The 43,153-nt window shown below is 68.1% G+C and carries 52 protein-coding genes and 2 pseudogenes; 26 read left to right on the top strand and 28 right to left on the bottom strand.

The features are described 5' to 3' along the window. Positions 1-16: 16 nt before the first annotated feature. Together ACQB60_RS44750 and ACQB60_RS44755 are read right to left on the bottom strand one after the other, a co-directional pair. Complete coding sequence (locus tag ACQB60_RS44750) at positions 17-820, bottom strand: hypothetical protein (protein WP_496931866.1); 804 nt, start codon at positions 818-820, stop codon at positions 17-19. 16 nt (positions 821-836) lie between these two features. Continuing rightward, positions 837-1,130, bottom strand: a complete 294-nt coding sequence (locus ACQB60_RS44755) for a hypothetical protein (RefSeq protein ID WP_496931867.1) — start codon at positions 1,128-1,130, stop codon at positions 837-839. A 566-nt stretch (positions 1,131-1,696) separates the two neighbouring features. Here ACQB60_RS44755 and ACQB60_RS44760 point away from each other — a divergent pair. Further along, complete coding sequence (locus ACQB60_RS44760) at positions 1,697-2,041, top strand: hypothetical protein (RefSeq protein ID WP_496931868.1); 345 nt, start codon at positions 1,697-1,699, stop codon at positions 2,039-2,041. Between the two features lie 254 nt (positions 2,042-2,295). On the opposite strand, the gene ACQB60_RS44765 is transcribed toward ACQB60_RS44760, so the two are convergent. The 4 genes from ACQB60_RS44765 to ACQB60_RS44780 all read right to left on the bottom strand — a co-directional run bounded on the left by ACQB60_RS44765 (position 2,296) and on the right by ACQB60_RS44780 (position 4,165). Then, entirely contained in the window at positions 2,296-2,502 is a 207-nt protein-coding gene (locus ACQB60_RS44765) for a hypothetical protein (protein ID WP_496931869.1), read from the bottom strand. A 42-nt stretch (positions 2,503-2,544) separates the two neighbouring features. Further along, positions 2,545-2,940 (bottom strand): hypothetical protein, encoded by a 396-nt coding sequence (locus ACQB60_RS44770; protein ID WP_496931870.1) that lies wholly within the window; start codon positions 2,938-2,940, stop codon positions 2,545-2,547. Positions 2,941-3,114: 174 nt separating this feature from the next. Further along, positions 3,115-3,411, bottom strand: coding sequence for a hypothetical protein (locus ACQB60_RS44775; protein ID WP_496931871.1), 297 nt, complete (start codon positions 3,409-3,411; stop codon positions 3,115-3,117). A 250-nt stretch (positions 3,412-3,661) separates the two neighbouring features. Then, on the bottom strand, positions 3,662-4,165 hold the full coding sequence (locus ACQB60_RS44780) for an NUDIX hydrolase (RefSeq protein ID WP_496931872.1): 504 nt from the start codon (positions 4,163-4,165) through the stop codon (positions 3,662-3,664). Between the two features lie 213 nt (positions 4,166-4,378). Here ACQB60_RS44780 and ACQB60_RS44785 point away from each other — a divergent pair, with 213 nt between their 5' ends. Both ACQB60_RS44785 and ACQB60_RS44790 read left to right on the top strand, forming a co-directional pair. Then, entirely contained in the window at positions 4,379-4,654 is a 276-nt protein-coding gene (locus tag ACQB60_RS44785) for a hypothetical protein (RefSeq protein WP_496931873.1), read from the top strand. Between the two features lie 227 nt (positions 4,655-4,881). Next, positions 4,882-6,567, top strand: a complete 1,686-nt coding sequence (locus ACQB60_RS44790; RefSeq protein WP_496931874.1) for a hypothetical protein — start codon at positions 4,882-4,884, stop codon at positions 6,565-6,567. A gap of 31 nt (positions 6,568-6,598) precedes the next feature. Here the strand turns inward: ACQB60_RS44790 and ACQB60_RS44795 are convergent, their stop codons facing one another. After that, complete coding sequence (locus tag ACQB60_RS44795) at positions 6,599-7,150, bottom strand: AAA family ATPase (RefSeq protein WP_496931875.1); 552 nt, start codon at positions 7,148-7,150, stop codon at positions 6,599-6,601. Positions 7,151-7,334: 184 nt separating this feature from the next. Between ACQB60_RS44795 and ACQB60_RS44800 the strand changes: the two genes are divergently transcribed. Further along, positions 7,335-7,640: a hypothetical protein gene (locus ACQB60_RS44800; RefSeq protein WP_496931876.1), complete on the top strand. Its 306-nt coding sequence runs from the start codon at positions 7,335-7,337 to the stop codon at positions 7,638-7,640. Positions 7,641-7,675: 35 nt separating this feature from the next. On the opposite strand, the gene ACQB60_RS44805 is transcribed toward ACQB60_RS44800, so the two are convergent. Further along, complete coding sequence (locus ACQB60_RS44805) at positions 7,676-8,047, bottom strand: fic family toxin-antitoxin system, toxin component (RefSeq protein ID WP_496931877.1); 372 nt, start codon at positions 8,045-8,047, stop codon at positions 7,676-7,678. Further along, positions 8,044-8,298, bottom strand: a complete 255-nt coding sequence (locus ACQB60_RS44810; RefSeq protein ID WP_496931878.1) for a hypothetical protein — start codon at positions 8,296-8,298, stop codon at positions 8,044-8,046. Before ACQB60_RS44810 ends, ACQB60_RS44805 begins: the two co-directional genes overlap by 4 nt. 725 nt (positions 8,299-9,023) lie before the next feature. On the opposite strand from ACQB60_RS44810, the gene ACQB60_RS44815 reads away from it, so the two are divergent. Beyond that, positions 9,024-9,992, top strand: a complete 969-nt coding sequence (locus ACQB60_RS44815) for an epimerase (RefSeq protein WP_496931879.1) — start codon at positions 9,024-9,026, stop codon at positions 9,990-9,992. 44 nt (positions 9,993-10,036) lie between these two features. On the opposite strand, the gene ACQB60_RS44820 is transcribed toward ACQB60_RS44815, so the two are convergent. The 4 genes from ACQB60_RS44820 to ACQB60_RS44835 all read right to left on the bottom strand — a co-directional run bounded on the left by ACQB60_RS44820 (position 10,037) and on the right by ACQB60_RS44835 (position 12,808). Continuing rightward, positions 10,037-10,609: a TlpA family protein disulfide reductase gene (locus ACQB60_RS44820; protein ID WP_496931880.1), complete on the bottom strand. Its 573-nt coding sequence runs from the start codon at positions 10,607-10,609 to the stop codon at positions 10,037-10,039. A gap of 97 nt (positions 10,610-10,706) precedes the next feature. Beyond that, entirely contained in the window at positions 10,707-11,063 is a 357-nt protein-coding gene (locus ACQB60_RS44825) for a hypothetical protein (RefSeq protein WP_496931881.1), read from the bottom strand. Positions 11,064-11,511: 448 nt separating this feature from the next. Beyond that, positions 11,512-11,952 (bottom strand): hypothetical protein, encoded by a 441-nt coding sequence (locus ACQB60_RS44830; RefSeq protein WP_496931882.1) that lies wholly within the window; start codon positions 11,950-11,952, stop codon positions 11,512-11,514. Positions 11,953-12,274: 322 nt separating this feature from the next. Next, positions 12,275-12,808, bottom strand: a complete 534-nt coding sequence (locus ACQB60_RS44835; protein WP_496931883.1) for a GNAT family N-acetyltransferase — start codon at positions 12,806-12,808, stop codon at positions 12,275-12,277. 584 nt (positions 12,809-13,392) lie between these two features. On the opposite strand from ACQB60_RS44835, the gene ACQB60_RS44840 reads away from it, so the two are divergent. Beyond that, positions 13,393-13,872, top strand: coding sequence for a DUF3515 family protein (locus ACQB60_RS44840; RefSeq protein ID WP_496931884.1), 480 nt, complete (start codon positions 13,393-13,395; stop codon positions 13,870-13,872). A gap of 214 nt (positions 13,873-14,086) precedes the next feature. Next, positions 14,087-15,691, top strand: a complete 1,605-nt coding sequence (locus tag ACQB60_RS44845) for a hypothetical protein (protein ID WP_496931885.1) — start codon at positions 14,087-14,089, stop codon at positions 15,689-15,691. Positions 15,692-15,852: 161 nt separating this feature from the next. Here the strand turns inward: ACQB60_RS44845 and ACQB60_RS44850 are convergent, their stop codons facing one another. After that, complete coding sequence (locus ACQB60_RS44850; RefSeq protein WP_496931886.1) at positions 15,853-16,122, bottom strand: barstar family protein; 270 nt, start codon at positions 16,120-16,122, stop codon at positions 15,853-15,855. Between the two features lie 99 nt (positions 16,123-16,221). Continuing rightward, positions 16,222-16,986 (bottom strand): helix-turn-helix domain-containing protein, encoded by a 765-nt coding sequence (locus tag ACQB60_RS44855; protein ID WP_496931887.1) that lies wholly within the window; start codon positions 16,984-16,986, stop codon positions 16,222-16,224. 831 nt (positions 16,987-17,817) lie between these two features. Between ACQB60_RS44855 and ACQB60_RS44860 the strand changes: the two genes are divergently transcribed. Continuing rightward, on the top strand, positions 17,818-18,153 hold the full coding sequence (locus ACQB60_RS44860; protein WP_496931888.1) for a hypothetical protein: 336 nt from the start codon (positions 17,818-17,820) through the stop codon (positions 18,151-18,153). Between the two features lie 280 nt (positions 18,154-18,433). On the opposite strand, the gene ACQB60_RS44865 is transcribed toward ACQB60_RS44860, so the two are convergent. The 6 genes and pseudogenes from ACQB60_RS44865 to ACQB60_RS44890 all read right to left on the bottom strand — a co-directional run bounded on the left by ACQB60_RS44865 (position 18,434) and on the right by ACQB60_RS44890 (position 23,568). Continuing rightward, the gene (locus tag ACQB60_RS44865; protein ID WP_496931889.1) at positions 18,434-19,066 is read right to left on the bottom strand and encodes a restriction endonuclease; all 633 of its coding nucleotides are present in this window, start codon (positions 19,064-19,066) and stop codon (positions 18,434-18,436) included. A 737-nt stretch (positions 19,067-19,803) separates the two neighbouring features. Beyond that, complete coding sequence (locus ACQB60_RS44870; RefSeq protein WP_496931917.1) at positions 19,804-20,784, bottom strand: aspartate/ornithine carbamoyltransferase family protein; 981 nt, start codon at positions 20,782-20,784, stop codon at positions 19,804-19,806. A 176-nt stretch (positions 20,785-20,960) separates the two neighbouring features. Then, positions 20,961-21,475: pseudogene (locus ACQB60_RS44875) on the bottom strand (DUF7691 family protein). A gap of 116 nt (positions 21,476-21,591) precedes the next feature. Next, positions 21,592-22,209, bottom strand: coding sequence for a hypothetical protein (locus ACQB60_RS44880; protein WP_496931890.1), 618 nt, complete (start codon positions 22,207-22,209; stop codon positions 21,592-21,594). Next, positions 22,206-22,628, bottom strand: coding sequence for a hypothetical protein (locus tag ACQB60_RS44885; protein WP_496931891.1), 423 nt, complete (start codon positions 22,626-22,628; stop codon positions 22,206-22,208). Before ACQB60_RS44885 ends, ACQB60_RS44880 begins: the two co-directional genes overlap by 4 nt. 46 nt (positions 22,629-22,674) lie before the next feature. After that, positions 22,675-23,568 carry an IS982 family transposase gene (locus ACQB60_RS44890; RefSeq protein ID WP_496931892.1) on the bottom strand — a complete coding sequence of 298 codons (894 nt, stop codon included), beginning with the start codon at positions 23,566-23,568 and terminating at the stop codon, positions 22,675-22,677. A 65-nt stretch (positions 23,569-23,633) separates the two neighbouring features. Here ACQB60_RS44890 and ACQB60_RS44895 point away from each other — a divergent pair, with 65 nt between their 5' ends. From ACQB60_RS44895 to ACQB60_RS44915, 5 genes are all read left to right on the top strand, one after another. Further along, positions 23,634-24,104, top strand: a complete 471-nt coding sequence (locus ACQB60_RS44895) for a nuclear transport factor 2 family protein (RefSeq protein WP_496931893.1) — start codon at positions 23,634-23,636, stop codon at positions 24,102-24,104. 997 nt (positions 24,105-25,101) lie between these two features. Further along, positions 25,102-25,563, top strand: coding sequence for a VOC family protein (locus ACQB60_RS44900; protein WP_496931894.1), 462 nt, complete (start codon positions 25,102-25,104; stop codon positions 25,561-25,563). Between the two features lie 90 nt (positions 25,564-25,653). Then, positions 25,654-26,016, top strand: coding sequence for a DEAD/DEAH box helicase family protein (locus ACQB60_RS44905; protein WP_496931895.1), 363 nt, complete (start codon positions 25,654-25,656; stop codon positions 26,014-26,016). 67 nt (positions 26,017-26,083) lie between these two features. Further along, positions 26,084-26,692: an IS5 family transposase gene (locus ACQB60_RS44910; protein ID WP_496931896.1), complete on the top strand. Its 609-nt coding sequence runs from the start codon at positions 26,084-26,086 to the stop codon at positions 26,690-26,692. Between the two features lie 56 nt (positions 26,693-26,748). Next, positions 26,749-26,904, top strand: a complete 156-nt coding sequence (locus ACQB60_RS44915; protein ID WP_496931897.1) for a hypothetical protein — start codon at positions 26,749-26,751, stop codon at positions 26,902-26,904. Here ACQB60_RS44915 and ACQB60_RS44920 read toward each other — a convergent pair. Further along, entirely contained in the window at positions 26,877-27,380 is a 504-nt protein-coding gene (locus ACQB60_RS44920) for a hypothetical protein (RefSeq protein ID WP_496931898.1), read from the bottom strand. The genes ACQB60_RS44915 and ACQB60_RS44920 overlap by 28 nt on opposite strands. Before the next feature lie 586 nt (positions 27,381-27,966). Here ACQB60_RS44920 and ACQB60_RS44925 point away from each other — a divergent pair. Next, complete coding sequence (locus tag ACQB60_RS44925) at positions 27,967-28,725, top strand: MIP family channel protein (RefSeq protein ID WP_496931899.1); 759 nt, start codon at positions 27,967-27,969, stop codon at positions 28,723-28,725. A gap of 49 nt (positions 28,726-28,774) precedes the next feature. On the opposite strand, the gene ACQB60_RS44930 is transcribed toward ACQB60_RS44925, so the two are convergent. Further along, the gene (locus ACQB60_RS44930) at positions 28,775-29,140 is read right to left on the bottom strand and encodes a hypothetical protein (protein WP_496931900.1); all 366 of its coding nucleotides are present in this window, start codon (positions 29,138-29,140) and stop codon (positions 28,775-28,777) included. A gap of 127 nt (positions 29,141-29,267) precedes the next feature. Then, the gene (locus ACQB60_RS44935; protein WP_496931901.1) at positions 29,268-29,927 is read right to left on the bottom strand and encodes an MSMEG_1061 family FMN-dependent PPOX-type flavoprotein; all 660 of its coding nucleotides are present in this window, start codon (positions 29,925-29,927) and stop codon (positions 29,268-29,270) included. 120 nt (positions 29,928-30,047) lie between these two features. Here ACQB60_RS44935 and ACQB60_RS44940 point away from each other — a divergent pair. From ACQB60_RS44940 to ACQB60_RS44950, 3 genes and pseudogenes are all read left to right on the top strand, one after another. Then, positions 30,048-30,560 (top strand): annotated as a pseudogene (locus ACQB60_RS44940) (helix-turn-helix domain-containing protein); the annotation flags it as partial. 58 nt (positions 30,561-30,618) lie between these two features. Continuing rightward, on the top strand, positions 30,619-31,041 hold the full coding sequence (locus ACQB60_RS44945) for a hypothetical protein (protein ID WP_496931902.1): 423 nt from the start codon (positions 30,619-30,621) through the stop codon (positions 31,039-31,041). 560 nt (positions 31,042-31,601) lie between these two features. Beyond that, on the top strand, positions 31,602-32,360 hold the full coding sequence (locus tag ACQB60_RS44950) for a hypothetical protein (protein ID WP_496931903.1): 759 nt from the start codon (positions 31,602-31,604) through the stop codon (positions 32,358-32,360). A 71-nt stretch (positions 32,361-32,431) separates the two neighbouring features. Here the strand turns inward: ACQB60_RS44950 and ACQB60_RS44955 are convergent, their stop codons facing one another. After that, positions 32,432-33,478 (bottom strand): helix-turn-helix transcriptional regulator, encoded by a 1,047-nt coding sequence (locus ACQB60_RS44955; protein WP_496931904.1) that lies wholly within the window; start codon positions 33,476-33,478, stop codon positions 32,432-32,434. Positions 33,479-33,740: 262 nt separating this feature from the next. Between ACQB60_RS44955 and ACQB60_RS44960 the strand changes: the two genes are divergently transcribed. The 5 genes from ACQB60_RS44960 (at position 33,741) to ACQB60_RS44980 (ending at position 36,909) form a co-directional block, all read left to right on the top strand. Further along, positions 33,741-33,968 (top strand): hypothetical protein, encoded by a 228-nt coding sequence (locus ACQB60_RS44960; protein ID WP_496931905.1) that lies wholly within the window; start codon positions 33,741-33,743, stop codon positions 33,966-33,968. A gap of 68 nt (positions 33,969-34,036) precedes the next feature. After that, the gene (locus ACQB60_RS44965) at positions 34,037-34,531 is read left to right on the top strand and encodes a hypothetical protein (protein WP_496931906.1); all 495 of its coding nucleotides are present in this window, start codon (positions 34,037-34,039) and stop codon (positions 34,529-34,531) included. A 37-nt stretch (positions 34,532-34,568) separates the two neighbouring features. Beyond that, the gene (locus tag ACQB60_RS44970) at positions 34,569-35,186 is read left to right on the top strand and encodes a hypothetical protein (protein ID WP_496931907.1); all 618 of its coding nucleotides are present in this window, start codon (positions 34,569-34,571) and stop codon (positions 35,184-35,186) included. A 37-nt stretch (positions 35,187-35,223) separates the two neighbouring features. Beyond that, complete coding sequence (locus tag ACQB60_RS44975; RefSeq protein ID WP_496931908.1) at positions 35,224-36,546, top strand: S53 family peptidase; 1,323 nt, start codon at positions 35,224-35,226, stop codon at positions 36,544-36,546. Positions 36,547-36,621: 75 nt separating this feature from the next. After that, the gene (locus ACQB60_RS44980; protein ID WP_496931909.1) at positions 36,622-36,909 is read left to right on the top strand and encodes a hypothetical protein; all 288 of its coding nucleotides are present in this window, start codon (positions 36,622-36,624) and stop codon (positions 36,907-36,909) included. Between the two features lie 47 nt (positions 36,910-36,956). Here ACQB60_RS44980 and ACQB60_RS44985 read toward each other — a convergent pair whose 3' ends face one another. After that, complete coding sequence (locus ACQB60_RS44985) at positions 36,957-37,472, bottom strand: hypothetical protein (protein ID WP_496931910.1); 516 nt, start codon at positions 37,470-37,472, stop codon at positions 36,957-36,959. A gap of 191 nt (positions 37,473-37,663) precedes the next feature. On the opposite strand from ACQB60_RS44985, the gene ACQB60_RS44990 reads away from it, so the two are divergent. Both ACQB60_RS44990 and ACQB60_RS44995 read left to right on the top strand, forming a co-directional pair. Next, positions 37,664-39,118: an NF041680 family putative transposase gene (locus ACQB60_RS44990; RefSeq protein ID WP_496931911.1), complete on the top strand. Its 1,455-nt coding sequence runs from the start codon at positions 37,664-37,666 to the stop codon at positions 39,116-39,118. Between the two features lie 66 nt (positions 39,119-39,184). Then, positions 39,185-39,970, top strand: coding sequence for an alpha/beta fold hydrolase (locus ACQB60_RS44995; protein ID WP_496931912.1), 786 nt, complete (start codon positions 39,185-39,187; stop codon positions 39,968-39,970). A 158-nt stretch (positions 39,971-40,128) separates the two neighbouring features. Here the strand turns inward: ACQB60_RS44995 and ACQB60_RS45000 are convergent, their stop codons facing one another. Both ACQB60_RS45000 and ACQB60_RS45005 read right to left on the bottom strand, forming a co-directional pair. Next, complete coding sequence (locus ACQB60_RS45000) at positions 40,129-40,641, bottom strand: phosphotransferase (RefSeq protein ID WP_496931913.1); 513 nt, start codon at positions 40,639-40,641, stop codon at positions 40,129-40,131. A 133-nt stretch (positions 40,642-40,774) separates the two neighbouring features. Then, on the bottom strand, positions 40,775-40,915 hold the full coding sequence (locus ACQB60_RS45005) for a hypothetical protein (protein ID WP_496931914.1): 141 nt from the start codon (positions 40,913-40,915) through the stop codon (positions 40,775-40,777). Between the two features lie 216 nt (positions 40,916-41,131). Here ACQB60_RS45005 and ACQB60_RS45010 point away from each other — a divergent pair, with 216 nt between their 5' ends. Together ACQB60_RS45010 and ACQB60_RS45015 are read left to right on the top strand one after the other, a co-directional pair. After that, complete coding sequence (locus ACQB60_RS45010) at positions 41,132-41,893, top strand: metallophosphoesterase family protein (protein WP_496931915.1); 762 nt, start codon at positions 41,132-41,134, stop codon at positions 41,891-41,893. A 419-nt stretch (positions 41,894-42,312) separates the two neighbouring features. Further along, on the top strand, positions 42,313-43,153 hold an 841-nt coding region (locus tag ACQB60_RS45015), incomplete at its 3' end, for a hypothetical protein (protein WP_496931916.1).

Here is a 43,153-nt window from a genome sequence, read left to right on the forward strand (position 1 = left end):
CTTTCAAGAATCCTCATCAGGGACGGGGCGGGCAGGTGCGGCAGCCTCCCTCGCCCTGTTCGAGATCGGTCAGCCGTACCCGCTGGACCTGACGGCAGCGCAGACACCGGCTCGTCCACGCTCCCGCGCGGGCCCCGCGGTAGTTCTCGGCGGGCTCCAGCCCGTATGCGGCCAGCAGCGCCTCGGCCTCGCGCTGCGGAAGCCGGGCCAGCACGCCGTTCTTGGCGTGCGTGTCCTGGTGCGCGCGCTCGGCACGTCTGAACGCCCGCTTCCAGGCGGGCCGTTCACGATCGGGGACGCCGATGGCGTGCAGGCAGGCGTAGAGCATCCGCAGGCTGGTGGGGAATGCCTGGCGGGCCAGGAGGCGCTGCGCGGCCGAGCGGGACAGAGTGCCCAGGGCTGCGCTGCGGGCCTCCGCCCGCTGCTCCATGACGCGCAGGCTTGGGGCGCCGTGGCGGGCGTGCGCGGCGACGAGGGCTGCGCTGAAGTCGGGCCGGTCGCGCACCAGGTCCAGGCGCGGGGCGGCCGGCGCCGGGCCGCGGCCGCGGTCCCGTTCGTCCTCCAGGTGCGCGGCCTGCCATAGTTCGAAGATGCTCCCTTTCTGGCCGCAGGCGCGGTAGTAGGCGGAGGCGGTGGTGTAGGTGGGCAGGTGGAGTCCGGCGGCGGCGCGCTGCAGGGTGGTCGCGTGGATGCTGGTGAGTGCTTCGAGCTGGCTGTAGGTGTATCCGGCGCGGGCGCGGGCGCGGGCGCCGCGCAGTTTCACGGCGAGGTGGCCCAGTGCGGAGTTGGGGAAGGGGATGTCCTTCTCCGGTCGTGGCATGACGCGGGGCTCCGGGTCAGCGGTCGGTGTCCGGCTGGGAGCGGACCATCAAGCGCAGCACGCGTACCACTCCGCCGCCGGCAATCTTGACCAGGGTGATGCCGAGCAGGCCCGCTCCGCCCAGGATCAGGAGGGTGTCGGTGTGCGGCCTGCCGGTGGCGGTCAGGACCACGGCCAGGGCGAGGACGGCGATGATGAGGGCCGCCTCGGCGCCGTTGAGACGCTCGCGGGCAACGCGGACCGTCTTCGCGGCGGGCACCGCAGAGGGTTCGGGGACCAGGGTGACGGGTGGAGCGGCGGGTAGGGACACGGCGGAGTTCTCCCTCGGCTTCGTGGGTGCTGCCGCCGGGCGACTGGCCCGAATTCTCGTACGGGTGGCGGCAGTTGGGGATGTGCAGGTCCGCGCGCCGGGTGGCGCCGTCGCGCGGCGTCCCGCATCCTGCCAGCCCCCACCGCCTCGCGTGAGCTGTTGATGCACGACTGTCCCAGCCTTGAATTGGTCGCACACGAGGTGCGCACCGCCATCCGCGTGCGGGACACCGTGCATCAACGTCCCGAACCCCGCAGTGCTCTCCATGGCTGTGCGCATACGGTCAGCTTGTACGCGGAGCCGGTCCCCGGGCGACAACCCCGCTCGCCGGTCCGCGGGTTGATGCATGACCGTCCCAATTTTCCTTGCCCGCCCCGCGGCGCACTGTCACGATCCACACCACCCCGTGCACGGCGCGGGGCTCCCTCGGAGGCGACTGGCTCGAACCCTTGACGCGACCAGGGACACCCGGGCAGTCCCCGTGTATGGCGCACGGCCCTGCCCGTCGTCGGCCCCGCCCCGGCGGGGCCGACGGCACCGCACACGGCCGCGGACAGCCTTCCGGTATGACTGGACCGGCCCCCGCCCGGCGCCCTCTGCCCACGCGCGAGCAGGTCGTCGCACTGCGGGACTTCATCCACGACCGTACCTACGCCGCCGCGGCAGCCACGCTGCTCCGCCCCGGAGAACCGCCCCACGCCCCGGACTCGTGCCTAGCGCGCGTAGGGGAAGTCAGCCAGGCCCTGCACCAGGCCACCGACCATCTGAGCAGCCGACTCGACACGGAACTGGCCGCGGACCAGCCGGGCCCGGTTGCCAAAGCACTGCGGGATGCGCTCACCTCGATCGCAGAGGTCTGGCGAGACGATCCGGAATTCTCTGCCATCTACGAGTCCGGCGCCCACCCCTGAGCTCCCCGCGTGGCGGCGCGGTCTCAACGCGTCGGCCCTCACCCCGCAACAGCGGGGTGAGGGCCGAATCTTGGAGCGCTGGGCGGGCCTTGCACCTGCATTTCCCCGCAGGAAGCGGGACGTCTTTCCTTAGACGACCAACGCACCGTCAGACGCCGGGAGTTCCGACGACGACTTCAAGATCAACTATAACGCACGGCGTCCCTCCCCCAGACCGCGAGCTCTCGCGCCCGCGGTCCGTACCGGGCGACGCGTCAGCGGGTGTGGACCTTCAGCGGGGCGTTGGGGCACTGGTGGGTGTACTCGGTGAGCGCCGCCGCCTCCTTCGCGTCCGCGCTCAGGCCCCAGCGCAGCTTGGTGGCGATCCACTCGGCGATGTAGCGACAGCGCGCTGGCTCATACGGCGGCATCCACTCCGCCGGGTCCCGGTCGCTCTTTTGCCGGTTGGCGTGCGCGCTCACCGCTGCGAGGGACGCCTCGGCGTCCAGGTCGTTGGCGTACGCCTAACGCCGCTTTGCATCCCAGGCATATGCGCCGGACGCCCACGCCTCCTTCAGCGGCACCATGTGGTCGATGTCGATCTGGCGGGCCGGGTCAGCGCTGATGGTCTGGTCGTCGTAATACGAGTACCACTCCCCCGACGTGACCCTGCAGTCCGACGTGAGGGTGACCTTGTCGGTGGCCTCGTGCTTCAGGATCTCCTCGCGGGTGGTGCACCCGTCATGGTCTGCATCGACCCAGTGCTTGAAGGCCGTGCGCCGGTAGCCGGTCGCATGCTCGACGGCGGTCGGCAGCAGCGCGACGGCGTCGCGGAGCTGCACGGTGAGCGGCACCGGCCCTGCTGGTGCCGCTGCCGCGGCGGCCGGTACGGGCGCGAGGAGCGCCACGGCAGCTGCCATGACCGTGAGAGTGCGGCGGTAAAGGTGAGGAGTGTTCGTCTTCGTGATGCGGTTCACCCACCCCGTCTACCTGGCGCATCACCCCGAGAGTCGCTCCCACAAGGAGCGTTCCCCCGAAGAGCCCAGCCTTTTCCCTGCCCCTCAGCGTGGTTTTGTCATCAGGCAGCGGGGCGTTCAACCATGCTGGGAGGCATGCCACTCGGCGCGTACGTAGGCCCGGACGGCGTCACGTTCCCGGTCGGAGCAGCCGTCCTCGAGCGGGGTGGGGATGGTGCCGGTGCTGCTGGTGTTGTGCCGCAGGTCATGACGGACCAGGAGCTCAGCGACGTCGCTGGCATCGCTCCGCAGTTCCATGCTCCACGGAAAGCCCTCCGCCGTGTCGATGGCGGGCCGCGGCAGGTAGGGGCCCGGCGGGTAGCACAGGGCGAGCACGTCCAGGGCGACGGCCGTCTGCAGCAGATCGTCGCGCAACTCCAGCCCGAGGCTGAACAGATCCTCCTCGATCCGGGCAGGCCCGGCCCCGCCAGCACGCAGCCGGAGGAGATCATCACGGTCCAGGGCTCCGCGATAGAGGAGTTCTGGAATGGGCGGCTGGCTTTGTTCACGAGAACGAACAGCAGATGTTCACCAACTCGGGAGGCACCTGGATTTCGAACAGAAGCGGCGGAGAGACCGCGTGCTGCCGTAGATCTGGGCACCGGCTCCGGCTAGACCTTTAACCTTAAAGGTGCCTGGGCCGTTGTAGGTTGCGGTAGCGGTCGAACGCCTCGCGAGCGTCTGGGACGAACTTCTGCTGTTCAACGAGGCGCGCAAGGTCGGTCCCTGATAGCCAGTCGTACCAGGCGACTTCCTGGGCATTCGGCCGGACGGGCGTCGTGACGACGACCTCGTGCAATCCGAGCCAGTATGGGCTGATAGCCCCCGAGCACAGAAACTTGAGCAGGAACTGCGGGGCGGCGTGAACGCCCAGTTCTTCGGACAGTTCTCTGGCTGCTGCCTCTTCGTACGATTCACCCACGTTAGCGGCACCACCGAGCATCCAGTTGTACTGACCCGGGAATCGGGGGGAGTCGTCCGGGCGGCGGTGAACCAGGAACCGTCCGTCTTCGTCACGGCAAACGATCGTGGCGATGCGGTGCAGCCACTTCCGGCGAATTGCTTCGGACCGGTCAACGACCTCTACCACTTGGTCACGCTCGTCCACACGCTCCACCAGTTCACCCATGTGCAACACGATGCCAGGGCCTGCTTGCACGGCAGCCAGGAGGTCCTCACCCCGTACGCGTCGCTGTCGCGTTGGGCGGAGGGACCGACGACTGCCCCCTGTCCGCAACCGACGTACTCCGCCCAAGGTCCCTTATCGAACAACGCCGGAGCCAGGTGCCTCCCGAGTTGGTGAACATCTGCTGTTCGTTCTCGTGAACAAAGCCACGAGACGGTGTACTTCGTCAGCGGCAACACCCGCGACTTCGGCGACGCGGCCACCCGCCCCCAGCTCCTGGACGACGACCTGACCGGACTCACCGACCGCTTCGTCCACCTGACCAGCATCGACGAGGTGGCCCAGCAGTTCGCCCTGCCCGTACACCCCGACACGGACTGGTACACCAACGCCCTTTCCCAGTACAGCCTCAGAGACTTGACTGGTCCAGGCGCCATCACCCGCGAAGACGACACGTCCGCTACCACCCTCAGCCCCCTCCCCCCGTGGTGATCCCCTGCACACACCGGCCCCTCCCGAACCGAGCCGGCGTAAACGGCGAGAGATCGGCGACATCCGACAGGGCACGCTCCACGACAGCCCCAAGCCCGGGATTGGGCAAGTAGCGTCCCCGCACACCGAGTTGGGGCCAGCATGAAGGCATGGTGAACCCCGGCACGTACCCGTTGTGGCAGGAACTCGCGACCGCCCCGGAGCTGCCTGACGCAGCGCTACCAACCGTGATCGAAGCACTGTGCGCGCCCCGCCCCCACGCCCCCTACCGGGTCATGGACCGTTCGGAGGACTGGCGCAGCAAGGCCCTTGCGAACGCGATGCCGGCGCTGCTGGCCCGGACCACGGATCCCGCCTTGCGGGCGCGGCTGCTCGAGCAGATTGAGCCGGAGGCTCTCGCCCAGCTCGCCGCGGCGCACACCATCACGGCCGCCGACGTGCCGGCGCTGCTGCGTACCCACAAGGCCACCCCTGAGCTGGTCATCGGACTGGCCCGGCATCCCGAGCAGCTGGAAACGGCGATCGGACTGGTGGCGCTCCTGCGCGACAACGACCTCGAGACGGTGGTGCGCGACTGGGATGCGCGTCGGCACCGCCGAGCCAACAGCGCCGCAGCGGCACTGCCGAAGGCGCTGTTCGACGCCGTCCTGCAGCAGGCGCTGGCGCCACTGGCCGCTGCCCTGCGCGATCCCGGAAAGGAACAAGAGTGGTGGAGTTACACCCGGACCGCCGTGGGTCTGGGCCACGACTTCGACGGCACCGCGTGGCGCATCCTGAACCGGTGCCCGCAGCGCTGGGCCGAACTCGTCGCGCACCCCAGCCTCGGATCGGCCGTGCAACACCTGCTGCTTGATCAGGCAGAGACCCAAGCACGTGGCGACCGGCTGGCCGCCTCGGGCGCCTCCCGCCTCGCGGCCAAGGATCCCCAGGCCGAGCCAGAACCACTGGCTTTCGTGCTGAGCGAGGATCTGCTGCGCGCATGCCTGCCCGCGCTGTGCCTGGACGAGCTGGCCGATCTCCCCCAGCCCTCCGTGTCCCAGCTCAACCGGCTGCACCACCTCGCCGGTCGGGTCCGCAACAACCCCCGCCTGACCAGCCTCGCCGCAGACCAGCTCGCGGCTACCGCCGACGCCTGCGTACGCCGCGGCCGGCTGCTGACCGTCTCCCGCAAGACCAAACGTGCCGCCCACCTGCTCACCGTGGCCGACGACCTGGCCCTTCTCGGCGCCACCGGAAAATACCTGGCCAAGGCATGCGCGCTGCTCGCCGCCGAGGAACAGCCCAAGGTCGTCGCCACCTTCCCCGATGAGAGGCTCCTGCGCATCAGCGACGGCATCGATCTCAACTCACCGGTACGGCTGCTCGAATTCCGCTCCCAGCACCAGCGGGTCCATGCCCTGACCGCCCTCGCACGCAACCCGCACACCCCACATGACGCCGTCCACAGCGCACTGGAACAACTGCACACCGTCGAACTGATCTGGATCCTCCACCAGCCCGATCTTCCGCCATGGCTGCGCGAGGCCGCGACCACCCTCGCCCCCACCGGCGATGACACGGACGACGGAGTACTGCGGCTCATGAGCGACGACGAACTCGACGCCCACCCCGACCCCGCCGCCGTACTGCAGTCCTGGCTGGACGCCCCGGAATCCGACGGCGTGTTCGTACGCGACGACGTCCTGCGCACCGTCCTTCAATCCCGCCACCGCACCACCGAACACCTGCGCCAGCTCCCCGCCGACCACGTCCTCACCCACAGCCACCCCACCGCACGGTCCGAGCTGCTCGCCGCCTGCGGCAACGATCCCGCCCACTGGGCAGCCCTGCTCCCGGCGTTGACCTTCGACTACACCGACCAGCGCACCTTCGGACAGCTGCTCGACAGCCTGGCAGCACCTGCCGCCGTGTGAGGGCGAGCGGCCACGGAAGCCGCCGCCACGGTCACGCGCCGGAGGTTCCGCCGGCCCGGACCCGGGCCAGCACCTGGTCGGCCAACGTCTGCGGGGTCAGCTCGCCGTCCAGGAACACGGTGTCGCCGGGCAGGGTGTCGGCCGCGGCCATGCACGCCTCGATCCTGTCCTTGCACCAGCCCCGGACCTTCTCGTCGTGTTCGGGGCTGTCCGGCGTGAAGCTCCGGCCGTCGATCCGCTGCTCTAGAACCTCCCGGGAGACCTTGAGGAAGAAGTGGTGGACGTCGATGCCCGTATCCTTCAGGGCGCCGAAGATCTCCCCGACATAGCCAGGGTTGACCAAGGTCATGGGGACCAGGAGGGGGCGGCGGTACTCCTCGGCCAGTCCCACCGCCAGGTCGGCAACCTGCCGTCGCCACAGCCGCAGGTCCTGGAAGTCGCCGGTCGGCACCTCCACGATCTCCCGCAGCACATAGCCGACCATCTCCAGGTCATAGACCAGCTCTTCGGGCCAGCCCGGACGCAACTCGTCCACCAGCGTGGTCTTCCCACTGCCGAACGCACCGTTCACCCAAACGATCAACGTGATCCTCCCCGCCCCATTGCCACGCACCCGCGTCGGGCCAGGCATGTTGGATCAACATGCCCCTCGCTCTGGTTGGGGCCAAATTCCACTGGGAAATGCCAAGTCACGTCGTCAAAGCCCCTCTGCCGGGGGTCGTTAGCCTGACCGGTGAGCAGGAGATTCCGTGTGAGCTAATGGGTCCGTGAGCTACTTCATGCGCGACCTCATGGGCGGGGCAGTCGACGAGCCTGATCCGGCGATGATGAAGCGAGTGCTCAGTAGTCTGGCGGAGGCTGATGACGAGCACCCCGACGTGTCGCTCACCCATGAGAGCGGATGGTGCCTCAGCGCCTTCCACGGCGGCCTGGTGATCTGGGAGCACCCTGAGGACGGCTCGGTGGCCCCACGAGAGATACGTGAAGTCGCCCTCGAAGAGGTTCTCCGCCTCTTCGGGCTGCTCGCCGTGGGCGACATCGCTTCCATTGAGGCACTTCCCTGGAAGATGTGACAGGTCTTCCCTTCCGGAGGAAGAGGTGCCAGGGGTTACGGCTTCCAGGTGCGCAGGATCGCGGCGATGGAAGCCACGGTGCAGCGCGGCCTGTTCAACTCGTGGGCGAGCGCGGTCAGTTGTTCACGGGTGGGGTTGACGGGGATGCTGCTGGCCTCGAGGTACATGACGGCCACCGCGCAGGCCACGGTCAGGTTGGAGCGCTCCAGCCACCGGCAGCGGCCCAGCGTGTGGACCAGGGCGGCGGCGCGGGCGTAGGGCCCGTCGTAGACGGGATGATCCAGGAGCTCACCGCGGTGACGGGCCACCGCGGCGACCGGCACCCCGTAGTCATCGACACCCGGGTCATGCTGCCCAGCCCGCTCTGCAACTTCGAGGATCCAGGATTCGTCGGCGTGCAGGATCACGCGGCCGCGCCCGGCCGCCGCGCGTGCGGGGCATCCAGCTGCTGCTCCAGGTCGTCCAGGAAGGCGCCGTGCTCGTCGATGAGGCGCTGGGCTGCGGTCATCCCGGCGGCGCGCACCCCGGTGGTGTCCTCGACGATGAGGCGCTCCACGTAGTGGTTGAAGTCCAGGCCGCGTGCAGCCGCGGCGTCCTTGCCGGCGGCCAGGACATCGGGGGTCAGGCGCAGCTGCGTCTGCTTCTTCGACGACGACATACCCCCCAAGGTAGCAGGGTGGTAGCAGCAGTGTCAGGGCCCCGACCCGGGACCACGTGTCCGGTCCCAGCGAAGTGTGGGCAGTCCCGTTCTTCTGTAGGCACGCAGGTCAAGGGCCTGGTGCTGGACACGAACTCGGAAAGCGTCATCCCGCACAAGTCGAGGCACCACAGGTCAGAACGTCACGATGCCTCGACCTATATGGGACCGGACACCACGGACTGGCCCCCTGGCAGGACTCGATGGCAATCGGCGCGGGACTGCTACTCGACCGGCCAGAGCCAGCCCTGAGGCTGCGATCATTCCGGCCACCGGCACGGCGGCCGGCACACCCGAGACGACGACCAGCAGCACGATCGACGAGGCGAGCGCAACCACCGTGATGACCACCGCGTTCGTGCGCGGAAGAGGGGCTACGCTCGCGTCTTGCTCACCGGGCCGACGCGGCAAACCTGTGTCGGCGGCCGTGCACGCTTGCTGATCCTCATCGTCTTCTCCTTCGGTTGCTTGCCCAGGTAGGGAGTTGCTCACGCGGTAGCAGCCGCGTGGACCATCGAGGCCCGTTCCCGAGAGCGCAGAATCGCGAAGCTCCGGGAGGGCCCCAACAACCAGCCGTTCCTACCCCGTGCTGACCGGCTTGTCCGGTCGATGGTCATGCGGTGGTCCGGTCCCGTACGGGCAGGTCGTACGCTCGTTGTACGAGGTCAGGAGTGACGGGAGGGCCAGTGAAGATCGTGCTGCCGGGAGGGACCGGCCAGGTGGGCGGTGTGCTGCGCCGGGCGCTGACCGCTGCAGGCCACGAGGTTGTGGTCCTGACCAGACGCCCGGTGCGCGACGGCGAAGTCTCATGGGATGGCCGGACGCTCGGCGCCTGGGCGGAGGCGGTTGACGGTAGCGATGTCGTGATCAATCTTGCGGGGCGCAGCGTCAGCTGCCGCTACACCGATGAGAACCTGCGCGCCATGATGGACTCGCGCGTGGACTCCGCACGCGTCGTGGGTCAGGCGATCGCCGCTGCCCGGAAGCCGCCCCGGGTCTGGCTCCAGATGAGCACCGCCACCGTCTACGCCCACCGTTTCGACGCGCCGAACGACGAGGCCACCGGCGTGATCGGAGGGGATGAGCCCGGCGTCCCCGGCTACTGGGGCTACAGCGTCAAGATCGCGCAGAACTGGGAGCGGGAACAGGAGCGGGCCGCGACACCGCAGACGCGGAAAGTGGCCCTGCGCTCGGCGATGGTGATGAGCCCTGACCGCGGCGGCGTCTTCGACTACCTGGCGTGGCTGGCGCGGCTCGGACTGGGCGGACCGGTCGCGGGCGGCGCCCAGTACGTGTCCTGGATCCATGACCGTGACTTCGTGCGCGCCGTTGAGTTCCTGATCGACCGGGACGACATCGCCGGGGCGGTCAATCTCGCGGCTCCCGGCCCGCTGCCTCAGCGGGAGTTCATGCGTGCGCTGCGCCGTGCCTGGGGCATGCCCGTCGGACTGCCCGCGACGCGGTGGATGGCCGAAGCCGGCGCCTTCGTTCTGCGCTCCGACACCGAACTCCTCCTCAAGAGCCGACGGGTGGTGCCGGGGCGGCTGCGGGAGGCCGGGTTCGCCTTCGACCACGGTGCCTGGCCTCAGGCAGCGGCCGACCTCGTGCGTCGCACACGTTGGAACCGCTCCCGACGGACAGCGTCACGTTCCTGACCGCCCCCCTCGTGACCGTGGAGCAGCGCGTCACCGCAGCCCCATCACTCCTTCACCAGCGGAGTCACGATCTTCTTCAGGTCGGTCTCGGAGACAGCGCCGATATGTGACGCGGCGATGCGGCCCTTTCGGTCGAAGAAGAGGGTGAAGGGGTAACCCGTCGGGTTGGCAAGGCCCTTTGGCATCTGCAGCAGCTTCCGTCCCGAAGGGTCGTACAGGCTCGGGAACGACAGCTTCTTGTCCTGCTCGAACGAGCGGGCGTTGGACAAGGTCGCGTCGACGTTCATGCCGACCACGGCAACGCCCTTGTTTTTCATCGCCGTGTTGAAGCGGGAGAGGCCGGGAGACTCCACGCGGCACGAACTGCACCAGGACGCCCACGCGTTGAGGACCACGACTTGGCCACGGTAGTCGGCGAGGTCGATCGTGTCGCCGTCGACGGTCTTGCCCGACCAGGCCGGAGCCTGCTTCCGGTCGCTGGGGGCGAAGGACTTCAGGGGGCTGACCTGCTTGTCCCCGCTGCTGGAGGAGGTGACCAAGGAGCAGCCGGAGGCCAGGGCCATGGCGAGGACGGATGCGACGGCGGCCGTACGGTGGGACGGCATCGTTGTCTTCATGATCAGAGAGCCTGCCAGATGGGGAGAGGGGGCCCGCACTGGGTGCGGGCCCCCGACGGTGCGGTTCGTTAAGGGAGGGCCAGCGTCCGGTACTTGACTACTCGATGCCGCCGTACGCCTGCGTTCCCTTCACGGAGTACGAGAACACTATGTAGAAGGAGCCGGAGGGGTACTTCTTCATCGGCGCCAGCGTCGACTGGTAGGTGTCCCTGCCCTTGACTGTCTGCATCCTGACGTCGTTGGAACCGCCCTTCTTGCCAACCACGCGGTATGCCCGGGCGACCCACTCGTGCTTGCCCTTGACGCCGAAGTGCAGGAAGTGCTTGCCCTTGCTGACGTGGTGAGCGGCCGTGGTCTGCTCATGCCCCTTGGTCTTCCACTCGCCCTGCCAACTGCCCGCCGCCAGTGCCTCAGTCGAGGCACTCAGGGTGAGGGCGGCGACTGCTGCGCTCACTCCGGCAGTCTTCGCGATCAAGCCCATGGTCATCTCTTTCCCGCTCTCCTTCTTCACATTGCACAGGTCGCTCAGGGACGCGACCTGGCGACGCCATTTGGCGCCAGGTGCGGCTAGTTGAATCGTGCATCGTTTACAGGTGAGGACTTGGCAGCCCTCACGAACCGGGAGTCACACGCCCCGGGCAGGAAGGCCGGCAAGCGCCAGCTCCTGCACGGTCGCGGCTCGTCACCGTTGTTCGCCAGCGCGGCAGCGCCGCGCGCATCTCGTGGTGCGGCACTGCACCTGCGAACATCCGTGCCCAAAGGGCAAGTTGCGGGGCTGTGGCGGGGAGCTGCTCTGCCCGTCTGCCTTTCGCGGCCTCTACGCCAGTAGCCCGAGGGCTTCACCTGGGTGGCGGCTCCGCTGCCCTGAGCGCCTCAGCCGGCCAGAGCCTGTCATAAAGAGGTCAGAACTTGCCGCGGCGGCCGGTCAAATCCTTCTGCGGGCACAGTGCCTCACCTATGAGGCACGCAAGGCTTTTGTACTTGCTCTTGAGCACGTTGGTGACCTTGCCGCCGTCGTAGATGTAGATGTGGTGGTTCGGCATCTGCCGGTGCTTACCGGAGCGGATGGTGTAGTTACCGCCCTTGGTCATATGCATGGTGAGTGCCCCGTCGATGGCACCCTTGACCCCGCCCAGCCCCTTGCAGAAGGGGATGGTCGCGTGCAGGACCATCCGCACGTCGACGTAGTTCTTGCCCGAGCCCAGCTTCTTGAGCTTCATGTGCTTGGCTGTGGCGGTCCTCTTGGCGACCTTCAGGCCGGTGCTCTTCGTGTAGACGTAGGTGGGGTGGACGTCTTTGTAGCCGTTCACGCGCTTGTTCTTCCACGTGATGACCGCGTTCATGGAGGTGCGGTACTTGCCGGACTTCCAGTCGAACTTCTTGCGGCCGTCGCCACCGACTGGTACTTCGAGCCATAGTCACAGCCTGCCTTCGGGGCGGTCACCCGCTTCTTCGGCAGGAAGGCGATCCACGTCAGCGTGGACATCTTGGCGGCGCCCGCGGCATCTGCCCGCGAAACCGCCGCCTCACGCAGATCTGCCCGTGCCCCCGAGGCCGGGACCGATGCCCTCATGCCCCATGTCCGCGCTTTGGGCCCGAACGCGGCCATGCCCGCACCACACAGGCCACTGCAGTGGCCTGAGACCGAGCGGCGGCGCTGACGCCTCATCGGCAGTTGGGATCGATCTTCAGCCGAAGCCTGATGTAGTCGTTGCCCATCGGCCCCTCACGACGCGTACCGTCCGGCCGCCAGCCATGCCAGGCATAGAAGCGCTGCGCGCGGGTGTTGGATGCCCAGCACTCCAGCACACCCACGTCGCACCCGGTGGCCACCGCCCGGACCATGAACTCGCGGTGAAGGGCCCCGCCTACCCCGTGTCCCCAGGTGTTCGGCAGAACGCCAATCTGGTACAACTCATAGTTACTCGCGGCGTCGAGATCGTCCTGATGCGGTGGGCCCGCGGTCAGCAAGCCGACCACCGTCCCGCTCGGGCCTTCCGCACACAGTGTGGTCCGCGTTGAGGTGGTCAGTACCCGCGCCCAGGCATCGCGCCGCTCGGACCATGCGGCCGGATCTGCGAGTTCCCCCTCGGGCACACCGCCTGCGGCGTAGTACGCAGTCCGGGTGCGGGTGTGCACATCTGTCAGCATGTCGAGATCTTTGATGGTTGCCTCGCGGAGCCGGAATCTCTGGTCCATGCACCTCTGGACGCCCGATCCATCCACATCAGTTCCTCGAGATCGCGCGGGCACTGCCCATCGCCACCGATCCAGATGGTCAGCTCGACGGCAAGCTTTCACGCCATCTCAGCACCCCCACCAGCGCAGTTCACGGACGGGTTCTCAAACAATCGCCACGTGATATCCGGGGTCACGCGCGACTGCCTGCCGAAGCCAATGGCGTATCGTCACATTGCAGCCGCACAGATGAAGTTGGCCCTTCAAGCGCCCATGGGGATGGCAGACCCCAGTGCGGGCAATACGGCCTCCGCGTTCGACGCCCATAACACCTCAAGGTCGCGTACCGCCACCGCCCCCTAGGCCATTACGCACTGATGCCTCTCACGCTACGGTGCGCTCATGATCAACCAGCGGGTCGTCCGGGCCATCGCATCCACCGAAACGGCCGATGTCGTCACCTAGCCGGAGCGATGCCTGCCTCGCCGAAGACCACACCGTGCGAGGCAGGCCGCTCCCCTGCAATTGGACTTCCGGCGGTGATTGCCCTCTGAGCAAGGCAAGTTGACAACCGAACCGACTACGAGAAACCAAGGTCACGCACCATGCCCCCGGCCACCCGACGCGCCCGTGTCGCCATTTGCGCCGCTGCCGTCATCCTCGGCACAGCCTCCGTCGTCGCTTATCAATACGTCACGTCCCCCACCTTTGACCTCGAAGCTGCCCCTCGGGCCCACTCCGCCGCGTGCGACCGCCTCACCGACGCCTACCCCGACCGCCTCGCCGACGCGGACCGCGACTCCACCGACGTAGCGGGCGCTGCTGTATGGGGCGACGGCGCGGTCATCGTCCGCTGCGGCCTGCACACACCCCCACCCACTGCCGACCCCTGCACCCAGGTCGACGGCGTGGACTGGGTCTGGCGCGCCAACGAGGACCAGGGTGACAGTAAACTCCTGCTCACCTACGGCCGCTCACCGGCCGTCGAGGTACGCGTCGACACCCGCCATGCAGCCCCCGACGCGGTTCTGGTCGACCTCAGCCGCCTGGTCAAGCCGATCCACCAGGCCCGCAAGTGCATCTGAGGCCGGCACCGTAAATCCATCGCACGTGTACGTAGCTGGCCAGCCATCAGACTGAGAGCGCCAACCTCCTCATCGCGTGCGCGGTCGGTAGCTTGCGCAGGCGAAGCTAGACGAACTACTCCTGCGAGATCGGGGTTTCACTGCCCGTGGGTTGAAATCCCTGATGATGGGAATCGCCCGGGGTACCGGGGTAGGCAACACGAGAGGGATGTACATGGCCGTGGAGACCGGCACGGGCCAGGACGAACGCGTCACGGGACGGGTATGGACGGTACGCCTCGATCCTTACGGCCGCCCCTCCGCTGGCACGGCCAAGCTCTCCTGCTCCCGCCCAGCCTGCGCCGACCAGCACTTTCCCGGCGGCGCCGCGGGGCGGAAGGCTGCCGTCGCCCACGTCAACACGCACCTGGCCCATATCCGCACCGGAGGCGGGCCACGCGGCACCGCATGGTGCGCCTGCCGCACCGCCGACTGCGCCTGGCACACCCCCGACCCCGGCACCGGCGCGGGGCGACGCCCGGCGAACAGACCAGTGGGCTGCGGCGGGCCGGTGGTCCTGGCCCTCTACGCCGACCGCACCGGACGCCTGTGGCGGATCGCGGAAACGTGCGCGAAGTGCGCAGCCGCCACAGCGGGCTGCCGCGTCCTGGACACCGCCGTACCTCCGACCCGGACGGTCCAGAAGGCAGGAGCAGGGGCCGCAGAGACAGAACGCGCGGGCGCGGCGGCGGGTGAGGGCATCACAGCGGTCTTCTCCGACCAGGGCCCCTCCCCCACCGCGGGCGCCTCGTCCTCCGAGGCCGCCGAGCGGACACCCCTGCCTCGGGCCCGCACCGCCGCGTCCCGGCGGCCGAAACGCTCGGGAAAGATCGCGCAGCGGACCGTGCCGCACGACCTCGAACCCGACGTGCTGCGCATCGAACTCATCGAGCTCGGCGACGCCTTCCGCACCTACCAGCAGCGCTCCGAACCCGACCTCGTCCTCCTCGCCGGTCTGCAGGAGCGCAAGGCCCGCGCGTTCGCGCTGTGGGCCGACGTCACCGGCGACCCCTCCCTGCGCCAGGAGGCGCAGCGCGCCCAGGCTGCCGCGCAGACCACCCTCGCCATGCACCACAACCGCGGCGCCACGGTCATCAGCGGTGGCGACGGAAAGGTGGTGGAGCGGCAGTTGACCCGCACGCAGGCCGAACACGCCCGCACCGTGCTCGACTATGTCACCGCCCGCACCCCGCGCCCCGAGCCTGGAGTACATCTGGCCGTGCTCATGCTCACCCTGCGGGCCGCCCGCGCCGGGACCGGCAACATCACCGGCCAGGACCTGACCGGCTGGCTCCACGACGACGCCGAACCCGTACTCGACGCACTGGTCGCCGACGGCTGGCTGACCCTGCCAGCCACCACCAGCGAGGTGATGGCCACCCGGCCCGAAAACCCCTGCGCCTTCACCGTCCCCACCCTGCTGCCCGACCAGCCCAGCCCCCTCACCTTCGGCAAGACCCACCGCGCCCGCATCTCCGGCTGGGCCCAGAAAATCATCGGCGACCGGAAGATCCGCAAGAAGAAGCCCAGTCCCGCAACGAAACTCCTCGCCTTCTACACCGCCGCCCACACCCGCCCCGACGGCCGCCTCGGCCCCGCTCAAGACGACGGACTCGGCCTGGAGGCAGTGGCCGCGTTCTGCGGACTGCCCGCCGAGCGCATTGCCGCGCACACCGAACTGCTGCTGACAGCCGACTGGTTCACCGAAGCCGGCATCGACGGGGGACGGCTGCGCGGACAACTCGCCGAGCGGGTCCTGCCGCTGGGCGGGCTGCTGTAGAGGGAGGTACCGCTGGCGGGTCAGCCAGTGTGCCCGTCGGCGGCCGGAACGTTCTTGGCGGACCGGACGGCGTCGGCTGTCAGCCCTAGATCCCGCCGGTCCACGAGAGCCCCAGCTGATGCTGCCCGCGTCGGGTGTGCTGGCGAAACAGACAGCGGTGCCTATGCGTATTCGACGTACAGATCCGGCCGGTACTCGTCGCGGTAGCGATCCAGCTGCAGCCGCAGCATCCGCCCACCGTACGGCAGCCGCTCCACAAGTGCGGCCCACCCCACGAACCGCACCCGCCCCGGGATCTGCACCAACCCCGTGACCGCGTCCCAGAACGCGTCCCAGTTCCGGCCATAGAAGCCGGGGAACCCCAACTCCCGCTGCAACACGGCGTGCAGCTCCTCCTCAGAGCCAACCGACGAGACATCGATGATCAGCATGACGCGTCAGCCTAGGTCCACCCGCTTGATTCCTCATGTCCCCTCGACACCCACAGAGTGGTCCCAGCACCAGGCCGGGACCATAAGCGTTCGTCCACCTCAGGGCGAGGACGGCCGCTGCCCTCGTCGCGCGCCCGCCGCCTGGTTCACGGGCATGGCGAGCGCCACCGGCTGGAGGGGCCCATAGCCGTACGCCGAACTCTCCAGGGACGGGTAGCCGGGCGTCGGCAGTGGACGGCTGCGCCCGAGCGGCTTTTGAAGCTGCAGCAGCCGGATGTCCGCATCGTGTTCCACCGCCTGACGCCGGCGGGCACGCAGCCACGCCTGCCGCCACTGCTCGTGCTCGATCCCGCTGGTCACGCCGCACACCCGCAAGAACGCGGTGAGCTGCGCGGAGGTGAGCATGGACTTGCCCGCCAGCATCCGCAGCACCGTGCTGTGCGGCAGCTGCCCGTGCTTGCCGGCCCTGCGTTCCATCTCATCGACCGGCATCGCTCCGGCCTTGTAGTACAGCTCCTTCAGCGCGTGGACGAGTTCGGCCCGGTCATAGACGGTGTCCGGGCGGGGCACACCCGCTCTTGGACGCTTCTTGCGGTGCTCGGCGTAGCGTGCCGCCTGCCACAACCGGCGCGCCCGGTCGACGGGAGCGCCGCACGCCTTTGCGTATGCCTCCACGACCGGCAGGCGCGGCATCCGCGTTCCGGTCGTGGCCCGTGAGTAGGTCGTCGCGGAAAAGGCGTGGCCGGACTTACTGGCCATGTCCCGGTAGGTCAGGCCCGCGGCCCGGCGTTGCAGACGAAGCCAGTCGGCCAGCTTCTCCAGCGCCGGGTTAGGGGTGGCGATCGAGTACTCGAGACGTCCCATGCTGACCGCTCACCCAGCAGGTGCCGTGAGCGGACCACGCCGGGCCAGATGGACCCCGACCAGACCCGACGCCGTCAGGACTTCGGCGATGACCGCGACCGGCACACCTGCGCGCGCCAAGGCCGCGCCGAGCATCACCACGACGATGATGATGACGGCCTGCGTACGGCTGGGCGCCCGGCTGGTTGTGGTTCGATGCAGGACAGACGCCGACGTGGATTGTGCATCAACTACCTCTGGATCTCAGGGCGCCAAGCGGTACTCCCGCCGCGCGCCGCCACGGACTGCACCTTCAACGGGGCGGCGGCACCCGCCCGTTGGGCAGCATGGTGGCACTCCCGACGAGCCCCTCGCAGAGTTGATGCACCCCCGCCCCACTTCCGCGCTCACCTCCGTGACCAGCAGTGGAATCAACTGGTCAACTGCACGGCCTGGCCTGCAGCGATACCCGGGCTTCGAACATTCGTGGCCTGTGGTGCAGAGAATTGATGCACCGCCGCCCGACCACACTTGGCGAACCCGCCTCCCTCTTGCGACCATCCCGTCAGGTTCACAGGACGCTGACAAACAGCCCCTCGTCTCAACGCCACGGACTGCACACCCACGCGAAAAGACCACGAACCTGCAGCGGCACCGCGCGGCAACGCGGACCGCCCGTGAAGGGGCCGACCACCGTCGGCCCCTTCACACATCCGCTGCCCACATCGAGATCGACGGTGGGCACGGCCAGAGCCGGAAGGCGAACAGCGCGGCCGAGGACATGACGCGCACGGCCTCCGGCAGCCCGCTGGCCATGGTCATCACTCAAGCCCAGACCGTATATTCCAGTGCATGAGCCAACAGCCGCCTGCACACAACGAGTTCAACGGAACCATCGAGGGCAACCTCGTGCAGGCGAACACCATCGGCAGCAGCCACGCGCCGCCGGAGCCGGCCAACCCACCCGGAGCCCAAGCCGACGAAGCACAGGCGGCAGGCGAGCCGTCCGTACGCAACATCGCGAACGGACACTTCAGGGGCGACGTCATACAGGCTGACACCATCCACGGCCTAAACCTCTCCAGCCCGCCTGGAAACGCCCGACCAGCCGCCGAAGAACCGCAAGACACGGCCGATGAGCCCCGCTTCCGCCGCTACCTGCGCAAGCTCCGCCGCAATCACGGCTAGAACCCGGCGCCCCACACTCGCTCACCCTCGCCCTCCAGACCGTCCTCGTCCTGGTCCTCGGACTCCATCGTGGAGAAGGGGCTCATGGCCGGCCGCTACGAGCTGGAGACGGCCCTGAAGAAGACCATCCGGCACCCGGGCCGCAGGCTCCGACCGCTGCCTGACCCACGTGCCGGGGGCACCTGGACGCCTGGGCGCCACCCGTGATCCGCACCGCCGGCGTCTTCCCCTCAGGCGGGCGGACGCCGCCGCGTGCCGCCGCCGCTTCCATTCAGCGGGATCAGCGTCTCCAGATGGGCGCCCTTGACCCAGGAGCCCAGCAGGTCGCGGTGCAGGGCCACGATGTCCTGGCGTACCACCAGGCCGAGCGCGGCCTTCGTGAACGTGCGGCACGTGGTGACGAACAGAGCGACGTCCGCGCCATGCTCGAGGCGGGCGGTGCCGACGAACCTCTGTCCTGTGAGGACACGCTGCGCTCGGGCGCGTACTTCTTGACCTGCACCACCAGCTTGCGGCCGTCGGCAAGGTAACCGACGACGTCGGCGCCCAGGTCGCCGCTCCTGCCGCTGACGACGACCTCCGTGCAGCCGTCCCGGCGGCACAGGTCGGCAACGTAGCGCTCGAAGTCCTGCCAGGTCAGCGCGTCGACCCCGGCCATCGACAGCTCCCGCGCCTTCGCCTCCTCCTGCACCCTCCACTGCCGGTCCTCGTCGACCGCGGACCGGTGCGCACGCAGCAGACCCCAGCCGATCCCACCCACCACCACGATGGCGAGCACCGCCGCCATCACGGGCCACACCCTCGCCCAGTTCCCGGCCACCCACACCGCGGCAAGGGCCGCCGCCACCATGCCCCACCCCTGCAACTGCCGGCGGGTCCGCTTCCGCAGCCCCCGGCGCCGTCGCCCTGCCATCACTCCCCCACTCTCCCGTGCCCGTGAACCGCAGTGTGAAAGTGCTGCCCGACCTGGGCAAGAGGGTCTGCCCCGCACCGGACGCCGTCGCACTCATCACCGGTCGAACCGGACCGGGCGGAGGCCATCGGCTTCGGCACCTGACGGCGGGTCGTCCCAGCCCTCCCCGTCTCCGGGAGGGAGGTACGCGCCTTCGTGGAGGTGAGCGGGAGTGGGATCTCCCAGTCACCGCCCGGGCAGCAGCCCAGTTCCAGCACCCCGAAGAGGCACTCAGCCGCCGTCGTGAGCGGGCGCCGGGTGTGTTTCATCTGCCAGATCGGGATCGGACACACTGCATGCGCCTACGTGGTCCAGCAGTTCGCTGGACAGCTCTGACAGCATCACGGACAGCGGGTATCGGGCCTGATAGACGTCCTCGAACCGGCGCTGCACCCGGTGCCATGACCGCCTGGGCCCGCTCTATGTGCTGCTTCTGGACGACCTGAGGGAGACGTTGACCCGTCCTCGTCTGAAGGCAGTCACCGATCAACCCGCCTCTCTCGACGCGGCCCTCCCTCTGTTCGAGCAGGCGCGTCCACTAGTAGCGCGGCTGTTCGCCGAAGCGGGCCACACCTCCGCTTCGCCGACTCGTTCGCGGTGACGGATCTCGCCGGTGGCTGCTTCTGTCCACCGGCCCGCACCGCAGAGTCAACCCGTAGCCCGATCCACAACAACCAATGCCCCCCCTGCGCGTTGGTTCACGGACGATCGCTCAGGCGCGCATGCGGGTGCCCGCGGAGCGCGACGTCGCCGTGCCGCGGCTCCGGACCCAGCCGCCCCATCAGCGCCAGCAGCAGCGCCTGACGCACGAACACCGCGCCCCGCGCCTGGTCGAAGTAGAGATTGTGCCCGGTGCCGTCGAGCTGGTCGCTCAGCTCGTGCAGCCGCGCCAAGGGGTGCAGCACCACCGCGCCCGGCTTGAGCGGGGTATCGGCGTCGAGGCGCAGCCCCGCGTCGAGCCTCTCGTACTGCTCGCCCACCAGCGCCACCGAGTTCTGGTAGATCACATCGAAGCGCTCGACGTGCCCGTCGAGGCCGGACGCGTACACCACGTCGAGACCGGAGCACTCCACAGCGCGAAGCAGCTCCGCGTCCAGCGGGTCGGCGGACTCCGAGACGACGGTGAGCCCCCGCAGCGCGTCCGAAAAATGAGTGAGCGCCATGAGGAGGAAGCTGCGCTGCGCCCGCATACGGCGGGGCGTGCCGAGCACGCCGAGCGAGATCCGTTGGTCGGCCGCGGGTCCCGAAGCCCACAGCTCAGGGCGCCACTTGAGCAGGGCGTACCAGTCGGCCAGCGCCTGCGTGGGGTGCTCATCGCAGCCATTGCCGCCGTTGACCAGAGGGATGTCGAACTCGGTCGCCCGGATCTCGTGGACCGACTCCTCGGCGGGGTGCCGCAGGACCACGACGTCGGCGTAGGCGCTGAGCATGACACCGGTGTCGGCGAGCGACTCCCCCTTACACACGCTCGAAAGCCGCGCATCGGGAATGCTGATGACCGACGCGCCAAGGCGGTGCGCGGCGCTCTCGAACGACAGGCGGGTGCGGGTGCTCGCCTCGAAGAACGCGGTCAGCACGATCGTCCCGGACAGCGCGGACGACCGGTGCCACACCCCGGCCTGCAGGCTCGCCGCGACGCGGAACAGGTCGAGCACCTCGTCCCGCGTCAGGTCCCGCACCGACAACAGGGACGCCCCTTCCAAGCGCCCGAGTGATGGGGGTAAGAGATCGGCGGTCACGAAGGGAAGCGGGTCGGTGACGAGGCGGCCGAGGGGCGCACAGCGGCCTTGGGGAAGTGGGCTGGCCAACGCGAACCTCCGGTGACGAGAGGACAGTTGTACGGTGCCGCGTGACGTCACTCCATCTCGTCCAGCACCCTGGTGCACGACTCGACAAGGGTGGCGGCCTTCGCTGTGTGCAGGTAGCCGAGCTGCGGATGGGCGTCGCCGGGGTGCGGCAACTTCGCCTCCGGAGGCGGCCCTTCGTGCAGGAACGACAGCGGATGCAGCTCAGCCGGGACACCGAACCAGGCAAGTTCGGTGCCCATGGCGTCGAAGAACGCCGTCGGCCGGCTCCAGGAACCATGTCGTACGCGTCGGAGAAGCGCGGACGCATCAGCTGGCCACACGCATACGTGTACACCACAGGATTCTCACCGGTCCGCCTGCCACCGGTCAGGAGGACCTGAAGGGCCTGGCCGACGGCGGAAGACAAGTCGACGCCCCGGGCAGCGAACTCCGCGTCGGCCTGGCGGGCCCGGTCACGCGCGAGACCGATGCGCCACTCTTCAGACTCGGTGTGCGGGCGTTGCTCCAGCAGCGCCCGCACGTCCTCCATGTCACTGCTGCGCATCTCCAGGCAGTAACTCATTACCCCCTCCACTCCCCCTTCGGCGGCGCCGCAGCACGCTGGGGTCTGTGTGGCTTGCGAGATGGTGCCGCACGCGCTTCTCGTACCGTGTCAGCGTGGCACGTGGTGGTAGTAGGTCAACGGCAGGGCCAGCACGAACACCGTGCCGTACCGGCGGCGGATACCGCACACGTTCGCCGCCGGGGTTCGCGCACGAAACGGTAGGTGTGCGTGGGTTGTTCGGGCTCGGGAATCAGCGCGCCCGGCTGATCCCAGGCCAGCACGTGACCGGCGTGGGCCAGTTCACCCGTTGTGTGCTCCCGGGTGGTGTTGTGTGTGAAGGGGATACCGGACAGGGCCCGTTCTCCCTCAGCGAGGATCTGGGTGATGGTCTGGGCCGCGGGCAGCGGGGAGCTGAAGTAGCCCGTCAAGCGCATCCAGCAGCACACCCGGAAGGCAGGGCTGACCGGGGTGAACAGATCCCATTCGACCGTTCCGCGGGTGTACTGGTCTTCGACTACCAGAAGGTGCAACGCCAGTGGTGTGCTGTACGCATAGGTGCGGGCGATGTCGCGCAGGCGGGCCTCGGCGGCCTGCCGAGCCTGCCAGGCAGTGTCACTGTCTGCGAGTCGGCGGGCCCTGCGCGGGCTGGTCGAGCCGAGAAGCGTCCACACACGAGCCACGACACTGAACGCGGCAAGAAGCGGCCACGTAACGACGCGCAGCATGAGGTTCTTCAGCGGGCGCCGGGTCACGGGGACTGCTGCTTGAGTCGTGTGCCGGCGGGTAGGAGCCGGGCTTGCAGGAGCGAAGCACCTGTCGTGGTCACGCACTGGATGGTCACCCACAGGACGGCCCCTGCTGGGCCGGGAGGCGAGTCGACGAGGTGGCCTGTGGCCATCGTGGCCCACACAAACGCACTGATGATGATCGCCAACAGGCTGCCACGGACTTTCGCCAGTCTGAGGACGATCCACAGGGCGAGTGGTTGAAAGACGATGCCTGCTGCGTTGGCGGCCAGGTAATAGGGGGCTCCCGCGAGGGGGTTGCGTGCGCTGTCGGCTTCGGTGGCACCGTCTATCAGCGTATGCAGGCCGCGGATCAGCCACCATGCGGCAAGTGTGGTCGCGGCAGCGACGAGCATTGTTCTCGCGGCCCGCACCCGATACGTCATGAACCCGATCGTCTTCCTGTCGGCTAGACGAATGAGTCCGATGTGTTCAGTGATCGAATGCGATGAGCGACCGGAGAGTCGAGGCGCCAGTCTTGTGGTTTCGCCAGATCGCGGCGGCCATCGCGAGGACGCGTTGGGCGACACGGACGGCGACGCCTTCGAAGGTCCGTCCACCGTGGTGTTCCAGGTCCAACTGGCCCTTGAGCGTGTCGTTCACGAACTCGATGAGCTGCCTCACGGACTTCAGTAGTCCTTCGCCCTTGCGCTTCTTCTCCCGCTTGAACGAGGGCCGCAGCAGAGTAACTCCCCGCATCGCGAGGTCGTACTCGAATTCCTTGGAGGCGAAGCCCTTGTCAGAGATCAGCAGCAGTCCCGGCCGGTCGGCGACCAGGCCGGCGTCGATGTCGAGCATGGCCTGCAGGACCTCTCGCTCGTCCGTCTTCGCGTTGGCGAGCGCCCACAGGATCGGCATGCCGGTTGGGGTGCAGACCAGGTAGAGGCGCAGGCCCCAGAAGTATCGGGAGTGGGAGGCGCAGTACCCGTATCCGGCCCAGCCGGCCATCTCCGACCGCTTCACTGTCGGCCTCGACATACCGCACGGCAACGGAGTGGAGTCGACGATCCAGTGGTTGTCGAACCAGAAGTCCGTATCGACGGCGAGCATTCGTATCGCCTTCTTGACCAGCGGCAACGCGGCCTTGAGACGCTTGTTGTACCCGGACTGCTGCGGAAGGTACGGGAACATCGAGGCCAGGTGCTGGTTCGCGTACCGCAGCCACCGTGCCTCGGAGTGGAACCCCAGCAACGCCTGCGCGACCGCAAGGGTGACCAGCTCCGCGTCACTCAACCGCGGCGGACAGCCCATCCATCGCCCTGTCTCCAGATCGTCGTCGATCTTTACGTACAAGGCGGTGAGCAGTGTGTTCAATTCATCGGGCACACACCAATCCTGAACATCTCGATGAACTCGGGGTGAATCGTCCCATATTGGCTAACATCGGCGGCATGATGACACCCGAAGATCAAGCACTGGCGCTGCTGAGCCTGACCGACCGCACCGCGATCCATGAACTCGTGGACAGGTACGCGAAGGTGTTCGACGACCGCTCCTTCAGCGCGATGCTGCCGACGCTGTTCGTGCCGGACGGAGAGATCGAACTGCCCCCGGGCGGCCATCACGGTCTCGAAGGCATGGATGACTTCCACAAGGACGTGATGAGGCCTTTCGGGCCCACGCAGCACATCTTTACCAACACGCTCGTCGACATCAATGGCGACCGGGCCACGTTCCAGGCGAACACCCACGTCACGCACACCGTCCTGCAAGAGGACGGCACAACAGATGACAACAACCTGTTCCTTGCCGGTGGCGTGCTGGCCGGCGTCACAGTCCGTACCCCGGCTGGATGGCGGTTCCAGACGGTCACGCTTGACGTCATCTGGCGGCAGGGCGACTTCGGCCCACCTGCGCAGTAGAGCGATCGCCCCACCGCTGATTACATCGGACTCATTCGTCTAGTGGCCCGCTATCCGTCCAGCTACTCAACTCGGGAAGGCGTTCTGGGACGCCGTGTCCTACGGCGTCCCAGAACTCACGGCTGGCTGCTACTGGGCGAGGGCATCCTGGAACGCCTTCGCGTAGGGGCCGTTCCCGAGACCTTGGGGTGGAACGAGGCGAGGCCGTCCACCGCCGACAGCGTCACAGCCGTGACAAGCTTGTTGGAACCGCGGCCTGTCGGCACCGGAATCGACCATGGGATCGAGGCGCGCGGTGCGACCGCAGTGGGGCGGGCGTCGTCGGGTCCACGATGTCGACCTTCCTACGCAGGCTGCCGCTCTCACGTCTCGGCTTCCGTTTTGCGCCGTCTGGGACACTTGATTCCATGCCTGGTGCCCGACAACACGATTCCCAGCCCTCGCGGTCCATACGGTTTGCCGCCTGGCTCTTCCCCGTGGACGTTGACGGTCATCAACGACAGTCCTGGTCCCAGTGGACGAACTGGCGGATCTTCTTGCTGCTCCTTGTGGGGCCCTGCATGGTGATCGGGGCGTTTACTGCCCGAGGTTCCGGAGTGACGTGGTGGGAACGCGGCGCCCTCTTTGTGGCCGGTGCCGCCATATCGGCGATCTTGGTTTGCGCAGTGGTCGGATATCGGCAGATCATGGCCTCAGTCCGGCAGAGGTCGAAGGCCCAAGATGTAGGCGCGGGCCGGTGACATGCCCAGAGTGGTTCCAAGAAGCGTGGCGAAACGGTTCCAACAAGCGTGTCACGCTCGCTCTGAATGGTCAGGTCACCGCGTCTCGTTGGTTCCAACTGTCATGTCACGGCTCAGGAAGTGGCCGGGTAGCCGCAGACCATTACTCGTGAAGAGGCATGCCAGCGGGGGCTTGACTCAGTGCGTGATCAACCGGACAGTGCATAGATCATCGCGAGCTGTGGTTGGAGCATGATGCTCGGCTCGGCCTACTTCAGATGTCCTTGGCGGGTGGATCTGTGAGCGGAAGTCCCAGCTGGCCCGACGGGTTGGCCGTCGGCGCCACCAGGATCGGCCGCCGATGCAACCGGTACGAGGAATCCGTGGCCTTCTATCGCGACGTGGTCGGGCTGCCTCTCGTCTACCTCGCCGAGACGGGCCCGGACGACTTCGGCTGTGCAATCTTCGGCCTGCCCGGGACGAGGACGACCTTCGAACTGGTCCAGGCCCTCGAACCGGTGGCGGTCGACCGGCATGAGGAGCTGGTGCTCTACTTCTCGGGTGAGCCCGCTCGTGATGTCGTGGCACACCGCATCACCGAGGCCGGCTACCAGCCGACGACGCAGTATCAATACTGGGACCTCAACAACGCGATCACCTTCCTCGACCCTGACGGTCGCGAACTCGTCCTCGCCCCCTGGGTGTTCGGGGAAGAGCCACCACCCGCGAGAGGAAAGTAGATACTCCACCTTGAGCTGTCCGGGCCTGCCAGGACAACGCCCTGGAAATGCGGTTGTCGCCCGGCACATCTCCTGACAGGCTGCTTGGCCATGATCGATGCTGACCAGTCGAGCTGCCTGATCGTGACGGGGATGCCCGGGTCCGGAAAGACCACAGTGACGAGGTTGGTCGCCGACCGGCTGTCACGCTCCGCTCGGCTCGACGGATACTTCATCAGCACCCTGGTTGTCGGCGGCCACGTCTGGGCTCTTGGCGAGCCTGCCGACGAGGCGGCGCGCCAAGTGGAGTTGTGTAACCGCAATCTGTGCGCCCTGGCGAACAACATCTCCGACGCCGGCTTCACTCCCGTGATCGACAGGGTGATCCCCGACCGCGAACAGCTCAACTTCTTCGTCTCTCTCCTCCCGGCTCGCCAGGTCCGTCGCGTCCAACTCCCGTGTCTCGTCGTGTGATTGCCTTGCGCACCGGTTCGGGAACGCGGCCGATCGTCCGAACAGGACGCGGCGGTATCCGTCCGACATGACGGATGAACAGTGGGCGGTGGTGCGCAACGCCCTGCCGGTGCCGGCGTGGCTGGAGGGCCGCGGCGGGCAGCCGGAAGGCTACTGCCACCGGCAGATGTTGGACGCGGTGTTCTACGTCACCGACAACGGGATCAAGTGGCGTGCGATGCCTGCCGACTTCCCCGCCTGGAACCGCGTGTATGCATTCTTCCGAAGGTGGCGCAACAACGGCCTGACCAAGGAGCTGTCCGACCGTCTTCGCGGGAAGGCCCGCGTCGCCGAGGGCCGCAATCCGGAGCCGACCGCGGCCATCATCGACTCGCAGTCGGTCAAGGGCACCGCCTCGGTGCCCGCCGACTCACGCGGCTACGACAGCGGCAAGAAAGTCAACGGGAGGCGCCGGCACGTCATCACGGACACGCTCGGCCTGCTGCTGATGGTCCTGGTGACGGCCGGGAACATCACCGACCGGCAGGCCGCCCGCGCCATGCTGCCCCTGCTGCACAAGCGGTTCCCGAAGATCACACTGGTGTGGGCCGACGGTGGCTACGCGGGCCGCGTGGTCACCTGGGCGAAGACGAAATCCAGCTCACCCTGCAGATCGTCAAACGCAGCGATGACATGAAGGGGTTCGTGGTGCCGCCGAGACGATGGGTGGTTGAGAGAACCCTGGGGTGGCTGATGCGTTCGCGGCGTCTGGTGCGGGACTTCGAGACGGTGCCCGCCTCCAGCGAGGCGTTCATCTACTTCCCGCAGGCCATGCTCCTCAGCCGCCGTCTCGCCGGGCAGGCCCCGCGTTCGCGGTCGGATCAGTCGCGGTGGGCTGCCGCGGCGTGAACCGGCCGACCGGCAGCGCCTCCAGCCAGGCCCCGCTCGGCCAGCCGCTTCGCCTTCGAGCGCACGCCCTCGATCTTCGCGGGCACCACGTCCAGCCCGAGCAGGCCGGCGAGTTCCTTCGCCGAGATCCCCTCGCCTCGGTCCGCCTCGCTCTCCACCAGCTCGACGATCCGCCGATAATCCGGCGCAAGTGCCGTCACGGCCGTCCCCTCCCCACGCCGCGGCACGATCGATCCCGCGACCGGGACCTTGTCCTTCGCCGCCTCCTCGCACGGGCCAGGAACAGGCACGTCCGCCGGTTCGGCCGGAGCGGCCAGGGCCTCGGCGAGCTCCGCCCGAGCGATCACCCGGCGCTCCAACAGCACTTCCGCCTGCGCGAGTTCGGCAAGGACCCGCTCGGCTTCGGCGCGCAGCTCCTCCGCCCGCATCCGGGCAGCCGTCTCCCGCTCCTCCAGCAGCCCCATCACCGATGTCACCGGTCACCTCCGCATCGCCGAGAAAGAACTCATCGTCCGAACTCTCCCGCAACGACACCGAAACCATTCCTGACCAGCGGAAACTCAACGATCGCATCCGGAAAGACAACAGCCTCTAAGCGATCTTGGTGATTTGTGGTGCGGCTTGGGCAGGCGGCCCGTCGGGAGGGGCTGCCATGGTGACGAAGCCGCTGCGGGTGGAACTGGCGCCGGAACAAGTTGCTGAGCTACGGCGGCGGTTGAGTCTCCGTCATCTCGTTCCCAACGAGCGGATGCGGCTGGCGGCCCGGGGCCGTACCGCACCCGAGACCGCGTCGGTCCTCGACAAGCATGTGGTCACGGTGCGCAAGACCCTGCACCGCCTCCTCGGCGCGCAATGGCTGCTCCTTGGGGAGGCGTTCGCAGGCGCGTTGTGCGACGTGCACAGCCTCGGCCCGTGGTGCGCGCGGGGTGCTTCAGGTCCGTCAAGGCGGGAGCGGGTAGAGGTCGGCCGCCTGCCGCACCGCCGCCGACAGGCGGCGATGCCCCTCCGGACGCAGAATGCCAGGAGTAGTACATATGGTCGGATTCTCAGGAGGAGGCTGCCATGCAGACTGTGGAGACCCGCAGCGTCATCAGTGAATTCCTGGGCACCTTGCTCCTGGTGTTCTTCGCCGTCGGCGCCGCCGTGCTCGCAGGCGAGACCATCGGTACCCTTGGTATTGCGTTGGCCTTCGGCTTCACCCTGCTGGCCTTGGCCTACACGCTCGGCCCGATCTCAGGCTGCCACGTCAACCCGGCAGTGACGCTCGGCATGCTGGTGGCTGGGCGCATCAAGGTCCGCACGGCTATCCAGTACTGGGCCGCACAGCTGCTGGGCGGCATCGCCGGTGCCGCACTGCTTTTCCTACTGGCCAAGCAGGTGCCGGGGCTCAAGACCAGCGAGGCGTTCGGCACCAACGGGTACGGCAACCGCTCCGCCGTGCACCTCAACGTCGGCGGTGCCTTTCTCGCCGAGGTCGTGCTGAGTTTCCTGCTGGTGTACGTCGTGCTCGCGGTGACGCACCGTGTGGCCGTGCTCGGCTTCGACGGGCTGCCGATCGGCTTGGCGCTCGCTGTGATCCACCTGGTGGGCATCCCCTTGACCGGCACCTCGGTCAACCCGGCCCGCAGCTTGGGCCCGGCGCTGTTCGCGGGGGGCGCGGCCCTGTCCCAGCTGTGGCTGTTCCTGGTCGCCCCGCTGGTGGGCGGGGTACTCGCCGCGGTCGTGCACCCGCTCACCCACCCTGCGGGTACCGCGCTGAACGCGGCGGCACGGGCGGCGGAAGTAGCCGCGGACCAGGTCAGTGCCGAGAGCGTGGAATGAAAGGCCGCGGCCGTGGCCAAGGCAGTGCTGCTGGCTACCGCGGTGCCCCTCAGCGGGTGCAGGGGCGACGCCACGCAGCCCTCACCAGTGTCGGCAGCGTCCGGATCCGCCCTTCGGCGGCGAAGGCGTCCAGCATCGCTTCCAGCGTATTGAGGTCCTCGCGCATCCAGCGTGGCGGGCGCCCTGGGCGCGACGCGTCCGCCAATGCCTTGAACCCGCCGCTGAGGAGGCGGTGCAGGGTCTTGCGCACCGTGACCACATGCTTGTCGAGGACCGACGCGGTCTCGGGTGCGGTACGGCCCCGGGCCGCCAGCCGCATCCGCTCGTTGGGAACGAGATGACGGAGACTCAACCGCCGCCGTAGCTCAGCAACTTGTTCCGGCGCCAGTTCCACCCGCAGCGGCTTCGTCACCATGGCAGCCCCTCCCGACGGGCCGCCTGCCCAAGCCGCACCACAAATCACCAAGATCGCTTACGGGCTGACCCGCGATTGACCTTGCGGTTTTGCTGGTCTGGCAGTTCGGCAATCGCCGGTCGGCTCGTTACTCGTACCGGTACTTCAGCGAGTCCGCTTCCGCCTGTTCGATGTCGGCGATCGTCAGCTCCGGTATCCGCAGCTGGGCCAGCGTCACCTCGGCCGAGGTCGGCTGGGCGTCTGCCGGCAGCCACTGCTCCGGCTTCCAGGCTCCGCTGCGTAGGAGCGATTTGGGGCAGTGTGGGTAGACCTCCTCGATGCCCACCACGAGTGCACTGGCTGGCGGCTTGCCCACGGCGGTCAGCTGCGACAGCAGCTCCGGGCGGGTGGAGACGCAGGCCCGGCCGTTCACCCTGAGCGTCGTGGTGCGCCCCGGGATGAGGAACAGCAGCCCGGCCCGTCCGGTGGCGATGACGTTCTGCAGGGTGTCCAGACGCTTGTTGCCGGTCGCGTCCGGTATCGCCAGCGTCCGAGCGTCCAGGGCGGCGACGAACCCGGCGGGTCCGCCGCGCGGGGAGACGTCACAGTTACCCGCGGCATCTGCGCTGGCGACGAGGACCAGTGATGAGCAGCCGATCAACCGACGTGTCTGTTCGGTGAGTTCGGTCATCTGCTTGCGCACAGCAGCGTCGTTGGGGAGTGCATAGGTCTGGCGCAGCGTCTCTTGGTCGGGCACGGCATCGAGGCGGAGCGAGTCGAAGGCGCTGGGGGCAAGGGAGGTCGTCATGCCAGCGACCCTAATGGGCCGACCTGCGACTGATCTTGGCCGGTGAGCGTGGGGACATACAGATGCCCGTGCGAGTTGTCTGGCGTGTGAAGAACAAGCAGGCCCGCGCGGCCATGTCTCATCCTGCTCTTCTGCGGGCTGTCGCGACAACATTTGGGCGAGTTGGTCGCAGAACTCGCCCCGCGTTGGGTGGCACGCTGTGAGTCCGGGCGCCATGAGCGACGTGAGGGCGATCGTCGGCGAGAGGCCGGGGCCGGGCCGAAGTACGAACTGGTCTTCACCGACCGGCTCTTGGTGACACTGGTCCATCTGCGGACCAGGCTCCCCCATGAGGCGTTGGGCGTGCTCTACGAGGTGGGCTCTTCCACGATAGGTCGGGCGATCCGGGAGGTCCGCCCACTGCTGGCGGACCGTGGGTTCGCCGTCCCCGACCGGCCCGGTATCCGGCTGCGAACCCTGGAGGACGTGTTCGCCTATGCCGCGGCCGAGGACGTCACCTTGCGGATCGATGGGATGGAGACGCAAGTGCGCCGCCCACACGCGGGCCGTCCCGGCCGGCGAGCCTTCGTCTCCGGCAAGCGCAGGACTACAAACACCGGCTCGCCACCTCCCGCTCCCGGGTCCTCTGGGCGATGGCCTCCGTCATGGCCCGCCGCCTCACCGGAGCCACCATCGCCTCCTGGAGGACCGCTTGAGCGAGAACCCGCAGATCACAGCCGTGCTGGAAAGCGTCGAGAGCCGCGAGCGGGAACTGGCCGACCAGGCTGAGCAGTTGAGGGCCCGTATCGAAGAACTCACCGTGCAGCTCGCCGAGCTCGACGCGGAGGGCGAGAACCTGCGCATCACCCGCAAGACTCTCCTCACGCTCCCCGCGCCCTCATCCGCCGCCGGGCCGGAGCATCCGAGCATCCCGGAACACCCCGTCTATCAGCAGATCCTCACCGCTCTGGCCGCCGAAGAGCGGCCGATGCGTGCCCGCGACCTCTGCCAGGCCCTTGACCTGCCCATCCTCGCGAAGAACACCGAAGGCATCTGCGCCAAGCTGAAGCGCCTGGTCAGCCGAGGCATCCTCGTCGAACCCGAACCCGGCTTGTTCGCCCGCCCCGACGCCTGAGAGTCGAACCCCGCCCGCGACCAGCAGTCCTTCCCCAACCTCAACCACGAAACGGACAACTACTCACGTTCCACACTCTCAGATCTGGGCCTCACTGAGGCAGTACTGCAGCCATGCACGGCCACCGATGACCGACTCGACGGTGACTGCCCAGAAGCGCTCCGTTGCGGGACAACGTGCTGCGCGCCCTGCGCCAACGCACAGATGTGGCTCGGCCGTGTGTGCTGAACCACGGAGGCCACCGCTGGCCGGTGGTCCACCGGTTCACCTGCTACCCGCGTCTGTGGCAGTGCTGCACCGGGCAGCAGGGAGCGCCCCTGGGCAGGTCCACCCCGTCCGCCCGTCCGCGGAGCGCAGCCGGCAGGACGATGCGCGCACTGCGTTCCATGGTCTGTGCAGGCAGGGTCCAGCCCCTGGATCGCAGGCGCCCCAAGGGGAACCGGGTGGTTCGGGACGGCCGCGCGAGCCTTTGCAGGACCCCGTCAGCAGATGCGAGGCAAACCGCACCATGTCTAGCCTTTTCGGGTGACATCGACCACCGATTGTCTGGAGGCAGCGCGATGTCGAGGACCCGGAAGACAACTGTCAGCACGCTCGGCGCGACCCTGGGGGCCGTCGCCCTGGTGGGATCCCTGACCGGCGTGGCATCGGCGAGCGCCCGCAGTGACAACGGGGTGGCCGACAAGAGTGCCCAGGAGATCGCGGCCGCGTCGAAGTCGGCCTTCGAAGGCGCTACGTCCGTGCATGTGAAGACGGCCAGCAAGGACATGCCCGAGGGGCTGCCGAGCGCCATGGACCTGAAGCTGGACCGGGACGGGAACTGCTCCGGCAGCGTCGCAAGGTCCGGGCGCGGCGGCTACGAGATCATCAAGCAGGGCGACAAGGTCTGGATCAGGCCCGATGCGGCCTGGGTCAAGGACAACGTCCCGGCCGAGGACCAGAAAGCGCTGAGCGACGCCCTCAAGGGCGGCAAGTACCTCTACGGCACCACCGCCGACGACACGCTCAAGGAGGCGTCCCAGGTCTGCGACCTGTCGGCGGTGCAGGAGCGCCTCAACGCCCACCAGCCCGCCTCGGGCCTGAAGAAGGCGGGTAAGGCCGAGGTGAACGGGGCGGGCGCCGTGGAGATCACCGGCATCAAGGGCGGCCTGCAGGCCCAGGTGTGGGTCGCCACGGACGGCAAGCCGTATCCGCTCAGGGGCGTGGCCGAGGGCACCACGGGCGAGGGCAAGAAGCTGAACGTGACGACGACGTACAGCGACTACGACAAGCCCCTCGACGTGAAGACGCCGTCCGCCGGCCAGAGCACCAAACTGTAACCGCCGTACAGCAACGAGCAGTTGAGGGGCCCGCACGTATCCACGTGCGGGCCCCTCAGGAGTATCCCCGCTCAGCGCGGCACCTGGCCTCCGGCCCGCGCCCGCAGCGTGACGGACGGGGCCTGCCCGTACTGGGACTGGTAGAGCTGCGCGAAGCGGCCGGCGTGGGTGAAGCCCCAGCGCGCGGCTATCTCCGTGACCGTGGCGGGCGGGGCGGACGCCAGGAGTTCGCGGTGTGCGCCGCGCAGGCGCAGGTAGCGCAGGTGCGCGAGCGGCGTGGTGCCGCGGTGGTCGCGGAAGGCGTTCTGCAGGGCGCGCGGGCCGACCCCGGCGATGCGGGCCAGCTCGGCGAGGGTGAACGGGTGGGTGGGGTCCGCCTCCATGGCCTGAAGGGCGCGGGTCAGGGTTCGCGGGCCGACGCGTGCCGTGGGGTTGCGCAGTTCGTCGCTGTACTGGTGTGTGGTGCCGTACAGGAGGGCCGTGATGACGGTCTCGCGCAGCCGGTCGCCCACGGGACCGGGGTCCAACAGCCCGGAAGGGTAGGCGAGTTCGGTCTCCAGCATCGTCAACAGCGGGAGCGGCACCGCGAAGTGGCCCGCGGGCGGTGCCGGGTCCGTCATCTGTAGTGGCTGGACCGGGTGTTCGAGGAGCCGGGCCAGCGTGCCTTCGAGGAGTTCGGCACGGGCGCCGACGAAGAACAGGGACGTGGCCTCCCCGTACTCCACGATCGCGTCGGCGCCCGGCACCATCAGCTGCGGCGCCTCCTGGCCTGGCGTGCTCATCAGGTCCGTCGCGCCCTGTTGCCGGATCCCGAAGGTTCCGGCCCGGACGGCGGCCGTGCTGTACAGCGTGGGATCGCGGTAGTAGGTGGTCAGGCCGCCGGACGTCACGAAGCGGATGAGGGACAGGCCCCCGGCGCTGAGGCGCTGGATGTGCAGGCGGAACCGGTCGTCCGGGCCGACCCCGCCGATCCGCTGCATCTCCTGGCCCGGATAGTGCGCGCGCATGCTCGTGACCGCCTCGTCGGGCGCGGCGGCGTCGAAGCCGACGGTGACCGGCTGCGACGACGGCTGAGCCCCGCTGCCGGGCACGGATTCGGGGGCGATGTCGCTGGTCATCTGCGCTCCCTTCCTCATCTCCGTTGTACGTCGACGGGGCCCGCCTCGCGCGTCACCGCGGGGCGCATCCCGTCGTCGGCCGGTAGCGCAGAGTGAGATTCGGGTGGGTTGATGCGTGCGGTGGACAGGCCGGTTCGTTGCGCGGATCGAGCGGGGTCCGGGGCGCGTGCGCCGCGATCGGGCCGGTGGTGTCGTGGTTGAGGGGGCGGAGAAACCGGCCGGAAACCCCGGCCGGAACCCGCGATTCGAAACGGTGAGGACCATGAGCACGCACCCCGCATCTCCCCGGCGCAACCGTCGCCGTACGTGGCCGGCCGCCGCACTGGCCGTCGTCACGCTCGGTACCGGGATCGGTGTCGCCGAGGCGAACGGCGTGGACCTGCCGAAGGCCGCGTCCGGGCACGGCATCGTCCACAAGGCGCGGCAGGTTCTCGACCGGATCACGCACCATGACGCCACCGCTCCCGCCCCCTCCCACCTGCCCTCCTGACGCGCTGTTGCCGGGCTACCACGCCCGCCGAACTGCGTATCCCACAACGGACTTTTAGGGTGATTTCTATGGCAAGCAACCAGCACCTGCCGCAGCGTGGACAGACCTGGGGCCCGCGCCCCGAGCCCTACGGTCAGCAGCGTGGATCGGCCTACGACCCGCAGCAGATCCACACCATGCCCCGCTCGGTGCGCAGGGCCCAGTACAGCGCCTGGGCGCTGAGCGCGCTGACCCTCGTCTCGGCGCTCTACGCGGCGACGCGGGCCCACCAGGACGCGAGCAGCATCGGTCATGCCTTCGGCTACGCGGTCGGGCTCAACGTCTTCTGCCTGGTCCTGACCGTCCTCGCGTTCTTCTTCCGCAGAGGCGGACCGGCCCTGCGCTGGACCACGCTCGGCGTGGCCGCGCTCGCGGTGATCGCCTCGATCGGCAGCATCGCCGGACGTGGCACCGAGCACACCCACACGTACGCCCACGGGATCGTCATCGGGGCCGTCATCATCGCGCTGCTGTGCAGGCCGGACGCCGTCGCGTGGTTCTCCCGCCCGCGCGACAAGCACTGAGCCCGGCCGCCGACCCGCTCAACACCTGGGATCCGTCATGGAGTTGGGACAGCTTCAGCAGCAGCGCCGCTTCGTCGTCGACGAAGGCAGAGGCAACGCCTACCGCGTCTTCACCGGCGACCAGGTCGGCAACCCCGTCGAACCCGTCGGACACCTGGAGCAGCACCGCGAGCAGGGCCTGAAGCAGCAGCTCGTCTTCTACGTCGACGAGGACCGCACCGAGGTCCTGCTGCGCTGCCAGGCCGGTTCGGCAAGCCGCCAGCTCTCCTCGTACGAGGTGAGCGACCCGCAGGGCACACCGCTCGGCACCTTCGGCCGGGACGTCAAACGCTCTCTGGTGGCCTCCACCTGGCGGCTCGAACCGGTGGGCCTCACCGCCTACTTGGGGCGGGACAACAACAAGGTACTCGCCGCGCTGCGGCGCGTGCGCGACCCGGCCCAGTACTCCTTCTTCGACGGCATCTGGACCCAGGGGCTTCGCGCCTACACGTTCACCGAACTCCAGTCGCAGCAGCCCGCGTTGACGATGGCACGGCAGGCCGGATGGAGTGATCCCACCCGCGTGGAGATCGCCGACGACCGCCTCGACCGCCGCCTCGTCATCGCCCTCACCGTCGTCATGGCCGGTCTGCAACTCGCCCCCGATCACCACTGATCCTGGCCCGCCCGCCGGTCCGGAAAGTGAGCATCCCATGTACCGCAAGACCCGTAAGTCCCCGTCTGCCCGGGTGAGCCGCGTGGCCACCGCCACCGTCGCGGTCGCCGCCCTCGTCTCCGTGGCCGGGACCGCGTCCGCCGCACAGTCACGCGCGGACGGCAGTGACGTCCGCGCCGAGTGCGAGGAGAACACCGGCGCCGTCTGCTACACCGCCGACCAGATACGCACCGCCTACGGCATCGACAAGCTCGCCGCCAAGGGCCTGACCGGCAAGGGCAGAACCATCGCCGTCATCGACCCGGTCGGCGCCCCCAACGCCCTTAAGGACCTGGAGAGTTACAGCACGAAGATGGGTCTGCCGAAGCCCGACCTGAAGATCGTCCAGCACAAGCCGGAGGAGGGCAAGGCGGCCCCCTTCGACTGGACCGACGAGGGTGATGTCGGCGCCGCCCAGGAAGTCACCATGGACCTGGCCGCCGTGCACACCGTGGCACCGGACGCCAAGATCGTCCTGCACCAGATGAACGTGGCCTTCGACGAGTCCGGCGGCGACTCGCTCCTCGACCTGGTCAAGGCCCTGGGCGACGTCTACGAGAACAATTCCGCCGACGTCGTCACGATGAGCCTCGGCCTGCCCGAGGGCGGTGTGAACGCCGCCGCGAACAAGGACCTCTACACATCGGCGGCCCCCGTCTTCGCCGCCGCCGCTCAGGAGGGCATCACCACCGTGGCCTCCTCCGGCGACCAGGGCGTCTTCGACCCCAACGGCTCGGCCGACGGAAAGGCGAACGTGCGCACTGTCGACTGGCCCTCCTCCGACCCCAGTGTCACCGCGGTCGGCGGCACCCGCATCACCCTCGACGACCAGGGCAAGCGCACCAAGGCCGACGTCGTGTGGAACGACGAGGGCGCCTCCGGCGGCGGCCCCTCGATGATCTTCTCCCGCCCCGGCTACCAGGCGAGCGGCACCGCCGCCCGAGCCGCGAGCAACGGCCACCGCGCCGTCCCCGACATCTCGCTGACCGCCTCCCCGCAGGCCGGCATGACCGTCCCGTTCACCGACCGGGACGGCACCGACTGGAACAGCGTCGGCGGCACCAGCCTGTCGGCCCCGCTCTTCGCCGGGATGGTCGCCCTGGCCGCCCAGCAGAAGGGCGATTCACTGGGCAACGTCAACCCGAAGCTGTACGCCCTCGCTGCCACCCCCGAGGACGGCGCGAAGGCCGGGATCACCGACATCACCTCCGGCGTGAACGGCCAGGACGGCTACCCCGCCGGCCTCGGCTACGACATGGCCACCGGGCTCGGCACGGTCGACGCCTCGAAGCTGGTCCCCGCACTCGCCGGAAAGTCCTGACCCCGTACGGCAGTTGAGCCCCTGCACAGTTCACCGCAGCCCGTCGCGGCCCGCAGCAAGACTGGTGTACCGCCCATGAAGCGCTCGACCGGACACCGCGCTGTTCCGGCCCTCGCCGCGGCCCTCGCGCTGCTGGCCGCGGGGGGCACGGCCGCCGCCTCCGAAGGCTCCGGCCTCGCCGACGCCCTGGAGAGCTGCCGCTCCCCATCGGGCGGCACCTGCTACACGGCAGCCCAACTACGCACCGCCTACGGCCTCGACACCCTGGAACAGAAGACCGGGGGACACTTCGGCCGGGGCCGCACCATCGGCATCGTGGACCCGGTCGGCTCCCCCAACGCCCGTACAGACCTGGAGACTTAGCTTGTTCTTTAAGGTCCGGCCGCTCCGAATCGTGCTCACCAGTGCGTCTACGTCTCATTCAGTGCTGCGGCAGCTGCGTCAATGAAAGGCGTGATCAGTCGAATATAGGCACGCAACGTTTCTTGGAACTCACGGCGGTTCTCCCGGCTAGCGTTCTCGGCCATGGCCGCCAGAGCAGTGGTGAGCGTGCCCGACATGATCAACAAGTTCGATGCTGCTACTTGGACCGTGGAAGGGCCTTCCAGGTCAATCAGTGTCACCGCCCGACGCAACTGCTGATGCCGGTCGCGGTGGGCGGTCAAGACGGCTTCAGACTCGGTGGTCGAGAGACCGTCGACTCCCCGGAGCCCGTCAGCGACGACCTGGGCCTGCTCAATGAGGTCCAGGTAAGCGGCCCGCCGGGTCTGACGAGTGCCTTCGCGGCGCTGCGCCTCAGTAGTCGCATCGACCTGGACTCGGGCAGCGCGGGCGTTGCCCCTGCTGGTCAGCCAGCTCGCCAGCGAGCTGGCCGCGATCGCCGTCACACCTGTAAGGCCAGCGACGAACAGCGAGTTGTCAGGCATGCCCAGGAGTCTCTCCAAGAAGACCCCACGACAGCCACCGCTTCCTGATCATTACCCGACGTTGTATCCGCAGGGCCCGAAATACGTCTCGAACATGATCACCTGAACAGGGATGTCCCGGACGTGAACACGGCCTTCGTCTGATCATGTGCTCCGACCAAGGTGCACCGATCGAGACGAAGGCCGTGAAGGTGAGTCTGCTGCCTGACGCCGGTCCCGGGGAAGTGTTCGCGCAAGCGTCACGCTTCCGGGAGGACTTATTCGACTGCCTGACCGCGCGTGGGGACGAGTTGTTCGAGCTCGTGGACGCGTTGCTGTGCGCGGACGGTCCGGTGACGTCGCCGGTGGACCTGACGCTGGTTGCCGAGCACCGGCGTGGGCACGGCGCGATGTACGAGGCGTTGAACAGTGGGAACGTGGACGTGCCCCGACTGCGGCAGGTGCTGGCCGGTCTGCCGATGCCGCGGGCCGCCGACGGGCGCCTGGTCCTGGCGGTCGACGTCAGCAACTGGCTCCGCCCCGACGCGCCGACCAGCGCGGACCGCCTGTTCTGCCATGTCTACGGCCGCAGCGGACGGTCCTCGGACCAGTTCATCCCTGGCTGGCCGTACTCGTTCGTCGCCGCCCTCGAATCGGGCCGGACATCCTGGTGCCAGCTCCTGGACGCCGTCCGTCTCGGACCCGAGGACGACGTCGCCGAGGTCACCGCCGCCCAGCTCCGCCGGGTGGTCACCGACCTGATCGAGATGGGCCGCTGGCACGTCGGCGACCGCGACATCCTCATCGTCTTCGACGCCGGCTACGACGCCCCGCGCATGGCCCACCTCCTCGACGGACTCCCGGTCGAGGTGCTGGGGCGGATGCGCTCGGACCGGGTGATGCGACGGCCGACGCCCTCGCTCAAGGAGTACGCCCTGGCCTATCCCCAGGGCGGGCGCCCGCCGAAACACAGCAAGGAGTTCCGCTTCGCCAAGCCGGAGACCTGGGGCGAGCCGGACGCGGCAACCGTGCAGGTCACCGACCGGTACGGCGCGGCCCGCGCGATGGCCTGGGACCGCATCCACCCCCGACTGACCACCCGCTCCGCGTGGATCGACCACACCGGCGAACTCCCCATCATCGAAGGCACGCTGCTCCGCCTCCAGGTCGACCGCCTGCCCGGCAGAGGCGACCCGCTCCCGCTCTGGCTCTGGTCGTCCGCCACCGGCCTGAACAGCGAGGACGTCGACCTGCGCTGGCAGGCGTTCCTGAGGAGATTCGACATCGAACACCTCTTCAGGCTGATGAAACAGACCCTCGGGTGGACCCGTCCGAAGCTGCGAACCCCCGAGACCGGCGAGCGCTGGACCTGGCTGATCATCGCCGCCCACACCCAGATCCACCTTCTGCGCGACGCCGCCGCCGACTTGCGGCGGCCGTGGGAGAAGCCCGCTGAGCCCGGTCGGCTCACCCCGGCCCGAGTCCGCCGGGGGTTTCGGAACCTCCGCCCGCACCTGCACTGCCCCGCCCGTGCACCAAAACCCTCAACTCCCGGCTCTGGAAGGCCACTTGGATCGAGGAACCGGCGGCCCGCCACTCGCTACGACGTGGGCAAGACCGTGAAACGACCCGAGAGCATCACCGAACGAAATCGACTCAGACCATAAAGAACAAGCTTAGAGCCTGTCCTAGAACCCTGGAGCGGGTGTGAGGAGTTGCGGCAGGCTGCTCACATGACGTCGGTATCTCAGCCCGATCCGGTCCGCGCAGCCACCACTGCAGGCGGGCACCGTCTGTCTTATGTCGACTTCGGCGGCTCCGGACGGACTCTGCTCGCTTTGCACGGCCACTTCAACGAGGCCCGCACCTTCGCCGCCCTGGCCCGTGAACTGGCGCCAGGGTGGCGGGTGGTGGCTCTCGATCAGCGCGGACATGGATACTCGGACCGGGGACCGGACTTCTCCCGGAAGGGATACGTCCAAGACGCCGCCGCACTCATCGAGCATCTTGCTCTTGGCCCCCTCGTCGTCATGGGACACTCGCTCGGCGGCGTGAACGCCTACCAGCTTGCCGCTCGTTACCCGCACCTGGTCACCGCATTGATCATCGAGGACATCGGGGCCGAGATCGATGATGACCTGTCCTTCTGCCTGTCCTGGCCGCACCGGGCCCCCACGCGCACAGCTCTGATCGAGCAACTGGGGAACTCCGCCCGCTACTTGAACGACGCCATCCGCGAGTACGCCGACGGCTGGGGCCTGGCCTTCCGCCCACAGGACATGGTCACCTCCGTCGGCCAGGTCAACGGCGATCACTGGGACGACTGGCTCGCCACCGACTGCCCGGCCCTACTCATCCACGGCACCCGCAGCGACACACTCAGCGCCGAACATGCCCAAACGATGGTGGCCCGCCGCCCCCACACCCGTCTCGCGGAGCTTGCGACCGGGCACACCGTGCACAGCACCGACCCTGACGGGTTCGCGACGACCGTGCGTTCCTTCCTCAACACCCTGTGAACCTCCATTTCGGGAAGCGTTGGCCATGGGTTGCTGTGAATCGGGCGTAGGGTCGAAGCTCGGTGCGGGGCCGGGGCTTGACGTCGGCAGGAGGAGTGCCGCGCCCCGGCAGCAAGGGGCTGTCATGGCCGTGGCCTGAACAGGGACAGAGCTGGGGCTCAGCCCACCAGGGCTCGACGACGGGCCTCCCCAAGGATGCGATCGGCGCTCTCCTCGGGAGTGAGGCTCGAAGTGTCGAACCACCAGCCGACATCGCCGAGTTCCCACTTCATGGCGGCATCGAGATCTTCATAACCGTCGAAGTCGAACCGCTCTTGCAGATCACGGAGGCGGTTTCGGGACTGGCACGCCTCGATGCCCGGTGCGAGAACAACGAACAGAACCCGCCGAGCAGGCACGAGAGAGGCAAAGAAGTCCAACTGCTTGCGGTCAGGGATCACCCAGTCGATCACAGGTGTGAAGCCCGCGTCGGAGAAGTTGTTCGCCAGCGTGCACAGATTCCGCTTGCCCAGGGCCCAGACGCGACCGCTGACAATCAACCTGCTGATGAAGTCGCCGTCGAGGCGAGCGGAGCGTGGCAGTCGCTCGGCGACGAGCCGGGTCACTGTTGACTTCCCGGCCCCCGGCATCCCCGTCACGATTAAGCAGTCCGGCATCTCAGGAGTGATCACGCCCGCAAGCGTGCCAGCGTGCTTGAGCGGGCGGCAATCGCATTTTGGAGGTGCGATTCCAGCAAGGCCCACTACTCCACAACCACCTCACCACCCCCGCCAGCCCAGTTCACGGACAGGTTCTTACGCTCGCCTACGCGCCGAGTTCGAACGACGGGTCCAGGCGCTTCAAGACGCCGGCGAGATCCCCGATCCTCGCGAGGCTCAGATCGCCCGGCTCAAGGCAGAGATCACCAAGCTCCGGGAACGGCTGGCCCAGCTCGCCGCCCAGCACGAGGAGATCGTCCGGCTTCGCGAGTCCGTCGCCCGGACAAGCCTAGTGATCCGCCTACCCGCTCCGCGAACCACGGTGATCGGCAGCTGCAGCTGAGGAGAAGACCCCAAAGAAGTACGCGCCCCAAGGACACACGCGCTGAAGCAGTCACCTCTTGAAGTACGCGTCCGGCGAACGGTCCCGCCTCCGAGTGAACCTCATCCCACAGTGGTGACCATGCTGAACCGAGTAGCCGTCCTATCCGACATCCACGGAGTCCTGCCCGCCCTGGAGGCCGTGCTCGCCGAACCAGACGTGAGCGCCGCCGATCGCATCGTGCTGACCGGCGACATCACCGCTGGCCCGCAGCCGACCCAGGTCCTCGACCTGCTGGTCAGTCTCGGCGACCGCATCGTCTGGATCAGCGGCAACGCCGACCGCGAACTCCTCGAATACCGCCGCGGCCAACGCGACTCGATCCCCGATCCGATTGCTCCCTGGGCCGCCGAACAGCTACGCGAAGACCACCTCGGCCTTCTCAGCCAGCTGCCCTCATCACTCTCTCTGCCAGTGCGCGGCCTGGGGAAGGTGCTGTTCTGCCATGCCACCCCTCGTGACGATGAAGAGGTCGTCCTGGTGGACTCACGCCTTGACCGCTGGCGAGAGGTCTTCAGCGAGCTCGACTCCGACGTCCGCACGGTGGTCTGTGGACATACACATATGCCGTTCGTCCGCCTCGTCCACGGCCGACTCGTGGTCAACCCCGGCAGCATCGGTATGCCCTATGGGCGAGCGGGAGCCCACTGGGCGCTTCTGGGCCCCGGCGTCGAACTGCGATCGACCGGCTTCGACGTGGAGGCTGCCATCACCCAGGTCACGCGCGACTCCTCTTACCCCGAAATCGCCGAGTGGGCCGACTACTTCCTTCATGCCCGGGCAACCGACGCAGACGCACTCGAAGCCTTCGCGCCGCGGGACGGGCGCAGTGATGCACCGTGACATCGCCTCTTGAACCCAAGCTCCCTAATGGGGCCACTACTGATCCGTGAAGCCAAGTAGCCGGGCACCGCAGGCACCGCGCGCACGAACCCCGCCACCAGCCCGACACGTATGGCCGCCGTGGGCCGGACTCGACGGGCAGCTCATCACCACTTCGGATGCTGCCTGCTAGCCGGATCGGCTGTTCTTCCCGGTCCACGGCCGAGGCGGCCGCTCCTCGGACCACGTCGTGCCGGACTGGCCGTCCTCGTTCGTTGCCGTGCTCACCCCGGCCCGCACTTCGTGGACGCAGGTCCTGCCGGGCTGATCAGGTGAAGTGGAGCGGCACGGGCGGGAAGTGCAGCTTTGGACGGCGCCGCAGGGTCGAGACTGCGGGCCTGCCCATCCTGCTCTTCTTCGCGATGTGAGGTATCCCAGACATGCGACGGACCTTCCTGGCCGCTGTGACCGTGGCCACCGCACTCGGCGGCCTGACCGGCCCTCAGACCGCCGCCGCCTCCCCGGCCGCACCCCGGCAGACGGCGACTGCGCAGGACGGCCGCGAGGAGCACTGCAGTGACATCCACAAGCTCTCTGACGCCGGTAACAAGGCTCACGTCAGAGTGTGCGCGAAGGTCGACCAGGCCGGCCGGCTCATGAACATCGCCACGGGCTCCGACTGCTGGCACGCCTTCCGCGTCTGGGACAAGTGCGATGTCACGGGTTCATGGAAGATGTTCCGCGACGGCAAACAGATCGCCAACGGCACCGTGAACGGCTGGTACCCCTACGTCGGTCCCGGCACCTACAAGGTGGTTTCCAAGGTGACGGCGCACGGCCACAACACCGACATCGGCTCCTTCAGCGGAACCCGCCTGCGTGACACCTTGACGGACACCTTCGCTTTGACGACCCCGAAAGAGGAAACGGCTTTCGCCGTCGCGGTGGCACCCAAGCACCGCAAGCAGGACGGCGAGACGCCTATCACGTTCACCGTGACCAGCACTGGCGAGGCCGCCGGGAGCCTCGACATCCAAGGCAACTCGATCTCATCGACCACCCCCGGTTGTACGACGTGGGGCGGGGACGCGCACACGACCGTGAGGTGCGAGATCGTCAAGGGTGAGAAGCAAAAGATCGAGCTGACCGCCCACAAGCCACGACGTCCCTCGTTTCAGTCGCTGCAGAACCCAGAATTCGACCGCTGCAACATCAAGTGGAAGATGCTGAAGTGGAACGGCAGCGTGGGCACCCCCTCCAACCAGGACACCATCTACTGCG

Source organism: Streptomyces odontotermitis (genome assembly GCF_050510915.1).
In the GTDB taxonomy this organism is placed as follows: Bacteria; Actinomycetota; Actinomycetes; order Streptomycetales; family Streptomycetaceae; genus Streptomyces.

Excerpts from the sequence above, each read along its gene's own strand:
- ACQB60_RS44970 (WP_496931907.1), top strand. The coding sequence starts at position 34,569 with ATGGAGTTGGGACAGCTTCAGCAGCAGCGCCGCTTCGTCGTCGACGAA.
- ACQB60_RS44750 (WP_496931866.1), bottom strand. The coding sequence starts at position 820 with ATGCCACGACCGGAGAAGGACATCCCCTTCCCCAACTCCGCACTGGGC.
- ACQB60_RS44780 (WP_496931872.1), bottom strand. The coding sequence starts at position 4,165 with ATGGGTGAACTGGTGGAGCGTGTGGACGAGCGTGACCAAGTGGTAGAG.
- ACQB60_RS44900 (WP_496931894.1), top strand. The coding sequence starts at position 25,102 with ATGTCCTTGGCGGGTGGATCTGTGAGCGGAAGTCCCAGCTGGCCCGAC.
- ACQB60_RS44910 (WP_496931896.1), top strand. The coding sequence starts at position 26,084 with ATGACGGATGAACAGTGGGCGGTGGTGCGCAACGCCCTGCCGGTGCCG.
- ACQB60_RS44950 (WP_496931903.1), top strand. The coding sequence starts at position 31,602 with ATGTCGAGGACCCGGAAGACAACTGTCAGCACGCTCGGCGCGACCCTG.
- ACQB60_RS44830 (WP_496931882.1), bottom strand. The coding sequence starts at position 11,952 with ATGAACGCGGTCATCACGTGGAAGAACAAGCGCGTGAACGGCTACAAA.
- ACQB60_RS44960 (WP_496931905.1), top strand. The coding sequence starts at position 33,741 with ATGAGCACGCACCCCGCATCTCCCCGGCGCAACCGTCGCCGTACGTGG.
- ACQB60_RS44855 (WP_496931887.1), bottom strand. The coding sequence starts at position 16,986 with ATGGGACGTCTCGAGTACTCGATCGCCACCCCTAACCCGGCGCTGGAG.
- ACQB60_RS44850 (WP_496931886.1), bottom strand. The coding sequence starts at position 16,122 with ATGCTGATCATCGATGTCTCGTCGGTTGGCTCTGAGGAGGAGCTGCAC.
- ACQB60_RS44835 (WP_496931883.1), bottom strand. The coding sequence starts at position 12,808 with ATGGACCAGAGATTCCGGCTCCGCGAGGCAACCATCAAAGATCTCGAC.
- ACQB60_RS44760 (WP_496931868.1), top strand. The coding sequence starts at position 1,697 with ATGACTGGACCGGCCCCCGCCCGGCGCCCTCTGCCCACGCGCGAGCAG.
- ACQB60_RS44770 (WP_496931870.1), bottom strand. The coding sequence starts at position 2,940 with ATGGCAGCTGCCGTGGCGCTCCTCGCGCCCGTACCGGCCGCCGCGGCA.
- ACQB60_RS44820 (WP_496931880.1), bottom strand. The coding sequence starts at position 10,609 with ATGAAGACAACGATGCCGTCCCACCGTACGGCCGCCGTCGCATCCGTC.
- ACQB60_RS44885 (WP_496931891.1), bottom strand. The coding sequence starts at position 22,628 with ATGACGTATCGGGTGCGGGCCGCGAGAACAATGCTCGTCGCTGCCGCG.
- ACQB60_RS44915 (WP_496931897.1), top strand. The coding sequence starts at position 26,749 with ATGCGTTCGCGGCGTCTGGTGCGGGACTTCGAGACGGTGCCCGCCTCC.
- ACQB60_RS44860 (WP_496931888.1), top strand. The coding sequence starts at position 17,818 with ATGAGCCAACAGCCGCCTGCACACAACGAGTTCAACGGAACCATCGAG.
- ACQB60_RS44925 (WP_496931899.1), top strand. The coding sequence starts at position 27,967 with ATGCAGACTGTGGAGACCCGCAGCGTCATCAGTGAATTCCTGGGCACC.
- ACQB60_RS44995 (WP_496931912.1), top strand. The coding sequence starts at position 39,185 with ATGACGTCGGTATCTCAGCCCGATCCGGTCCGCGCAGCCACCACTGCA.
- ACQB60_RS44865 (WP_496931889.1), bottom strand. The coding sequence starts at position 19,066 with ATGGCAGGGCGACGGCGCCGGGGGCTGCGGAAGCGGACCCGCCGGCAG.
- ACQB60_RS44905 (WP_496931895.1), top strand. The coding sequence starts at position 25,654 with ATGATCGATGCTGACCAGTCGAGCTGCCTGATCGTGACGGGGATGCCC.
- ACQB60_RS45010 (WP_496931915.1), top strand. The coding sequence starts at position 41,132 with ATGCTGAACCGAGTAGCCGTCCTATCCGACATCCACGGAGTCCTGCCC.
- ACQB60_RS44980 (WP_496931909.1), top strand. The coding sequence starts at position 36,622 with ATGAAGCGCTCGACCGGACACCGCGCTGTTCCGGCCCTCGCCGCGGCC.
- ACQB60_RS44965 (WP_496931906.1), top strand. The coding sequence starts at position 34,037 with ATGGCAAGCAACCAGCACCTGCCGCAGCGTGGACAGACCTGGGGCCCG.
- ACQB60_RS44955 (WP_496931904.1), bottom strand. The coding sequence starts at position 33,478 with ATGACCAGCGACATCGCCCCCGAATCCGTGCCCGGCAGCGGGGCTCAG.
- ACQB60_RS44985 (WP_496931910.1), bottom strand. The coding sequence starts at position 37,472 with ATGCCTGACAACTCGCTGTTCGTCGCTGGCCTTACAGGTGTGACGGCG.
- ACQB60_RS44845 (WP_496931885.1), top strand. The coding sequence starts at position 14,087 with ATGGCCGTGGAGACCGGCACGGGCCAGGACGAACGCGTCACGGGACGG.
- ACQB60_RS44975 (WP_496931908.1), top strand. The coding sequence starts at position 35,224 with ATGTACCGCAAGACCCGTAAGTCCCCGTCTGCCCGGGTGAGCCGCGTG.
- ACQB60_RS44840 (WP_496931884.1), top strand. The coding sequence starts at position 13,393 with ATGCCCCCGGCCACCCGACGCGCCCGTGTCGCCATTTGCGCCGCTGCC.
- ACQB60_RS44935 (WP_496931901.1), bottom strand. The coding sequence starts at position 29,927 with ATGACGACCTCCCTTGCCCCCAGCGCCTTCGACTCGCTCCGCCTCGAT.
- ACQB60_RS44810 (WP_496931878.1), bottom strand. The coding sequence starts at position 8,298 with ATGTCGTCGTCGAAGAAGCAGACGCAGCTGCGCCTGACCCCCGATGTC.
- ACQB60_RS44895 (WP_496931893.1), top strand. The coding sequence starts at position 23,634 with ATGATGACACCCGAAGATCAAGCACTGGCGCTGCTGAGCCTGACCGAC.
- ACQB60_RS44930 (WP_496931900.1), bottom strand. The coding sequence starts at position 29,140 with ATGGTGACGAAGCCGCTGCGGGTGGAACTGGCGCCGGAACAAGTTGCT.